Source organism: Catenulispora sp. EB89 (assembly GCF_041261445.1).
In the GTDB taxonomy this organism is placed as follows: Bacteria; Actinomycetota; Actinomycetes; order Streptomycetales; family Catenulisporaceae; genus Catenulispora.
On the sequence record NZ_JBGCCU010000009.1, the window covers coordinates 1 to 57,671 of the forward strand.

45 protein-coding genes and 1 pseudogene (1 of these 46 running past the window's edge) are annotated in these 57,671 nt (G+C 70.4%); 19 read left to right on the forward strand and 27 right to left on the reverse strand.

Annotation, left to right across the window (positions count from 1 at the left end; genetic code table 11):
- Positions 1 to 269: 269 nt before the first annotated feature.
- On the reverse strand, positions 270 to 506 hold the full coding sequence (locus ABH920_RS20480) for a hypothetical protein (protein ID WP_370350654.1): 237 nt from the start codon (positions 504 to 506) through the stop codon (positions 270 to 272).
- A 266-nt stretch (positions 507 to 772) separates the two neighbouring features.
- Between ABH920_RS20480 and ABH920_RS20485 the strand changes: the two genes are divergently transcribed.
- The 3 genes from ABH920_RS20485 (at position 773) to ABH920_RS20495 (ending at position 7,901) form a co-directional block, all read left to right on the forward strand.
- Positions 773 to 1,996, forward strand: a complete 1,224-nt coding sequence (locus ABH920_RS20485; protein WP_370350655.1) for an FAD-dependent oxidoreductase — start codon at positions 773 to 775, stop codon at positions 1,994 to 1,996.
- A 2-nt stretch (positions 1,997 to 1,998) separates the two neighbouring features.
- The gene (locus ABH920_RS20490) at positions 1,999 to 3,216 is read left to right on the forward strand and encodes an FAD-dependent oxidoreductase (RefSeq protein ID WP_370350656.1); all 1,218 of its coding nucleotides are present in this window, start codon (positions 1,999 to 2,001) and stop codon (positions 3,214 to 3,216) included.
- Between the two features lie 338 nt (positions 3,217 to 3,554).
- Positions 3,555 to 7,901 carry a discoidin domain-containing protein gene (locus ABH920_RS20495; RefSeq protein ID WP_370350657.1) on the forward strand — a complete coding sequence of 1,449 codons (4,347 nt, stop codon included), beginning with the start codon at positions 3,555 to 3,557 and terminating at the stop codon, positions 7,899 to 7,901.
- Positions 7,902 to 8,046: 145 nt separating this feature from the next.
- On the opposite strand, the gene ABH920_RS20500 is transcribed toward ABH920_RS20495, so the two are convergent.
- The 4 genes from ABH920_RS20500 to ABH920_RS20515 form a co-directional block, all read right to left on the reverse strand.
- Complete coding sequence (locus tag ABH920_RS20500) at positions 8,047 to 8,604, reverse strand: dihydrofolate reductase family protein (protein WP_370350658.1); 558 nt, start codon at positions 8,602 to 8,604, stop codon at positions 8,047 to 8,049.
- A gap of 30 nt (positions 8,605 to 8,634) precedes the next feature.
- Entirely contained in the window at positions 8,635 to 9,519 is an 885-nt protein-coding gene (locus ABH920_RS20505) for an endo alpha-1,4 polygalactosaminidase (RefSeq protein ID WP_370350659.1), read from the reverse strand.
- Positions 9,520 to 9,604: 85 nt separating this feature from the next.
- Entirely contained in the window at positions 9,605 to 10,921 is a 1,317-nt protein-coding gene (locus ABH920_RS20510; protein ID WP_370350660.1) for a sensor histidine kinase, read from the reverse strand.
- Entirely contained in the window at positions 10,918 to 11,616 is a 699-nt protein-coding gene (locus ABH920_RS20515) for a winged helix-turn-helix domain-containing protein (protein WP_370350661.1), read from the reverse strand. Before ABH920_RS20515 ends, ABH920_RS20510 begins: the two co-directional genes overlap by 4 nt.
- A 75-nt stretch (positions 11,617 to 11,691) precedes the next feature.
- Between ABH920_RS20515 and ABH920_RS20520 the strand changes: the two genes are divergently transcribed.
- Positions 11,692 to 11,859, forward strand: a complete 168-nt coding sequence (locus tag ABH920_RS20520) for a hypothetical protein (protein ID WP_370350662.1) — start codon at positions 11,692 to 11,694, stop codon at positions 11,857 to 11,859.
- A gap of 144 nt (positions 11,860 to 12,003) precedes the next feature.
- Positions 12,004 to 12,366: a hypothetical protein gene (locus tag ABH920_RS20525; RefSeq protein WP_370350663.1), complete on the forward strand. Its 363-nt coding sequence runs from the start codon at positions 12,004 to 12,006 to the stop codon at positions 12,364 to 12,366.
- Positions 12,367 to 12,480: 114 nt separating this feature from the next.
- Here the strand turns inward: ABH920_RS20525 and ABH920_RS20530 are convergent, their stop codons facing one another.
- A complete protein-coding gene (locus tag ABH920_RS20530; protein WP_370350664.1) occupies positions 12,481 to 13,218 on the reverse strand; it encodes a hypothetical protein in 738 nt (245 codons plus the stop codon).
- A complete protein-coding gene (locus ABH920_RS20535; RefSeq protein ID WP_370350665.1) occupies positions 13,212 to 13,967 on the reverse strand; it encodes a TetR/AcrR family transcriptional regulator in 756 nt (251 codons plus the stop codon). The genes ABH920_RS20530 and ABH920_RS20535 overlap by 7 nt, the downstream gene beginning before the upstream one ends.
- Positions 13,968 to 14,047: 80 nt before the next feature.
- Between ABH920_RS20535 and ABH920_RS20540 the strand changes: the two genes are divergently transcribed.
- Positions 14,048 to 14,965: an LLM class flavin-dependent oxidoreductase gene (locus ABH920_RS20540; protein ID WP_370350666.1), complete on the forward strand. Its 918-nt coding sequence runs from the start codon at positions 14,048 to 14,050 to the stop codon at positions 14,963 to 14,965.
- Here the strand turns inward: ABH920_RS20540 and efeB are convergent, their stop codons facing one another.
- From efeB to ABH920_RS20565, 5 genes are all read right to left on the reverse strand, one after another.
- Positions 14,966 to 16,201 (reverse strand): iron uptake transporter deferrochelatase/peroxidase subunit, encoded by a 1,236-nt coding sequence (efeB, locus tag ABH920_RS20545; RefSeq protein WP_370350667.1) that lies wholly within the window; start codon positions 16,199 to 16,201, stop codon positions 14,966 to 14,968.
- Positions 16,198 to 17,364, reverse strand: coding sequence for an EfeM/EfeO family lipoprotein (locus ABH920_RS20550; RefSeq protein WP_370350668.1), 1,167 nt, complete (start codon positions 17,362 to 17,364; stop codon positions 16,198 to 16,200). Before ABH920_RS20550 ends, efeB begins: the two co-directional genes overlap by 4 nt.
- Positions 17,365 to 17,488: 124 nt before the next feature.
- On the reverse strand, positions 17,489 to 18,367 hold the full coding sequence (locus ABH920_RS20555) for an alkaline phosphatase family protein (RefSeq protein ID WP_370350962.1): 879 nt from the start codon (positions 18,365 to 18,367) through the stop codon (positions 17,489 to 17,491).
- Between the two features lie 237 nt (positions 18,368 to 18,604).
- Entirely contained in the window at positions 18,605 to 20,050 is a 1,446-nt protein-coding gene (locus ABH920_RS20560; protein WP_370350669.1) for a DUF418 domain-containing protein, read from the reverse strand.
- A 76-nt stretch (positions 20,051 to 20,126) separates the two neighbouring features.
- Positions 20,127 to 20,858 (reverse strand): (2Fe-2S)-binding protein, encoded by a 732-nt coding sequence (locus tag ABH920_RS20565; RefSeq protein ID WP_370350670.1) that lies wholly within the window; start codon positions 20,856 to 20,858, stop codon positions 20,127 to 20,129.
- A gap of 157 nt (positions 20,859 to 21,015) precedes the next feature.
- Here ABH920_RS20565 and ABH920_RS20570 point away from each other — a divergent pair, with 157 nt between their 5' ends.
- The 5 genes from ABH920_RS20570 (at position 21,016) to ABH920_RS20590 (ending at position 28,484) form a co-directional block, all read left to right on the forward strand.
- The gene (locus ABH920_RS20570) at positions 21,016 to 22,230 is read left to right on the forward strand and encodes an acetyl-CoA carboxylase biotin carboxylase subunit family protein (RefSeq protein ID WP_370350963.1); all 1,215 of its coding nucleotides are present in this window, start codon (positions 21,016 to 21,018) and stop codon (positions 22,228 to 22,230) included.
- 20 nt (positions 22,231 to 22,250) lie between these two features.
- A complete protein-coding gene (locus ABH920_RS20575) occupies positions 22,251 to 24,224 on the forward strand; it encodes an IucA/IucC family protein (RefSeq protein ID WP_370350671.1) in 1,974 nt (657 codons plus the stop codon).
- 74 nt (positions 24,225 to 24,298) lie between these two features.
- On the forward strand, positions 24,299 to 25,507 hold the full coding sequence (locus ABH920_RS20580; RefSeq protein ID WP_370350964.1) for an MFS transporter: 1,209 nt from the start codon (positions 24,299 to 24,301) through the stop codon (positions 25,505 to 25,507).
- Positions 25,504 to 27,285, forward strand: coding sequence for an IucA/IucC family siderophore biosynthesis protein (locus ABH920_RS20585; RefSeq protein ID WP_370350672.1), 1,782 nt, complete (start codon positions 25,504 to 25,506; stop codon positions 27,283 to 27,285). The genes ABH920_RS20580 and ABH920_RS20585 overlap by 4 nt, the downstream gene beginning before the upstream one ends.
- Entirely contained in the window at positions 27,282 to 28,484 is a 1,203-nt protein-coding gene (locus ABH920_RS20590; protein WP_370350673.1) for a type III PLP-dependent enzyme, read from the forward strand. Before ABH920_RS20585 ends, ABH920_RS20590 begins: the two co-directional genes overlap by 4 nt.
- Before the next feature lie 57 nt (positions 28,485 to 28,541).
- On the opposite strand, the gene ABH920_RS20595 is transcribed toward ABH920_RS20590, so the two are convergent.
- The 5 genes and pseudogenes from ABH920_RS20595 to ABH920_RS20615 form a co-directional block, all read right to left on the reverse strand.
- The gene (locus ABH920_RS20595; RefSeq protein WP_370350674.1) at positions 28,542 to 29,555 is read right to left on the reverse strand and encodes an ABC transporter substrate-binding protein; all 1,014 of its coding nucleotides are present in this window, start codon (positions 29,553 to 29,555) and stop codon (positions 28,542 to 28,544) included.
- Positions 29,556 to 29,670: 115 nt separating this feature from the next.
- Positions 29,671 to 30,438 (reverse strand): annotated as a pseudogene (locus ABH920_RS20600) (ABC transporter ATP-binding protein); the annotation flags it as partial.
- The gene (locus ABH920_RS20605) at positions 30,435 to 31,511 is read right to left on the reverse strand and encodes a FecCD family ABC transporter permease (protein ID WP_370350675.1); all 1,077 of its coding nucleotides are present in this window, start codon (positions 31,509 to 31,511) and stop codon (positions 30,435 to 30,437) included. The pseudogene ABH920_RS20600 and the gene ABH920_RS20605, both read right to left, overlap by 4 nt.
- On the reverse strand, positions 31,508 to 32,557 hold the full coding sequence (locus tag ABH920_RS20610; RefSeq protein ID WP_370350676.1) for a FecCD family ABC transporter permease: 1,050 nt from the start codon (positions 32,555 to 32,557) through the stop codon (positions 31,508 to 31,510). The genes ABH920_RS20605 and ABH920_RS20610 overlap by 4 nt, the downstream gene beginning before the upstream one ends.
- A 106-nt stretch (positions 32,558 to 32,663) precedes the next feature.
- Positions 32,664 to 34,574: a hypothetical protein gene (locus tag ABH920_RS20615; RefSeq protein ID WP_370350677.1), complete on the reverse strand. Its 1,911-nt coding sequence runs from the start codon at positions 34,572 to 34,574 to the stop codon at positions 32,664 to 32,666.
- Positions 34,575 to 34,961: 387 nt separating this feature from the next.
- Here ABH920_RS20615 and ABH920_RS20620 point away from each other — a divergent pair, with 387 nt between their 5' ends.
- Entirely contained in the window at positions 34,962 to 35,843 is an 882-nt protein-coding gene (locus ABH920_RS20620) for an LLM class flavin-dependent oxidoreductase (protein ID WP_370350678.1), read from the forward strand.
- Here ABH920_RS20620 and ABH920_RS20625 read toward each other — a convergent pair.
- From ABH920_RS20625 to ABH920_RS20640, 4 genes are all read right to left on the reverse strand, one after another.
- Positions 35,833 to 36,918, reverse strand: coding sequence for a D-alanyl-D-alanine carboxypeptidase family protein (locus tag ABH920_RS20625; RefSeq protein WP_370350679.1), 1,086 nt, complete (start codon positions 36,916 to 36,918; stop codon positions 35,833 to 35,835). The two genes, ABH920_RS20620 and ABH920_RS20625, sit on opposite strands and share 11 nt — an antisense overlap.
- Before the next feature lie 162 nt (positions 36,919 to 37,080).
- Positions 37,081 to 38,292, reverse strand: a complete 1,212-nt coding sequence (locus ABH920_RS20630; protein ID WP_370350680.1) for a sensor histidine kinase — start codon at positions 38,290 to 38,292, stop codon at positions 37,081 to 37,083.
- The gene (gene cseB / locus ABH920_RS20635; RefSeq protein ID WP_370350681.1) at positions 38,289 to 38,984 is read right to left on the reverse strand and encodes a two-component system response regulator CseB; all 696 of its coding nucleotides are present in this window, start codon (positions 38,982 to 38,984) and stop codon (positions 38,289 to 38,291) included. Before cseB ends, ABH920_RS20630 begins: the two co-directional genes overlap by 4 nt.
- A 68-nt stretch (positions 38,985 to 39,052) precedes the next feature.
- The gene (locus tag ABH920_RS20640; RefSeq protein ID WP_370350682.1) at positions 39,053 to 39,997 is read right to left on the reverse strand and encodes a CHAP domain-containing protein; all 945 of its coding nucleotides are present in this window, start codon (positions 39,995 to 39,997) and stop codon (positions 39,053 to 39,055) included.
- Between the two features lie 162 nt (positions 39,998 to 40,159).
- Between ABH920_RS20640 and ABH920_RS20645 the strand changes: the two genes are divergently transcribed.
- Positions 40,160 to 43,444, forward strand: coding sequence for a tetratricopeptide repeat protein (locus ABH920_RS20645; RefSeq protein WP_370350683.1), 3,285 nt, complete (start codon positions 40,160 to 40,162; stop codon positions 43,442 to 43,444).
- Positions 43,445 to 43,521: 77 nt separating this feature from the next.
- Positions 43,522 to 44,679, forward strand: a complete 1,158-nt coding sequence (locus ABH920_RS20650; RefSeq protein ID WP_370350684.1) for a serine protease — start codon at positions 43,522 to 43,524, stop codon at positions 44,677 to 44,679.
- Between the two features lie 84 nt (positions 44,680 to 44,763).
- Here ABH920_RS20650 and ABH920_RS20655 read toward each other — a convergent pair whose 3' ends face one another.
- From ABH920_RS20655 to ABH920_RS20670, 4 genes are all read right to left on the reverse strand, one after another.
- Positions 44,764 to 45,597, reverse strand: a complete 834-nt coding sequence (locus tag ABH920_RS20655; protein ID WP_370350685.1) for a hypothetical protein — start codon at positions 45,595 to 45,597, stop codon at positions 44,764 to 44,766.
- 57 nt (positions 45,598 to 45,654) lie between these two features.
- The gene (locus ABH920_RS20660; RefSeq protein ID WP_370350686.1) at positions 45,655 to 46,866 is read right to left on the reverse strand and encodes a DUF4185 domain-containing protein; all 1,212 of its coding nucleotides are present in this window, start codon (positions 46,864 to 46,866) and stop codon (positions 45,655 to 45,657) included.
- Between the two features lie 385 nt (positions 46,867 to 47,251).
- On the reverse strand, positions 47,252 to 48,238 hold the full coding sequence (locus ABH920_RS20665; RefSeq protein ID WP_370350687.1) for a purine nucleoside permease: 987 nt from the start codon (positions 48,236 to 48,238) through the stop codon (positions 47,252 to 47,254).
- Positions 48,239 to 48,443: 205 nt separating this feature from the next.
- On the reverse strand, positions 48,444 to 50,102 hold the full coding sequence (locus ABH920_RS20670; protein WP_370350688.1) for a protease pro-enzyme activation domain-containing protein: 1,659 nt from the start codon (positions 50,100 to 50,102) through the stop codon (positions 48,444 to 48,446).
- 484 nt (positions 50,103 to 50,586) lie between these two features.
- On the opposite strand from ABH920_RS20670, the gene ABH920_RS20675 reads away from it, so the two are divergent.
- From ABH920_RS20675 to ABH920_RS20690, 4 genes are all read left to right on the forward strand, one after another.
- On the forward strand, positions 50,587 to 51,375 hold the full coding sequence (locus tag ABH920_RS20675) for a DUF2470 domain-containing protein (protein WP_370350689.1): 789 nt from the start codon (positions 50,587 to 50,589) through the stop codon (positions 51,373 to 51,375).
- A gap of 777 nt (positions 51,376 to 52,152) precedes the next feature.
- Positions 52,153 to 53,040 carry a universal stress protein gene (locus ABH920_RS20680; RefSeq protein ID WP_370350690.1) on the forward strand — a complete coding sequence of 296 codons (888 nt, stop codon included), beginning with the start codon at positions 52,153 to 52,155 and terminating at the stop codon, positions 53,038 to 53,040.
- A 119-nt stretch (positions 53,041 to 53,159) separates the two neighbouring features.
- The gene (locus ABH920_RS20685; protein ID WP_370350692.1) at positions 53,160 to 53,675 is read left to right on the forward strand and encodes a SigE family RNA polymerase sigma factor; all 516 of its coding nucleotides are present in this window, start codon (positions 53,160 to 53,162) and stop codon (positions 53,673 to 53,675) included.
- The gene (locus ABH920_RS20690) at positions 53,672 to 55,192 is read left to right on the forward strand and encodes a hypothetical protein (RefSeq protein WP_370350693.1); all 1,521 of its coding nucleotides are present in this window, start codon (positions 53,672 to 53,674) and stop codon (positions 55,190 to 55,192) included. The genes ABH920_RS20685 and ABH920_RS20690 overlap by 4 nt, the downstream gene beginning before the upstream one ends.
- A gap of 107 nt (positions 55,193 to 55,299) precedes the next feature.
- On the opposite strand, the gene ABH920_RS20695 is transcribed toward ABH920_RS20690, so the two are convergent.
- Positions 55,300 to 57,240 (reverse strand): ATP-binding protein, encoded by a 1,941-nt coding sequence (locus tag ABH920_RS20695; RefSeq protein WP_370350694.1) that lies wholly within the window; start codon positions 57,238 to 57,240, stop codon positions 55,300 to 55,302.
- On the opposite strand from ABH920_RS20695, the gene ABH920_RS20700 reads away from it, so the two are divergent.
- Positions 57,221 to 57,373: a hypothetical protein gene (locus tag ABH920_RS20700; RefSeq protein ID WP_370350695.1), complete on the forward strand. Its 153-nt coding sequence runs from the start codon at positions 57,221 to 57,223 to the stop codon at positions 57,371 to 57,373. The genes ABH920_RS20695 and ABH920_RS20700 overlap by 20 nt on opposite strands.
- A gap of 156 nt (positions 57,374 to 57,529) precedes the next feature.
- Here ABH920_RS20700 and ABH920_RS20705 read toward each other — a convergent pair whose 3' ends face one another.
- Positions 57,530 to 57,671 carry the 3' portion of a hypothetical protein gene (locus tag ABH920_RS20705; RefSeq protein WP_370350696.1) on the reverse strand. The gene runs 518 nt beyond the window's last position, so 142 of the gene's 660 nt are visible here — the last part of the coding sequence; the start codon falls outside the window, past its right edge; its stop codon occupies positions 57,530 to 57,532.

The window sequence follows — 57,671 nt, forward strand, 5'->3', positions numbered from 1 at the left end:
AGAACCGGCATATCAGAGGTCTCGTTCACTCTATAAACCCACAGCTCACAGCCCCACTTGACAACACCACCAAAACCTTAACTACGCGGCATTGGTCCGGTCCGGCGGTATCAAGCCGCACCCCTGCTGCTGTGGGTGCTGTCGCGTCCGGCTTGACACCACCGGCCCGGCCAGGTTGGCTTCGCCCGTCGACGCGGCGAGGGACCCAGAACCAACACCCCGCATGGTCCTTCGGACCCCCTCACCACACCACCAGCCGCGCTCGACCGTCACCGCCCGCAGCCCGACCGCAGATCCGCGTAGTACCGCAGCACCAGCACCTGCCGCTCGCGCCGTGTGAGCTGTGCCAAAACCGCGAGCGTCGCGTCGCGTTGCGCGACGCCGGCCGCGTGGTCGTCCTGGGAACGCACGTCCGGCACCTCGGCCGTCGGCCACTCCGGGCGATGCTGGCGACGGCGCCACCAGTCCCGCTGCTGGTTGAGCAGCGCCTTGCGGACGTACGCCATCGGATCCCCGAGCTGGACCCGTCCCCACCGCGCGTACGTCCGCTCCCACCGAACAGGGTCTGCTCACCCGCCGGCGAATCCGCGAGTTGACTTCGCGAGTTGACTTCGCGGCACCCCGAGGTGCTAGCGTCAGCGGTGGACGTACGCAAGCCACGGTCCGGTAGGTAGTCCGGATGGCGGATTCACTCCGCTCGTACAGTGCCCGCTTCCCAGGCACAACCAGTGCGTCCCTTTTCGTGATCCGTTCACTGAGAAGGGACTCCTTCGTGTCTACCCTCAAAGTCATCGTGGCCGGCGCCGGCATCGGCGGACTCGCCCTCGCGCGAGGTCTGCACGCCGCAGGCGTCGAGGTCGCCGTGTTCGAGAAGGACGCCGGCGCGGCGTTCCGCAACCAGGGCTACCGAATCCGCGTCAACGGCGATGGAATCAGAGCACTGCGGAACCTGCTCGCGCCGTCGGCCTTCGAGCTCTTCGCCGCCACCGCCGGCACGCCCGGCGGACGTATGGACACCCTCGACCAGAATCTGCGCCGCCTGCATGCCCAGACCCTGCCCGACGACCCTGAGCTGCCCGGCGGCGGTCATCTCGCGGTCAACCGCAAGACGCTCCGTGAGATCCTGTTGTCAGGGCTCGAAGACGCCGTCAGCTACAGTGCTCGACTCGTGAATTACGCCGCATCGCAGGACGGCGGCATCACCGCGTATTTCGCAGACGGCCGCACCGCCGAAGGTGACGTCCTCATCGGTGCGGACGGCGTCAACTCCGCGGTCCGCGCGCAGCTGATGCCCGAAGCCGAAGTCATGGATGCCGGACTGCGCCTCGTCTACGGCAAAGTCCCGCTGCGCGGCCCGGAAACGGAAATCGTGGTCCCGCCAGACCTCCTCGGCCTCTGGACCACCATCACCGGCCCGGACAAACGCTTCGTCGGCCTCGCCCCGGTCCAGTACCGCCAACCGATGCACGCCGCGACGGCCCGGCACGCCCCCGGTATCGCGTTGTCCGCCGACGACGACTACCTCACCTGCGTCTTCGGCGCACGCCGCGAGCTCGTGCCCGCCGACGACAAGCTGTTCGCGATGACCGGCGTCGAGCTCCGCGACCTGGAATTGGCCCACGTCGAAGGTTGGGATCCGGTGGTCGGCGCGATCGTCGCAGCCCAGGACGCCGCATCCATCTTCCCGGTCTCGGTGCGCTCCAGCGTCCCGCACGGCGGCTGGCGCCCGGGCCCGGTCGCCCTGCTCGGCGACGCCGTGCACGCCATGAGCCCGGCGATCGGTGTCGGCGCCAACACCGCGTTGCGCGACGCCCAAGTGCTGACCGCCCGGCTGGTCGAGGCGGCCACCGCCGGAAAACCGGTCGCCGAAGCGCTCGACGAGTACCGGCGCGAAATGCTGGGCTACGGCTTCGCCGCGGTGCGCGAGTCGGCCGAGCGCGGGCACCGCCTGGTCGGCCAGAACCCGCTGCCCAGCCGCGAAACGCTGGAGGCCTGAGCATGTCCGAGCTGAGAGTCGCCATCGCCGGCGCCGGCCTGGCCGGCCTCGCCCTGGCCCGCCACCTGCACCGGCACGGGATCGACGTGCTCGTCCTCGAACGCGACGCCGACCTGGCGAGCCGCAACCCCGGCTACCGCCTGCACGTCAACTCCACCGGCACATCGGTGCTGTCCACGGTGCTCGAACCCCGGCTGCGGGAGCTGTTCCTCGCCACGGCCGGTATCCCGCGCCAGGCCATCCTGCACTTCGACGAACACCTCAACCCCGGCCCGCCGCGCGACATCAGCGGCTCCGTCGGCGGCGCCGTGAGCGACCTGCCCGAACACCTCGTCGCCGACCGGTCGACGCTTCGCAGGGTCCTGATCAGCGGCCTGGAGGACCGGGTCCGCTTCGGTGCGCGCGTCACGGGCTACACCCACGACGAGGCCGGGCGCGTCACAGCACACCTGGCCGACGGCGGCAGCGCGACAGCGGACGTCCTGGTCGCCGCCGACGGCGTGAACTCGGCGATCCGAGCGCAGCTCCTGCCGCACGCCGAAGTCGTCGACCTCGGCGCTCGGCACATCGCGGCCAAGGTCCCGCTCGACGACGAGACCCGCGCGAAGATCCCGCGGGATCTGTTCTCGATGTTCACCCTGATCGCCGACCGCCGGCATGACATGGTCACCTTCGGCCCGTTGGAGCGCAGCGACCCGGCCTCGCCGCTGATCGCCGAGCGCGACCACGCCTTCCGGCAGGAAGCCGCCCGTGACTTCGCCCTGGTCGTCTTCAGCGCCGTTACCGACCGCCTGCCTCCGGACGCCGAGTTGTCCTCCGCATCGAGCCTCGACTTGCGCACGCTGGCCCTGAACCGGGTCGCCGACTGGCACCCGGCGGTCGTCGAGCTGATCCGGATGTGGGACCTGGACACCGTGCAGCCGCTGGTGTTGCGCAGCAGTGTCCCGGTCCCGGCCTGGCCGGCGCGGAACGTGACCGTCGTGGGCGACGCCGTCCACGCGATGAGCCCGGCGCTCGGCATCGGCGCCAACACCGCCTTCCGCGATGCGCTGGCCCTGGGGGAGGAACTGGTCGCCGCTGCGGAGGGTCGCAAACCTCTGACGACGGCGATCGCGGACTACGAGGCGGCGATGCGCGACTACGGCTTCGCCGCCGTGCGCGACTCCGCAGCGATGGGCCAGCGGGTCATCGGGCACCGACCGTTGCCGCTGCCGCGCTGAGCACCGGCCGTCGCCGCTGCCGCGCTGAGGACCGACCGCTACCGCCGCCGCTCCCGCGCCGAGCACCGAGGGGCCCCGGAGAAGATCAGATCTCGAACATCCGGGGCCCCGACTCACCCCAACAGGGGTGAAGCCGTCCAATCGGCGGAACTCGCCCATCGTTCCCCCCACCTCCTCCACCTCTTGACCTGTCGGTAGCGTCTCTGTAACTTCCCCATGGCACGGCGCAAAAAAGCGTCAGAGTCATGAAAAGATCGAAGACTCGATCGAGAATTGTCTCGCGGGCCTCGCAGGGCTCTGACGCGTCCCCCTTCCCGCCCCACGAACCGAGGAAGTCGATGCGTCACGGAATACTCTCGGCCGGTTCGCCGGCCCCGGCCAGACGATGGCGCCGCGGCGCGATCGGCCTGGTCCTGGCGGCCATGACGGCCGCGCTGCTCCCGATGCTGCCGGCCACGGCCGCGCACGCGGCGGGCACCAACCTCGCGCTGGGCAAGGCGGTCTCCGTCTCCAGCACCAACTCCCCGTACGTCGGCTCCAACCTCACCGACAGCGACTCGAACTCCTACTGGGAGAGCGCCAACGGCTCGTTCCCGCAGTGGGCGCAGGTCGATCTGGGGGCTGCGACGTCGGTGAACCAGGTCGTGCTCAAGCTCCCGGCCTCCTGGGGCGCGCGGACCGAAACGCTGTCGGTACAAGGCAGCACCGACAACTCGACGTTCTCCACGATCGTCGCCTCGGCCGGCTACACCTTCGACCCGAGTGCGAACAGCAACACCGTGACGATCAGCTTCGGCGCGACCAGCGCGCGGTACGTGCGGGTGAACATCACCGCCAACACCGGCTGGAGCGCCGCGCAGCTGTCCGACTTCGAAGTCTTCGGCGCCGCGGTGTCCTCCAACAACCTGGCGTCCGGCAAGACCATGTCGGCCAGCGGGTACACCCAGAACTACGTGCCGGCCAACGCCAACGACGGCGACGCGAACAGCTACTGGGAGAGCTCGGACAACGCCTTCCCGCAGTGGCTCCAGGTCGACCTCGGCGCCTCGGTGTCGGTCAACCAGGTGGTGCTGAAGCTGCCGCCGGCCACCTCGTGGGGCGCGCGGACCCAGACGCTGGCCGTGCAGGGCAGCACTGACGGCTCCTCGTTCAGCGACATCGTCGCCTCGGCCGGGTACACGTTCGACCCGAACGCCAACGGCAACACGGTGACGATCAGCTTCACCGCGACCACCACCCGGTACGTGCGGCTGAACATCACCGCGAACACCGCGTGGCCGGCCGGCCAGATCAGCGAGTTCCAGGTCTACGGCCCCTCCGGCGGCGACACCACGCCGCCCAGCGCCCCGACCAACCTCGCCTACACCCAGAACAGCTCCGGCGCGGTCGCCCTGACCTGGGGCGCGAGCACCGACAACGTGGCTGTCACCGGCTACGACGTCTACGCCAACAACGCGCTGCTGACCTCGCTTCCGGCCACCGCGCTGACCTACACCGACAACCCGCCGACCACCGAGACCGTCACCTACTTCGTGCGCGCGCACGACGCGGCGGGCAACCAGTCGGCGAACAGCAACAGCGTGACCCGCACCGGCGCCAGCGGCGGCGACACCTCCCCGCCCACCGCGCCGACCAACCTCGCCTACACCCAGCCGGCCTCCGGCCAGGTGAAGCTGACCTGGGGCGCGAGCACCGACAACGTCGGCGTGACCGGCTATGACGTCTTCCGCAACAACGCGAAGGTCGCCACGGTCTCCGGCAGCACCCTGACGTACACCGACGCGGTCGCGGACTCCCTGACCGTGTCCTACTACGTCGAGGCGCACGACGCGGCCGGCAACGAGTCCACCGCGTCCAACACCGTGACCCGCACCGGGTCCGGCGGCAGCCAGACCAACCTGGCGCTGAACAAGCCGATCGACGGTACGCCGTACACGTTCACGTACGCCCCGGCGAACGCCAACGACGGTGACGTGACCACGTACTTCGAGGGCTCGTCCTACCCGTCGAACCTGACCGTGCACCTGGGCGCCAACGCCGATCTGTCCTCGGTCGTGGTGAAGCTGAACCCGGCCACCGCCTGGGGCGCCCGCACCCAGACCATCGCGGTCCTGGGCCGGGAGCAGAGCTCGACGACGTTCACCACGATCGCCGCCGCGCAGTCCTACTCCTTCGACCCGAACAGCAACCAGAACACCGTCACCATCCCGGTCAGCGCGCGCGTCGCCGACGTCGAGCTGTCCATCACCAGCAACAGCGGCGCCCCCGGCGGGCAGGTCGCGGAGCTCCAGGTCTTCGGCACCCCGTCGCCGAACCCGGACCTGACCCCGACCAGCTCCTCCTGGAGCCCGACCGCGCCGGTGGAGACCGACAACGTCACCGCCTCCGCCGTCATCTCCAACGCCGGCACCGCGGCCTCGGTCGCCACCGACGTCAACTTCTACCTGGGCACCAACAAGGTCGGCTCGACGACCGTCGGCGCGCTGGCGCCCGGCGCCACGCAGACCGTCTCGGCGCCGATCGGCACCCTGACCGCCGGCAGCTACCAGCTCACCACCAAGGTGGACGAGTCGAAGAAGAACTTCGAGCTGCAGGCCAACCAGAGCTACACCAACCCGACGAGCCTGGTCGTCGCCCCGGTGCAGTCCGCCGACCTGGTCGGCACGCTGTCCTGGACGCCGCCGAACCCGTCGAACGGCAACACGGTGACCTTCACCGCCTCGGTGAAGAACCAGGGCACGATCGCCACCACCAGCGGCTCGCACGGCATCACCGTGACGCTGCTGGACTCCAACAACACCACGGTGGCCACCCTGACCGGTTCGATCAGCGGCGCGATCGCGTCCGGCGCCACCGCGGCCCCGGTGACCCTGGGCACGTGGAACGCCGTCAACGGCAAGTACACCGCGCACATGGTGATCGCGACCGACCCGAACGAGCTGCCGATCAAGGTCCCGCACCTGACCACCGACACCCCGCTGTTCGTGGGTCAGGGTGCGAACATGCCCTACGACAGCTACAAGAGCACCGACGGCACCCTGGGCGGTTCCGCGGCGGCCGTCGGCCCCAACCGCACCATCGGCGACATCGCCGGTGAGGCCACCCAGCGCAAGGCGGTGACGCTGGACAACATCGGCGACTCGGTCAGCTGGACCTCGCGGGAGTCGACGAACACCTTCGTCCTGCGCTACTCGATCCCGGACGCGCCCGGCGGCGGCGGCACCAACGCCACCCTCGACCTGTACGCGAACGGGAACCTGGTGCAGCCGCTGAACCTGACCTCGCACTACGCGTGGCTCTACGGCGCCGAGACCGGCCCCGGCGACTCCCCGAGCGCCGGCTCGCCGCGGCACATCTACGACGAGTCCAGCTTCCTGCTGGCCAACTCGTACCCGCAGGGCACCGTGTTCACGTTGAAGAAGGACAGCGGGAACAGCTCGCAGTACGCGATCGACTTCATGAACCTGGAGCAGACCGCCCCGACTGCGAACCCCGACCCGGCGCACCTGCTCGTCCCCGCCGGCTTCGCCCAGCAGGACGTGCAGAACGCCATCGACACGGTCCGCCAGGACACGACGGGCAAGTACACCGGCGTGTACCTGCCGGCCGGCCAGTATGCGCTGAGCGGCCGGCTGACCGTCTACGGCAAGGCGATCAAGGTCGTCGGCGCCGGCGTCTGGTACACCCAGTTCGTCGCCCCGCAGAGCCAGACGAACACCGACACCGGCTGGGACGTGCAGTCCACGGCCAGCGGCTCGTCGTTCAGCGGCTTCGCGTGGTTCGGCAACTACACCACCCGCGTGGACGGCCCCGGCCACACCTTCCAGCTCACCAGCGTGTCGAACATCTCGATCGACAACGTCTGGATCGAGCACAACGTGGTGGGTGTCTGGGGTCTGACGGCGGTGCAGAACTCCTCGTTCACCAACATGCGCATCCGTGACACCCTCGCGGACGGCATCAACCTCACCAACGGCAGCCAGAACAACCTCATCTCCAACGACGAGGCACGCAGCACCGGCGACGACAGCTTCGCGCTGTTCGCCGCGCAGGACAGCTGCAGCGGCTGCAAGGAGATCAACAACACCATCCAGAACGTCACGGCCATCGCGCCCTGGCGCGCGGCGGGTGTCGCGATCTACGGCGGCGGGGCCAACACGGTCCAGAACTTCAACGTCTCCGACACGCTGTGCTACCCGGGTCTGACGATCAGCTCGCTGAACTTCGGGTTCGCGTTCGAAGGGTTCGAACCGGCCCCGCAGACCACCACGATCCAGAACTTCTCGCTGGACCGTGACGGCGGGCACTTCTGGGGCAACCAGGCGTTCGGCGCGATCTGGGCCTTCTCGGCGACCAACCCCTTCCAGGGGATCCGGGTCAGCAGCGGGTCGATCACCGATCCGACGTACACCGGGATCATGTTCCAGACGGACTACGTGGGCAACACCGCGCAGTACCCGTTCACGGACACCACGTTCACGAACATGACGATCTCCGGGGCACACGCCAACAACGACGGGTTCGGCAACGGCAAGTCGGGCTTCGGGATCTGGGCCAACCCGCTTCCGGAGTCCGGGCAGGGGCCGGCCGTCGGGACGGTCACCTTCAACCATCTGACGGAGAGCAACAACGACGTCAACATTCAGAACACGACCAGCACGATGACCATCAATGTGAACCCGTAGCGGGTCCGGTCGACAGGACCGGATAGCTACATCAGGATCGGGCCGTCTTCCTTCGGGGAGGCGGCCCGGTTCGTGTTCTGCTGTCGCTGTCGCTGTCGCTGTCGCTGTCGCTGTCGCTGTCGCTGTTTTGCGGTTGCCGCTGCGGTTAGGCGCGCAGTCGGTAGCGGAGGTAGACGACGCCGGCCTTGAAGCGCCGCTCGTCCAGGAGTTCGAGGCCGACCCGGAAGCCGTCGGGCAGCGCGGGCTTCCCGCCGCCGACGATGATCGGGTTGAGGATCAGCTGGAGCTCGTCGACCAGGCCGGCGGCCAGTGCCACGCTCGCGATCTCCGCGCCGCCGATCGAGAGATCGCTGGACGCGGACTCCTTGAGCTGCCTGACCGCGGCGGGTTCGAAAGCTGATTCGATCCGGGTCCGTGTGGTCGACGGGGTCTGGAGCGTCCGCGAGTACACGATCTTGTCCGCGGCGCGCCAGACGTCGGTGAAGTCCTGGGATTCGGCCGACTGGGTTTCGCGGTCCACGATCTCCCAGTAGGCCATCGTCTCGTACATCCGGCGGCCGTAGAGGTAGGTGCCGATCGGGCGCTCCATGTCGTTGACGAACGCGTGCACCTCGGCGTCGGGGGCCGCCCACTGGAAGTCGCCGGTCTCGTCCTCGACGTATCCGTCGAGGGAGGCGATGGCTGAGTAGATCAGTTTGGCCATGTTTGTAGGGTACTGGGCTGGTGGCCGACGTCAGGGGCATTGCCGGTAGACGTACTTGGGGCTGCCCGCGGGGGAGACGTCACGGTCCCTCCGGACCACGGACATCCCGAACATCCCCGACTTCGAGGCCTGGCAGGCCTTGGCGAACCCGGCGTCGTCGTACTCGATGTCGAGGACCCGGCCGGCGTAGGCGGTGGCGTACTGGTCGCATTCGCCGGTGGCGCCGCATTGCTCGGCGACGGCGAAGTCGAAGCCGATCTGCCGGCGGTGGTCGAGCAGTTCGGTGGTGTTCTTCTGGCCGACGGCCAGGCCGTCGGCGTGCGCGTGCCGGGCCAGGAGGGTCGCGAAGGCGACGGCCTGGGACGCGTCGAGGCGTCCGTTCGAGCGCTGGTAGGAGTCGAGGTTGTCGCCCTCGGTCGCCTGGAAGCCTTTGGCGGCGCAGGCGTCGATCCAGGCGTATTCGACCTTTGCGAGCGCGGCGCGCTTGGCGTCGGTGGAGACGTCCAGGAGTTGTTCGTTCCAGTCCTTGTCGATGACCGGTGCGCCGTCGGTGTTGGTGAGGAGAAGGTCGGGGTGGTTGGCCTTCCACCAGCTTTCGGTGCCGGGCTGGGCTTGGAACGCGTTGATGTAGCAGATGTTGTAGACGCCGGCGGCCGGGCTGGCGGTGCTGTCGCGGGAGACGACCTGGACGCCTGGCGGGACCGGGTAGGCACCGCCGAGCTGATAGTCGAACTTCGCGCCGATCGGGGGCGGGACCACTTGCTTCGCGCCTGGTGCGGGTGCTCCAACCGCTGATTGCGAGGATGGGCTCAAGGCGTCGTCGTTTCCGGAGGCGCTGCTCGACGAGCAGCCCGCGACCAGCGCGACCACCGTCACCGCCGCGATGGCGGCACCGATCGCGGGCAATGTGCGCATCGTCTACTCCTCCGGTTCGCGGCGCCGCGGCTCACGGCACGACTCCACTGTCTCCGGCGCTGCATGAGGCGATGATGAGGCGCGCTCAGCCACTGCTCCGAGGCGGCAACAGCAACTCCGCCAGCGCCCCGCCGCCGGGAGCGTCGGTCAGCTGCGCCGTACCTCCGTGCAGCTCGGCCACCCACCGGGCGATCGCCAGCCCTGTTCCCGTGCCGCTGCTCCCGGCGCCCGTGACCTGCCGTTCGAAGATTCGCCCTCGGTCTTCGGCCGGCACGCCCGGACCGTGGTCGCGCACTGTGACACCGGCGGCTGTGACCGCGACCTCGACCGGGGTCCCGCCGCCGTGCCGCACGGCGTTCTCCACGAGGTTCCTGACCGCCTGCGAGAGCAGTTCGGGGTCGCCGTCGACGACCACGGGCTCGGTGTCGACCGTGATCCCGGTCGGATCCGGCAGCTCCGCGACGGTCTGCTCGACCAGCTGGTCCAGGCGCAGCGGCGTGTGCTCGACCTCCTGCACGCCGGCCTCGATCCGGGCCCGCGCCAGCAGCCCGGTGACCAGGCGTCCCATCCGGTCGACGCGCCGGACGGCCTCGTCCAGCGCGGCCGGTGCCCCGCCCTCGGCCGAGCCGCCGTTCTCGACGACCAGGCGCAGGGCGGTCAGCGGCGTGCGCAGTTCGTGCGCCGCCTCGGCGAGGAACTGTTCCTGCTGTTCCAGCCCGCGCAGGGCGGGACGCATCGAGCGTCCGGACAGCAGGTGCCCGACGGCCGCCGCCACCAGCACGAGCGCGGCGCAGCCCGCGGCCAGCCACTCGGTCAGCTTGCGGTGGTCGGCCTGGCTGCGCGCCGGGTCGCTGCCGACCAGGACCGCGGCGTCGATCTTGTCGCCCTGGAAGATGGGGGTCGCGGCCCAGCGGTAGCGGGTGCCGTCGCCGTCGGGGGCGGTGACCAGGACGGTTTCCTGGTCGTGCTGGAGCGTCTGCCAGATGTCGTTCAGGCCCGACTGGTCCGGCAGCGCGGCGGTGGAGGGTTTGGCGTAGCGGACTGCCGGTGCCGGAGTCCCGGTCTGGCCGGGCTGTGCTTGTGCCTGGACCACTCCGAGCGCGTCGGCGCCGTCGGCGAGGCTGTCGTCGGTCATGCCGTCGAGGCGGAGCCGGCCCTGGTCGTCGTAGTAGATGGTGCGGGCCAGGCCGTCGGCGCGGTGGGTCACGTCGTCGTCCACGCGGTGGGTCCGGGACTGCGCATCCGTGTGGACGGCGACGGCGGCCAACACGACCAGGCACGCCGCGGTCGTGGCGGCGAACAGCAGCGTCGTCAGCCACCGGGCCCGGTGCAGGCGCGCGACGGCGGGGGTCGTGGAGCTGGATCTTTTCGGCCTCTCGGACCGGGCTCGGCGCCCGATCACGTGCCCTCGACCCGGTCCTCGAGCCCGTCCTCGACCCGATCCCCGAGGCGGTATCCGGCGCCGCGCACGGTCTCGATGAGGTCGGGCGGCCCGAGCCGGCGGCGCAGCTGCCCGATGAGGACGTCGACGACGTTCGACATCGGGTCGGCCTGCTCGTCCCAGCAGCGCTCGATGAGCTCGGTCCGCGTGACCACCTCGCCGGCCCGCAGCATCAGGACCTCCAGCACCGCGAACTCCTTCGCGGTCAGCGTGAGCAGCACGCCGTCGCGCCGGACCCGGCGTCGCGGGAAGTCCAGCTCAAGATCGGCGACGCGCATTTCCGCGGGCCGCGCGGGCTGCTCGCGCCGGCACAGCGCCCGTACCCGCGCGGTGAGCTCGGCGAACGCGAACGGCTTGCCGAGGTAGTCGTCGGCGCCGTGCTCGAAGCCGGCCACCCGGTCGCTGACCGCGTCCAGCGCGGTGAGCAGCAGCACCGGAAGCGTGGAGCCGGCCTGGCGCCGGGCGGCCAGGAGCGTGAGCGCGTCGCCGTCGGGCAGCGTGCGGTCGGCGACCAGACAGTCGTAGGCGTTGACGGCGAGCTTGAGGTCGGCCTCGGCCAGATCCCCGGCGAGGTCGACGGCGAAGCCCGCCGCCCGCAGCCCCCGCACGAGCTCCGGGGCGAGCTCCGGGTCGTCCTCCACCACCAGTACGCGCATGATCGCGAGATTACCGGGCCGGGGCGCCGGAGCCGCCTCATCATGGCCTCATCTTCGATCGGGCAGCCTGCTCGCATGACAGGTATACGGCTCAGTCACATAGGCATCGCGACCGCCATCGGGCTGGTGATGCTGCTCATAGGCAGCGGCTGCCTGTCCCATTCCCGGGACGGCGGCGGCCTGCGCGACCTCGGCGGGGCGAGCGGTCAGGCGCATGCGGTGACCACTGCGTCGAAGCGGTAGGGCGGCGAATATGCGGTTCTGTCCGGCGACGGAGTACGGCATCATGGAGATCATGCGCAATCGACTTCTAGGCAGGTTCACGGGCGCCGACTCGTAGAGGTCGGGCACGCCGGGCGGTCCGGCGGCCCCACCTTGCGAGGAAGAATGTCCCGTTCCATCCGGCACGGATCGTCTTGGCCTGCCCAGGCCGACGAGGCCGGCAACTGGCGTCCCTATCGAGCGCTGTACGACCTGCGCTACTCCGCCGCTGAAACCACGCAGGCTGAAGCCGAGGGCCGCCGCGCGCAGCCACACCGGATCCGTCCCGCAACCGAGAACCCGTGCACGCACGGTCGCTGCGGCGACTTCGCGACGATCAACGGCGTGTACGCGGCGGCGCAAAGCAGCGTCCGCACTTCGCAGCGTGCGGCGCTCGGCGAGCTCCGGAAGCTGGTCAACGGCGGTGTCGGCGCGGCTGACGGTGTCGACTTCGAGGAGCGCGCCAACGGTCGGCGTGCGGCTTGGTGACGCCGGGCAACGTGGCGAAGCTCAGTGTGGCGCCTGACTTCCATCAGGGCACGTTGGCGGTTTGACGCTGGGTCCTGCGAAGCAGCGCCGCGAGCCCACAAGGTCCGGCTGATCTCAACCAGTCGCCGAGGGACACACCGTGTCCGCCTTACTGCCGCTCCGCTTCGGTACCGAGAAGTCCAGGCTCAGCCCCGACGCTCCCGCCTGCACCGTGGTCAGCGTCGCGCCGTCGGGCAGGTTCGGCAGGGCGAAGACCTTCGGGTCCAGTTGGTGTGCCAGGTCTTTGACCAGCGGGATCGACTGTAGCCCTGCGACGCTGACGTTGCGTCCCAGGACCCTGACCGTGGTCGGGGTGATGGTGAAGCTGTCGGGGCTCGTGCTGATCGTGGCGTGGACGGTGACCGGGAGGCCGGCGCGGCTGCCGGTGATGAGCAGGCCGGTGGTGCCGTCCGCGGCCATCGTCGGGTCGGTGAGTCCTGACATCTGCACCAGTTGCTGCGTTATGGCGCTGTAGGGCGTGGTCGCGATCGCCGTGCCGCCGCTGGTCGCGCCGCCGGGGGTGACGTCGTGGAGCACCGCGTCGACGTGGGCTGTGACGCCGTCGCGGGGGACGCCGTCGGCCTGAACGTGCACGTCGCCGACGCTGCCGAACACCGCGCCGAGGCCGGCGAACGTGCCGGGCAGTGCGGCGTGGACCGGCCCGGTGGCCTGCAGGCGGCACGTCGCCAGGTGCGCGATGCGGCCCTCGGCGACGTGCTTGATCACGCCGTTGGCTATCAGCACCACGACCAGCGCCAGCGCGACGACTCCGGCGGTGATGACGGTCGACCGGCGGCGCAGCCGGGTCAGCACTTCCTCGCCAGCATTCCGTCAAGCGCGATGTCGATCGCGAACCGAAACCGCTCGTCCCTGTCTCCGGCGACCATCTGGGCGGCGTGCGCGACCAGGGACGGAAACCGCTCCGGCGGCAGCCCCACGAAGGTCTCGCGAACCCGTTCGGCTCGCGCCCGAAGGCCACCAGCACCGGCACCGTCCTCGTCACCACCACCGCGATAGCGCACATCGTCCTCACGAGCAGCGCCGGTCGCCAGCAACACGAACACGTCGCAAGCCCACGCCGCGTCCTGAGCGCCGATGCCGCCGGCGAGCAGGATCCCCAGCAGGTTCTCGACCAGATCCAGCACCGCCGGAGTGGTCGGCGACTCGACCAAGGTCATCGCCGCGATCCCGGGATGCGCGGTCAAAGCGGCGCGCGTCCGAGCCAGCAGCGCATGCAGCTGCGCACGCCACCGCGCCGGGTCCGGCGGCTCCAGCTCGACGCCCGCCAGTACACGGTCCAACATCGCCAGCAGCAAGCCCTCGCGCCCCTGGACGTAGACGTAGAGCGTGGAAGGACCCGTATCCAGCGCGGTCGCGACCCGACGCATCGTCACCGCGTCCAACCCGTCGGACTGCAGGATCGCCAGCGCCGCGTCCACGACCACGTCGACGCTCAACGGCGCCTTGGCCGGACGGTCACGCGTCGAACGGCCACGGGGCCGCAAGGACGTCGACGGCGTCGGCGGCAGACCGGCGTCGGAGGAACCGGCATCGGAGGACATGAAACCGCAACCTACCAGCGACACGCCGACCTCAGAACACCGTTCGACACGAACAACGTTCGGTACGTACAGTGTTCGCCATGGCACCGCACCGCACAGTCCTCTTCGGCCTCGGCCTCGAGAGCGACAACCACCAGGTCACCGACATGCACCGGCACGCCCGCAGCGCCGACGAGGCGGGCCTGGACTTCTTCAGCATCGGCGACCACCCCTCCCTCGCCGACCGCGTCGACGCCTACGCCACGCTCGGCTACATCCTCGGCGCGACCAAGAACCTCAGCGGCGGCGTCATCTGCACGAACCTGTTCAGCCGCCCCGCCCCGATGCTGGCCCGCACCATCGCCGGCCTGTCCACGCACTCGGGCGGCCGCGCCATCCTCGTCCTCGGCGCGAACGGATCCTGGGAGGAAGTCGACGCCTTCGGCATCCCGCGCCTGTCGCCCGGAGCCCGCATCCGCGCGCTGGAAGAGGCGATCGTCCTCGTCCGCGCGCTCACCGGCGGCGGCGACCCGGTCACGGTCGACGGCGAGTTCTACCCCGTCAAGGAACTGATGCCGACGCCGACACCGACGTCGCCGATCTGGGTCGGCGTGGGCGGCCCGAAGGGCCTGGCCGTCGCCGGGCGCAACGCCGACGGCTGGATTCCGCCGTACGCCGCCGACTGGCGCAGCACGGTCGTCGCCGAGGCGCGACCGGTCATCGAGGAAGCGGCAGCCGAGGTCGGCCGCAAGCCCGACGACATCGGCACCATCTACCTCACGGCCGGGCAGATCACCCGCGACCCGGTCCCACCGGCGCAGACCCGCGACGACGAAGACCGCTGGTGCGGCGGCGACGTCCGGCAGTGGGTGGACGAGCTCACGTACGCCGTGCTGGAAGGCGGCGCCACCGGCTTCAACTACCTGGTCCGGCCCGGCGACACCCACGATGACACGACCCTGCGACGCTGGACGGACGAAGTCGTCCCCGCGGTGCGCGAAGCGGTCGCAAAAGGCTGATCAGAGCCCCAGCAACCCCGACCCGAAGAAGTCCCCGCCATCCCGAACCCCGGGCAGCGCGAAGAAGTACCCGCCGCCGGTCGGCTGGATGTAGTCGACCAGCGGCTCCCCGGCCAGCCGCGCCTGCACCGCCTGGAACTGCCGCCGCACGTCCTGCTGGTAGCAGCAGAAGATCAGGCCGACGTCCAGGTTCCCGTTCACATCCAGGCCCCGCTCGTAGTTGTAGCCCCGCCGCAGGATCTGCTGATTGTCGGTCGCGCCGGTGCGCGGGTTGGCCAGTCGGATGTGCGCGTTCGCGGGGATCACCAGGCCGCGCGGATCCGCCGGATAGTCCGGCGTGTCGTGCTCCGCCGAGCCGTCCAGCGGCGCCCCGCTGTCGCGCCGGCGGCCGATCATGTTCTCCTGCTCGTGCAGCGACACCCGGTCCCAGAACTCCACCAGCATCCTGATGATCCGCACCACCTGGTACGAGCCGCCCTCCGTCCACGCCGGCTCGGCGCCGCCACCCCGGGTCCAGATCAGGTCCTCGGTCACGGACGTCTTCGACACGTCCGGGTTCGCGATCCCGTCCTTGAACCCGAGCTGGTTGCGGGGCGTCCCGTCCGGGCGCGGCGCGGCGTGGAAGCCGTCGACCTTCCACGACGGCTGCATCCCGCCGCGCGTGTGCTTGGCGATGTCGCGCAGCGCGTGCATCACCGTGTCCCGCGAGTCCGCGCAGATCTGGAGCATCACGTCCCCGTGCAGCTCCGTGGACCCTTCGACGTGGTCGTCCGGGAACACCGGCATCGCGGTGAGCCGCGCCGGCTTGCGGCTCGCCAGGCCGAACCGGTCGTCGAACAGCGACGCCCCGACCCCGACCGTCACGGTCAGGCCGTCGGAGGGGACGCTCGCGCCGATCGTCTCGCTGTCGGTCGGCGGGGACGCCACGTCGGTCGCGTCCGGCACACCTCCGGACGTCAGGAACCTGACGCGCTCGGTGAGCGTCCGGAACAGAGTCCTGAGATCGGCCTCACTGCGTGCTGTGACGTTGAACGCCACGAACGTCGCAGCATCCTGCGGCGCGGTCAGGATCCCGGCCTGATGTGTGCCCTCGAAGGCGATCCGACGCCCTGACGGTCCCGGACCGGAGTCCGCAACGGCCGCCGCAGCGACCCCCGCGGCACCGCCGACGGCAGCCGCCGAGGCGGCTCCGACAGCCGCGCCGCGCAGGAATGAGCGTCTCGCCAGGCCGGTCATGCGTTCGTCCTCGGGGCCAGCAGATCAGGGATCGTGGACAGGTCTTCGAGCAACTGGTCCAGGTCGGCGTCGATGCGCTGACGCTGCGCGGTGGTGATGGCCGGCGCCGGAGTCCACGCACCGGAGGCGTCGCGGGTCGCCGTCAGATCGCTTTGCAGAGTGCTGATTTCGGTGTCGAGGCGGGCTCGCAGGCCCGGAGTCCGGTCGTCGATCAGCGGGGCCAGAACGCTGAGAACTTCGCGGGTGCCCTCGGTGTTCGCGTACGCCGTGGCCAGGCTCGTGCCGCTGCCCGCGTCCGCCGTGGCGGTGATCTGGAACTGCAGGGTGTTCTCCAGGATTTCGTGGGCGCGCAGCGGAAGATCGCCGGGATCGACTTCTTCGCTCGGGAAGTCGTCGATCAGTCCTTGGACCGAGGTGACGAGAGCCTGTGTCAGTGGTCTGATGGTTGTGGCGGAACTGCCGTGCCAGAGTCCGTATTCGATGGCGTGCAGACCGGCCCAGCTCTTGTCCGCCGTGCCGTCCGGCAGCCCCGCCACGGTCCCGTCGATCGCGGCGTCGAAGTCGCCGAACGAGTTGTACGCGGCGCCCAGCCGCTCGTAGTCGAGGTGGGCTGTCAGCCAGTCCGTCTTCGCGGCCCGCAGATCGCCGCGTGCGACGTCGGCGTCCAGGGTCTGCGAGGCGGCGAGCAGCTTCGGCAGCGCGGTGCCCAGCCAGGCGCGATAAGCCTTGACCGGCGCGGTCAGGTCCAGGTCGGGTAGGGGCTTGTAGCCGGCGACCGCGTCGGACGTCGTCCCCGAGACGGAGAACTGCGACGTGGTGTGGACCTTGCCGTCAGACAGGACGCAGCGGATCGCGTAGCGGCCCGCGCCGAGGGTCGTGGCCAGGGGCAGCGTGCGTCCCGGCGTCAGCCACGGGATCTCCGCGTAGACCCGGTTCGCGGTGTCCACGAGGTAGACCGTCGCGAAGACGTTCGTGTCGTCGGTGACCGCGAAGTCGACGCGCCCGGCGTCGGCGGTGGTGGGAGGCGTGCCGCAACCGGTGGCGCGGACGGCGATCGGGCCGCCGGCTGCCGCCGGGTGGGACTGCGCGACGCCCGCCGCCACGGCGACGGCCGTCGCGATCGGCAGCACCGCGAGGCGTACCTGCCAGGAGGCACGGCGCATGACGCTCGGGGTTCCTTTCCTCGTCTGAATACGAGCTCTGATCCGGAACGCAGCACGCCGCGGACGACCCGGAGGGCTCGGGTCGTCCGCCGCGCGTTGGGCCGATCAGGTCAGGCCTGCGTGCTCAGCTCCAGATGTCGGTGATGGCCGCGGCGCCCGAGCTGTTGCCGACCGGCGACAGGCCGTACATCTGCTCCAGGGTGGCCAGCAGGTTGTAGTGGTCGACCTGCTCGCTGTACTGGCCGGGGTTCACGCCGGCGCCGACGACGATCGTCGGGATCTGGTTGCTCTCGGTGTAGTCGTCCTCGTCCCAGGTGACGATCAGGAGGCTGTTGTGGGACTGGGCCCAGGTCGCGTAGGATGACAGGTTGTTCTGCAGCCAGGTGTCGCCGTCGCTGACCGTGCCGTCGTGCATGTCGTCGTCCAGGTTCGGGATGACGAAGGACAGCGTCGGCAGCGTCGAGTAGTTGCTGGGGAACTGGCTGAACGGCACCGAGTCCGAGCTCGGCACGTTGCTGAAGTTCACCCACGGCGAGTGCTTGCGCGCGTAGGCGCCGGAGGTGCAGCTCGTCGAGCCGGTCTTCGGCAGGTTCTCGGAGTAGCCCTTGAAGGTCTTGCCGGCCGCCAGCAGCTCCGAGCCGAGGTTCGCGGTGCTGCCCTCGCTGACCGGGCACTTGTCCGAGGACAGGCCGAAGGTGTCGCCGCCGAACAGCGCCATGTAGTTCGGCTCGCTCGGGTGGGTGACGGCGAACGAGTTGGTCAGCAGCGCGCCGGAGGACGCCAGGGAGTTGATGTACGGGGCGTCGGAGCTGCCGATGATGTCGTCGTAGGAGTGGTTCTCCTCCATCACGACGACGACGTGGTCGGGGGTCGGGACGACGCCGGCGGTGGCCGGGGACGCGACCCGCGTGGTGGGGTTGGACGCCGTGGCGAAGGGGACGACGGCGGCGGCCAGCGCGACGGTGCCGAGGGCCGCGGTCAGCGACAGGGCTTTGCGATTCATCCGCATGGGATCTCTCCTTGTGGGAGCGGTGGGGCGTGGGGAAGGCAGCACCGGTGATGCTAGATACGGACCGTGACAAGTGGAACACCGTCGGAGGCAAAGGATTGGTTAACATCAAGAGGCTGAGCGCTGCGGTGCGGGAAACTGCGGCGCGCGAGGACCGCGATCATGGCGGGTACTGCGTGGGCTAGTAGGCGCGGGCTAGCAGGTGCGGGCTAGCAGGTGTGGGCTCTGCTCTCAGGCTCGATTGAACTGTGCCGCGGGCTTGGTGGCCGCGTTGAGCAGATACTCCAGCGGCCCGCGCCGGAACCGTCGGGACCACAGGCTGGCGAACACGACGGCCGTCGCCATGAACCCGAGCAGCACCCACAGCGGCTCGTCCGACTGGTCGTCGATTCCCAGGACGCTGATACCGACGAGATGGCCGACGTAGACCGTCAGGGACATCGTGCCGACGGTGATCACCGGCGCCAGGAGGCGGCGCGCGCGGGGGAGCCGGTCCAGGAGCGCGAGGCTGCCGACCACGGTGAGGATCGCGAATCCGGTGTTGCCGAGCACCTCGAACGTGGTGCCGCTGTGCGGGGAGGCGACCAGGAGGTTGGCGGCGCTGTCGGTCGGGACGGTGCCGTTCTCCCCGTCGCTGCCGGACGCGAGGGTGACCAGGCCCGTCAGGTGCGGGAAGAAGCGGAACACGAGCCAGGACAGGCCGTAGCCGGCAGCGGTGAGACCGGCGCCGAGGACTGTCAGACGCCTGAGTACGGTCGCGGCGCTCAGGTCGAGGCGGGCCAGCGCCATGCCGGCGATCACGAACGGCATCCACGTCAGCGCCGGATAGCCGCCGGTGAGCAGCAGCGCGACCGGGCCCTCGAAGCGTCCGGCCGTGCCGTCGCCGAGCTCGAAGGTGGCGCGCAGCAGGTAGGAGAGCTGAGGGCCGGCCAGGGCCCAAGCCATGGCGATGGCGGCGAGCGTGCCGGTGTGCAGGCGTAGCAGCGGCAGCGCGAGCAGGAAGTAGACGCCGTAGTAGGCGAGAATGACTTCGACCGGCGGGTCCCATGCCGTCAGCGCGACCCCGAGCGCCAGCAGGAGCGACGCCCGGATGACGATCCGCGCCACGGCCTGGCGCCCGGCCGCCCCGGTTCGCGGCGCCCGACGGCCCGCGATGATCGCCAGCGAGGCTCCGGCCAGGAGCGCGAACAGCGCCGACGCGCGTCCGTGGGACAGGAGCATCAGCGCGCCCTCCGGGCCGCCGACCGACGGATCGGGGCCGACGTGTGCGGCGAACATGCCGAACACGGCTAGGGCGCGTGCCAGGTCTAGGCCGATGAGGCGGGTTGGTACCGGGGCGGTTGTCTCGATCCGGCGGGTTGTCGATGGTGCGGTGGTCACCCGTTCAGCTTGGTCGGCGCTGGCGCTGCTTTCGGGAGGCTGGAGCGTGTCGATCGGCCGGATCGCCAGCGGTGTGTTCGACCGGATGCCGTCGGCATCGAGGTGGGCGTCAGGTGCCTGCTCGGCTTGGTCGGCGGCGGTGGCGGTGCTTGCGGGAGGTTGGGGTGTGTCGATCGGCCGGATCGCCGCAGGTGCGCTCGGCAGGATGCCGTCGGCTTGGCGGCGGGCGTCCGGCGCCTGCCCGATCTGGTCGGCCCGGCCGGTGCCGGTGCCGGTGCCGGCGGTCGGCTGGATCATGCCAGCCAGCCTCGCCGCCTCGCCGCGTGATCGACATCCGGCGGGTGGATGGAAACGGCCCGCCGATTGGCTGGTCTCAAACCCCCAGCCGCCGCACCCGCTCCTCGTCACAGACCCGCGGGCACGTGAGGCAGCTCTCCGCCGGCTCGATCGCGTAGTAGAGGCAGCAGCTGACCCGCGTGCGCGTCCAGTGCTCCCGCCCCGCCGCGTCGGCCAGGAGGCGGAAGTCGGCCGCGCCCGGCAACGCGGGGTCGCTGCCCGGCAGCACCGCTGCGGCAACCTCAACGCCGCGCGCCTCCTCGCCGAGCATGCGGGCCAGGTGCCAGATTCCGGAGACCAGGTCGTCGGCGGCCATGCCCCACAGCGCGCGCTGGCCGCGTTTGGTGAAGGGTCGGAAGGCGGCGAGCGCGGGCTCGACGTGCGTGGCGACCGCCGCGCGCAGGGCGCTTGCGTCGCCGGGCGTCCATCGGCCGGGCCGGAGCGCGAGGTCGCCGGTCGGCGGGTCGATCCAGACGTCGGACGTGCGGAGTTCGGGGACCCGTCCTTCGAGGTACCACGGCCCGCTGATCAGCAGCGCGACCGACCACAGGTAGTGGTGGAGCAGCCGGGACGCGGCGACGTGCGCCGGCGGGGCGGTGCCGTGGGCGGTGGCGATGCGTGCGGCTTCGAACGCGATCAGGCTCTCGGCCGAGGCAGCGAGGTGGTCCGTGCGGATCCAGGTCGCGTCGGGCTCCGACGGCAGGTCGTGGATGCTGACGCGCAGCGCCGGGCACGTGCTGGTCAGGCGCTGGTACGCGGCGGTCAGCATGGGGACTCCAGGATCTGATTCAGTAGGGCGGGGCAGGACGCTCCCCGGCGGCTTCTCGCCGGGTTGACGTTCTTAGGTAAGGCTAACCTAAACTAACGCGGTGTCCTTCATCGGCCCGCCGGACATGGCGGCTTCCTCGGTTTCCTCTATTCCGGCAATGCGGCTCTATGTGACAGCCCTTAATCCCACCGACGCGCTCACGGACGGCTTTCTGCCGGCGGCGGCGCGGCTCGGCCTCGACGTCACGGTGCTCACCGACGATGCTGAAGCTCATCGCCGGGCGTATGGTCGGGCGGTATTTCCCGTACGTGATTTCGAGCCGGAGGTGGTTCAGTGCGATGTGCGCGACTTCCGCGAAGTCATCGGACTGATCTCCGCTCATCACGCGCCGGACGCGGTATTCAGTAACAGTGACCATCTGCAGGTCCAGACTGCTTTGGTCGCCGAATACTTCGGTCTCGCGGGTAAGGACTGGAGAGCGGCTTTACGCGCCAAGAACAAGGGTCTGCTGCGTCGTCATCTTGGTGTGACCGGGGTGGATGCGGTGTGGTCCGCCGAACTCGCTCCGGACGGGGACGCCGGCCTTCTCCAGCCGCCGTTCCCCTGTGTCCTCAAGCCGCGCGAGGGTGTAGCCAGCGAGGATGTCGTGTTGGTGACCGACGCCGCTGATCTCGCGCAGCGTGTCGAGGAGATCCGCGGTCGCAGGGCTGGCGGGGCCACGCTCGTTCTGGAGGAGTTCCTTGAAGGCGACCACCATACCCTGGAGACGCTCGGCGACGGTCGGCGTCGTCACGTTCTCGGTGGGTTCCGGACCCGGCTCTCGCCTCCGCCGGACTTCATTGAAGAAGTCCTTACGTACATTCCGGCGTACCCGGAGTCCGTTCTCGACCAGGTCTTGGCTCAACTCGACGCGATCGGTATCGGGCTCGGGGCGTGCCATACGGAGTTCGTGCTTCAGCCCGACGGTCGTGTTCGGATCATCGAGGTCAACTATCGGGCTATCGGTGATCAATGCGATCTGATGCTGGAGCAGATTCTCCAGATTCCGTTCTTCGAGCTGGTTCTGCGCGTGCACCTCGGCCAAGAGCTTCCTGCTGACCTCGGAGCTCGCACCGATCGTCGGGCCCGTAACGAACCGGTGCTCGCCTACCGTGCTGGCACGCTCGTTTCGGCGCCGGGCGCGTACGACCGGGATGAGGACGACGTCCGCCTCTCCTATCGGCCGGTGCGGCAGATCGGCGAGCGTCACGAGCTTCACCGGACCAACCGTGACTACCTCGGCGTGGTCTGGGCTGTGGGTCCGGATCAGGACACTGTTGATGCGGCTGTCGCCGATTTCCTTGCCACCAACCGGTGGGAGATCACGCCGTGAGTCCCGACGAGCTGCTGACGATGCGCGTCCTGTCGGCGCTGCTGCGCGAGGACGTGCTGGGGATGCGTCGCGATGGCGTGGTGATTCAGAGGCCTGACGGCTTGTGGTGGAGCTGGCGGACATTGGCCATGCCGGTCGCCGCCGACGGGTTTCAAGGCGACTTCGCTGCCCGATTGCCCTCCTTGCAGGCCGACGGCGTGCTCCTCACCGATTTGTCGGCGATCCTCGCGCGGCTCGCCGAGCTGGCTGATCCTGTGGACCTGCCGGGCTACCTGGCCTTCGCACAGGAGTGCCGACAAACACTTGACACGATGCGACTGCACGAGCACGTCCGGCCTACTGTCCACGCGGCGCTCGCTGGCGTTTACGGCACGGACCCCGCCGGCTGGACTGGCCTCGGCGCGTCGCTGGCCTTCGACACTCTTGCCGCGTACCTTGACCACCCGGTTTACCCGACCGCGCGCGGCCGTGCTGGGCTCGGGGAGGGGGAGCTGCGACGCTATGCGCCGGAGTTCCATCCTGAGTTCGAGCTTCGCTGGCTTGCTGTGCCTGAGCGGGCCCTCGTTGCGCACGATCTCGGTTCGCTGCCGGCGTGGTGGCCCTCCGCGGGGGAGCTGGGGATCAGCGGGTCGTTCCGCACCATCCCCGTTCATCCGCTGACCGCGGGGGAGGACTTCTCGCGGCTGGTGCCTGGCTCTCGCCTCGTGCCTGGGGCGCGTCTCAGGGTGCTGCCGACGTTGTCGATGCGTACGGTCGCGGTCGCCGACGATCCGGTCCACCACCTCAAGCTGCCGCTGGCCACCGCGACTCTGGGTCTGCGCAACCGCCGTACCATCAAGCCTGGCACGTTGGTCGACGGTGCCGCCGGCCAGCGTCTGATCGAGGCCGTGATCGCTCGCGAGCCGCGCTTCGCCGGTCGCGTGCTGCATGCTGACGAGCAGTGCTACGCGCATGCCGACCACGAGCTGGCGGCCGTCCTGCTGCGTCAGCTACCGACGGGGCTCGATGACGCGGTCATCGTCCCCTTGGCCGCGCTGCTTGCTGGCGCGCCCGACGGACGGCTGGTCATCGACTCGCTGGCCGACCGCTTCTACGCCGGCTCGGTCCTCGCGCTGTACGAGGACTTCGTGACGCTGCTGATCGACTGGCAGACCACGTTGTTCGGCTACGGCATCGCCCTGGAGTCGCACCAGCAGAACACCTCGCTGGTGTTCGACCGCCGCGCCGGCCGCACCCGGTTGCTGCTGCTCTACAAGGACAACGACGGCCTCCGGATCAACACCACCCGAGCCCGAGATATCAGGCCCCTCCTCCCCGGCCTCACCGACTTCAACGACCCAAGAACCCACACCGACCACGACCGCCCCCTGACCGACCTGTTCACCACCATCACCGTCCACCTCTGCGCCGCACCCCTGGCCTTCGCCCTCGCGAAGGAAGGCCGAGCGCCCCTGCGCCAAACCCTGGCCACGCTCCGCACCCTGCTCACCGCCGCCGCCGACCACCTCGGCCCCGCCGCCCAAGCCCTCCGCACGGACCTGCTGAACGCCCCCCGCCTCCCGATCAAGGCCATGCTGACCGCCGGCACCCTCCTGACCAAGGAGCGCACCGGCGCCGCCGACATCAACAAGCACTACACCGACGGCCCGAACTACCTGCGCGATGTTGGGTCCGGGCGCGACGACGCCGCCGACCTCGGCGAGGCCGGCGCCCAGCCGGACAGCCCGGCGCGCCTTCGCGAGGCCGGAACTCCGCCCGAAGGCCCCGCTGACCTCCGCCAGGCCGAGGCTAGACCAGGTAGCCCCGGCTACCTCGGCGCGGCAGGTACCCGGTCCGATGGCCCGAGCTACCTCGGCCAGGCCGCGCCTCGGGCCGGCAATCTCGACCACCTCCGCCAACCTGGCGCCCAGCCCACCGCGCCCGCTCGCCCTCGCCAGTCCGGCACCCATCCCGGTGCTCCCACCCAACTCCGCCAGCCCGGACTCCAGCAGTGACCCTCGAAACCGCCCCCGCCGCCACCTCGACCGCCGCCACCTCGACCGCTGCCGCGCCGACTGCCGCAGCGCCGATCTCCGCCACCCCGACCGCCGCCACCCCGCGCCCCCGCCCCGCACCCGACCCCCATCCCGCAGGACTCACCCGCCGCCAGGTGCGCGCCGTTGCCTCCTGCTACTTCGTCGCGTCGTTTGCGGCGCTCGGGTTGCCGCCGTACCTCACTCAGATCCTGCCGACGCTCGGTGACCGGGATGCGCATTGGGCCGGCCTCCTCTACGTCGTTCCGACCGTCTTCAGTGCGCTCGGGGCTCCGCTGTGGGGGTGGCTCGCCGACCGCCACGGGCGTAAGCGGCTGCTCCTGCGTGCGCAGGTCGGCCTCAGCGTGTCGTTCCTCGCCGCCGGGGCCGCGGACAGCCTCGCCGCGTTCACCGCTGCGCTGGTGCTCCAGGGGTTCCTGGGCGGCACGTTCGCCGCGACCAACGGGTACCTCGGTGCCGCGCTGGAAGGGTCGCAGCTGTCGAAGGCGCTCACGGTGATGCAGGGCAGCGCGCGTGCCTCGCTCGTCGCGGCGCCGATTGTGGTCGGGGGGCTGTCGCCGTGGCTCTCGCCGCACCGGCAGTACCTGGTGCTGGCCGTTCTGCCGCTGGCGGCGGCGGTGCTGCTCGCCTTCCTGCCGGAGCCGACGCGGCCGGATGCCGAGGACCGCGACGCCGCCGCCCCACCGGCCATGGCGCCGGGAGCGCTCAGGCTGCTCTACGTCTTCGAGTTCCTCTTCGTCTTCGCGACCGTCGTCTCCTTCCCCTACCTCATCGCCCTCGTCCAGCAGCGAATACCCGGCGTCAACGACACCGTCGCCGGAGCCGTCTTCGCGCTGCCGCACCTGTGCTACCTGCTCAGCTCCGGCCGAATACACGCCGCCGTCCTGACCCGGCCGCGCGCGGGCCTCCTCCTCGGCTTCGCGCTGGTGGCACTCGGGCTCGTCGCGCACTGGCCCGCCGACACGCTCCCCGCCTTCGTCCTCGCGCGCCTGCTCCTCGGCGCCGGCCTGACCCTGGGCCTGGTGTCCCTGTCCGTCCTGACGGCCGAAGCCGCCCGAGGACGCCAGCCGGGCCGGATGTTCGGCACGTACGAACTCGTCTCCAAACTCGGCGCGGTCGCCGCCGGCATCGCCGCAGCCCTCGCCGGCAGCGCCTACGGCCCGCTCGCCCCGCTTCTCACCGGCACCGCCGCCGCGCTGGCCGCCGCCCTTCTCATACTGCTGACCCGTAGGAGCCACCGATGACCGTCCACACCGACCGCCGCCAGCCAGCCGTACCAACCCATACGGCAGTGCTGCCGAGCGCCGATCACGTCGTGGCGCACACCCTCCTCAACTGCCTACTGCGCGAAGTCTCCGCACCGGAACACCAAACCGCAGTCGCCGATGGCCACCTCCTGCTGCGCCTGCCAAGGCGCGGTGTCCAGCTGCGAGTGGCACTACGCCGCTCGTCCCTGATCGGCGCGCACCGCTTCGTCGGACCCGTGTACGAGCAGACCGCAGCAGGTCGACGCGAGATGGACTGGCGCGAACTCGCCGACCACATCAGAACCGAGCTGACGCTCCGCAGCGGCCTGGACAACGACGAGTTCCCCGCACAAGTAGCCTCCAGCTTCGACGGCGTCCAAGCCGCGCTGTTGGCCCGCAAAACGCAATCAGCCGCAGTAGACGACCGCTACACCGAATCCGAACAAGCCCTCCTCTTCGGCCACCGATTCCACCCGGCTCCCAAAGCCCGCCACGCCGAACGCGGCTCCTGGCCCGACTACGCCCCGGAGTTCCGGGCCCGCTTCCAACTCCGCCACCTCGCCGTCCGCAGCGAGTTCATCGCCCAGGACGCCGCCGACCCGGACGCGCTCACCGTGCTGGACCGCCTCGGCACAGTCCCACCCGGCCACACCCTGCTCCCCGTCCACCCCTGGCAGTACGAGCTGCTGCGCGACGACCCGACCCTGCGCGCCGCACTCGACCGCGGCGACGTCATCGACCTGGGCCTCCGCGGCGTCCCCTTCGCCGCCACCGCTTCAGTCCGGACACTCCACGGCGCGGACGCGTTCCTGAAGTTCAGCCTCAACGTCCGCATCACCAACTGCCTGCGCAAGAACGCAGCATACGAACTCGCCGGCGCCGTCGCGCTCACCCGGCTCCTGGCCGAACCCTTCGCCGAGCTCGCTGACCGCTTCCCGAACACCGCGATGCTCCGCGAGCCCGCCTTCCGGACCCTCGCCCTGCCCGGCCCCAACGGCCCCGACGGCCCCGACGCCATCATCGACACCGGCCTGTTCGAAGGCTTCGGCCTGATCGTCCGCGAAGGCCTGTCGGCGAACGTACGCCCCGGCCTGACGCCCCTTCTGGCCGCCGCCGTAGCCGACGAATACCCGACCAGCACAGCCCACATCTCAGCCCTGCTCGATGGCGCCGGACCAGACCAAGCGCGCCAGTGGTGGGCCGCCTATCTCAGGCTCCTGCTGCCGCCAGTGCTCGCCGCCTACTTCGACCACGGCGTAGTGCTTGAGCCCCACCTGCAGAACGTACTCATCTGCGTGGACGACGCCGGACGCCCGGCACAGATCCTCCTGCGCGACCTCGAAGGCACCAAACTCGTCCCGGAAAGCAACAGCACCCTGCTCGGCCGGCTGCCCGCAGAAGTCGCCGGCCCCATGACCTACGACGCCCAGCGCGGCTGGGACCGCGTGGTCTACTGCCTGCTGGTCAACCACGTCTCCGAACTCCTCGCCGCCATCGCCGACCGCCATCCGCCGCTGGAAGTCGCGCTCTGGGCCGAGGTCCGGACGGTGCTGACCGAGTACGCTGACGAATACGGCCGCCCGCCCCGCCTGGCCGCACTGCTCGCCGGCGTCCCGCTCCCGGCCAAGGCCAACCTGCTCACCCGCTGGGCCCGCAAGGCCGACCGCGAGGCCGGGTACGTGCCGCTGCCCTCGCCGCTGGCCGAGGACGTGCTCAGCGCGGCTGCCAGAGGCGTCGCCATCGGGGGCGTCTGCGCCAGGAGCGTCGTCCGGTGAGTGAACGAGTCCTGCGATACGTCGACGAGCTGGACTCCGCCGACCTCCCCGCCTACCTCTACGACCTGTCGGCCCTGCGCGCGCACGCCGCCGAGGTCCGTGCCGCGCTTCCACAACGCGTCGAGCTCTACTACGCAGCGAAGGCGAACCCTGATTCAGCCGTCCTGACCGCACTTCGTGACACCGTAGACGGCTACGAAGTCTCCTCCGGCGGCGAACTGACCCACGTACGCACCACGGTCCCAGACGCTCCCCTCGCCTTCGGCGGCCCCGGCAAGGCCCCGGACGAAATCGCCACCGCGCTGCGTCTCGGCGTGCGCCGCTGGCACGTCGAGAGCGAGCACGAACTCCGGCAGCTCGCAGCGACAGCGACAACGACAGCCGACGATCCCGTCGACATCCTCCTGCGCGTCAATCTGCCGATGGACGGGGGAGTGCTGGACTCCGTCGCGCTGGCCATGGGCGGACGCCCGACACCGTTCGGGCTCGATCCGGCGCGCGTGCCGGAATGCCTGCGCCTGCTGGCCAGTCCCGAATTCGGCCGTCTGCGGCTGCGCGGAATCCACGCGCACTTGGCCAGCGGACTGTCCGCCGCGGAACATCTCGCGGTCGTCGAGCGCGTCGTCGCATGGACCGCGGATCTGGCCGCTCAGCACGGAATCCGGCTCGACGAGGTGAACGTCGGCGGCGGCATGGCCGTCGACTACGACGACCCGACGCAGCGCTTCGACTGGGTCGCCTACGGCGCGGGCCTGGGCCGGCTCCTCGACAGCCGCCCCGATCTGACGCTGCGGATCGAACCGGGCCGGGCGATGACCACGTACTGCGGTTGGTACGTCTCTGAAGTCCTGGACGTCAAGCACAGCCACGGCGAAGACTTCGCCGTGATCCGCGGCGGCACACACCACCTGCGGACGCCCGCCACCCGCGGCCACTCCCAGCCCTTCGTCGTCTGCCCGGTCCAGAACTGGCCCCATGCCTGGGATCGGCCGACGATCACCGCGACCCGGGTGACGATCTCAGGCCAGCTGTGCACCCCGAAGGACGTCCTGGCGTATCAGGCCCCTGTGGCAGCCCTGCGCGCCGGCGACCGGATCGCCTTCGCCATGGCAGGCGCCTACGCCTGGAACATCTCGCACCACGACTTCCTCATGCATCCGTACCCGACGTTCCATCACTTGGATGATGTAGATCTCTGATACGCGAAGGAGGGGCGAGGCCACAAGGCCTCGCCCCTCCTTCACCTCACCCCACCCCTACTGCGGCGCCGCGACACCCGCCGCCTTCGCGATGTCCCCCAACATCAGATCCGCCGCCTGCACACCGATCCCCGACATCCACGTCTCATCCGCGACGCTGTAGACCCGGTTCTGCTTCACCGCCGGCAAGTCCTTCCACACCGATGTGCCCTGGACCTCCGTCTCCTTGGTCTTCGTCGGGTCGTCGGAGGTCGTGACGAACACCATGTCGGCGTCCGCCTTCCCGACCTGCTCGGCACTCACCTCCAGCATCATCTGGTCCGCGTCCGTCGCCGCCGGCCGGGTCAGGCCGACGTCGGTCAGCACCGTGCCGCTGAACGAGGCCTTCTCGTACAGCCGCGTCGGGCCCGCGACGAAGCGCACCACCGAGACCGTCGGCATCGTGCCGTTGTTCTTCGCCCTGATCTCGCCGCCGAGCTTCGCGGCGCGCGCCTCGTATGCCGTCAGCGCGCTCTTGGCCTGGCTCTCCTTGCCGAGCGCCTGCGCGTACAGCGCCAGGTTGGCCTTCCACGGGTAGCCGGTGGTCTCGGCCATCACCGTCGGGGCGATGGCGTTGAGCTGGGGGTAGATCTTCTCGTGCCGGACCTTCGAGGTCAGGATCAGGTCCGGCTTCAGGGAGGCGATGAGCTCCAGGTTCGGCTCGGTCATCGGCCCGACGTCGACGGTGCCCTTGATCTCGTCCTTGAGGTAGGACGGGAATCCGCCCTCGCTCTTCAGGTGCGGGGAGACGGCGCCGACCGGCGTGATGCCGAGCAGCGTGACGTCGTCCAGCTCGCCGCTGTCCAGGACCACGACGCGCTTGGGCTGGGACTTGATCACGGCGGTGCCCATGGCGTGCTTGACCGAGCGCGGGAAGGTGGCGGTCGTGCCGTCGGCGGCGGGCGCAGCAGAGTTCTGCTTCGTACCGGACCCGCTGCTGCTGCCGCTGCTACTACTGCTCGCGCAGCCGGCGAGAAGTGTGGCGGCCAGCGCGGAGGCGATCAGCGATGCGACAAGGCGGTTCTTGGTCATGGGTTCCTCGATGGGTTCGATGCGTTCGATGCAGCAGATGCAGCAGATGCAGCAGAGGTGGCAGGGGTGGCAGAAGCCGTGGATACGACAGGTGTGGAGAGGTCTTGCGGGCCAGCGGCACGACCAGCGGAGTGCCGGTCTCCGGATCGGGCACCACCCGGCACGGCACCTCGAAGACCTGCTCGACGAGGTCGGCGGTCAGCACCTCCTCGGGCGGCCCGGCCGCGGCCAGTTCGCCGTCGTGCAGCACGACGAGGTGGTCGGCGTAGCGCGCGGCCTGGCCGAGGTCGTGCAGCACCATGACGATGCTGCGGCGGGCCTCGGCGTGCAGGTCGGCCACCAGGTTCAGGACGTCGAGCTGGTGGCGCAGGTCCAGGAAGGTCGTGGGCTCGTCGAGCAGCAGCACCGAGGTGTCCTGGGCCAGGGCCAGCGCGATCCAGACGCGCTGCCGCTGGCCGCCGGAGAGCTGGTCGACCGGCCGGTCGCGCAGGTCGGCGACGCCGGTGCGGGCCAGGGCGAGGTCGACCGCCGCCTGGTCCGCGCCGGACCAGGTGCTGAACACGCGCTGGTGCGGATGGCGTCCGAGTCGGACCAGCGCCTCGACGGTGATGGCCTCCGGCGTGACCGGCTGTTGCGGCAGCAGGCCCATGGTCTTGGCCAGCGTGCGCGCCGGGATGCGGTGGATGTCGGCGCCGTCGAGCAGGACGGTGCCGGCGGCCGGGGCGAGCAGACGTGCCAGGCCGCGCAGCAGGGTGGACTTGCCGCAGGCGTTGGGGCCGACGATCGCGGTCACCGCCTCGGCCGGGATCTCCAGGTCCAGGCCGCGCACCACGGTGCGGTCGCCGTAGCGCAGGTCGAGGCCGCGGGTGGCAAGGCGGGTCATGTCAGGTTCCTTCGTTGCGAGCGGGCCATCAGCCACAGCAGCCAGGGCGCGCCGAGGGTGGCGGTGACCGTGCCGGCCGGCAGGCCGCGGATCGGCAGCAGGTTCAGGGCGACGTAGTCCGCGGCGAGCAGGAGCAGCGCCCCGGTCAGGGCGGTGAGGGCGAGGGTGGCGGCGGTCGGCGGGCCGGCCAGGCGGCGCACGATGTGCGGCACGACCAGGGCCACGAAGCCGACCGGTCCGGCCAGCGCCGCCGCCAGCGAGGCCAGCACCACGGCCAGGAGCAGCAGGCCGAGGCGGGAGCGCCGGGGGTCCAGGCCGAGGCCGCCGGCCGACTCGTCGCCGAGATCGAGCACGGCGACGTGCCGCTGCATCAGGGCCGCGCCGGCGCCGACGACCACGATCGCCCCGCCGGCGATCCAGATCTCGGCCCAGGTCCGGCCGTAGAGAGAGCCTGATGTCCATTGCAGCGCCTGGCCTGCCAGCTCTTCCGGGAAGCGGACGATCATCAGGTTGACCACGGCCGCCAGGCCTTGCTGGATCGCGACTCCGACCAGGACGAGTCGCGTGACCGACACCCGCGACCGCCAGGCTGAGGCACCGAGCAGGGCCGCGACGAGCAGGCCGCCCGCGACTGCCGCGACCGGTGTGAAGGCGGCCGGGACGCTGCCGACGGCCAGCACGAGCACCGCGCCGACCGAGGCGCCGCCGGTGACGCCGATGACGTCGGGGGAGGCGAGGGGGTTGCGGAGCAGGCGCTGGGTCATCGAGCCGGCGACCGCCAGGGCCGCGCCCGCGACGAGCGCGGCGATCACGCGCGGAGCGCGGAACTGCTGGACGACCAGGACTGTCGCGGAGTCGCCGGCCCCGAACAGGGCTCGGAGCGCGTCGAAGAAGGGGATGTGGAACTGGCCGGTGCTGAGGGCTACGCCGACCAGTGCGACCAGCAGGGCCAGGCAGGCCGCGCAGAGTGCGAGGGTTCGGCGGCGGGCGATTGTCAGGGCACTGACTGAGTCGTCCCGGTCCCTGTGGTCTTCGCGGTCCGTCCGGCGGACCGGGGCGACCGGGGCGCTCATCGTGCGGTCCTTCGGGCCAGCCACGCCAGCAACGGCGCGCCGAGCAGCGCCGTGACGATCCCGGTCTCCAGCTCCGAGGGGCGCGCGACCAGCCGGCCGAGCACGTCGGCGGCGAGCAGCAGCGTCGCCCCGACGACGAAGCAGGCCGGTATCAGGCGTCGATGATCGCCGCCGACCAGCGGTCGCACCAGATGCGGCGCCGCCAACCCGACGAACGGGATCGGCCCGGCCGCCGCCACCGCCCCGGCCGCCAGCAGCACCACCGCGCCACCGCCGATCAGGCGCATGCGGGCCACCGGGACGCCGAGGGCGTGCGCCGCTTCGTCGCCGAGTGCCAGCGCGTTCAGCGACGGGGCGACCAGGCACGCCAGCAGCAGGCCGACCACGACGAACGGCAGGACTCGTACCAGCACGCCCAGGTCGCGCCCGCCGATGGAGCCGGCGAGCCAGAACCGTGCCTCGTCCAGCGTGCGCTGGCTGGCGAGCATCAGGGCCATGGTCCAGGACGCGAGCATCGCGGTGAGCACGGTCCCGGCCAGCGCCAGCCGCACCGGATCCACGTCGCCGGGGCGGATCGCCAGCACGTGGACCAGGACCGCGGCGCCGGCGGCACCGGCTATGGCGAACCACACGTACTCCAGCGGCGTGGCGAGGTGGAAGACGAAGATCGCCGCCACCACCGCGAACCCGGCCCCGGCGTTGATGCCGAGCGTCGTCGGCGACGCCAGCGGATTGCGCGTCACCCCCTGCGCCACCGCCCCGGCGACGCCCAGCGCGCCGCCGACGACGAGCCCGATGAGGGTGCGCGGGACGCGCAGGCCCGTGACGACGTCGGCGTCGGCGCCGTGGGCGGAGCCGGTGAGGGCGTCGAGGACGGTGGAGAGCGGAATCGAGCGCGGTCCGAGGACCAGGCTCAGGATGCTGCACAGGAGCAGGAGGCCCAGGCCGACGGTCGCCACGACGAAGGGCGGTAGGTGGCGGGACCGTCGAGGCGGGGTTCGGGCGGGTCCCGTGGCGGCAGCCGTCGGCCCGTCGGAGGTGAGCATGGTTGGAGAGTTTAGGTGAGGCTTACCTAAGTTCGTCAAACGGGGGCGGGAACCAGAGCGCCGGTCCCCTCACCGTGGTGAAGGAACCGGCGGCCGGCGGAGCGAATCAGGAAGCGTCGAAGATCAGCGACGTCACGTTCCCCGCGTCACCCTTGTTCCAGATCGGGTACAGCGTCGTCGCGGTGCCCCGGTGCACGTGGCCCGAGGTGTCCTCGACCGTGAACACGACGTCCTCGCCGTAGGGGCTCACCTTGCGGTCGAGGATCTTGATCGTGTCGTCGCGCACCGTGCGGTCCAGCGACAGGGCGCGGCCGAAGGCCTCCATCCCGCTCAGGTCCTGGCCGAGGGAGTTCGGGTACAGCAGGTACGTGCCGTCCTTCTTGTCGCGCTGGCTCCAGCCCAGCTGGTCCGGCGCGAGGGGACGGAAGCGGAGCTGGTGGACCCAGTCGAAGGTGCCTTCCAGTCCTGCCTTGTCCACCGCCAGCGCGGCGGCCTGGTCGAACGCGGCGCGCAGCGTCACCTCGGCGCCGGGCTTGGCCAGGGGGCGGACCGCGTAGGACTGCGTGCCCTGCGCCGCGGCGACCGAGTCGGAGGCGGGGGCGTCGATCGACGAGCTCCAGGAGCCCGGGATCGATATGCCGACCACGATCGCGAACACGACCCCGCCGGCGAGCAGCTGCGGGCGGTAGCGGTCGGCGCGCGGCAGGTTCAGGCCCAGGAAACGGCCGGGCGGGGTGGCTGCCAGGGCCGGGATCAGGCCGAACCGGGACCGTGCCGCGACCGGGGCCGGGGCCGGCGCCGTCGTCTCAGCAGCCGCCGGCTCCGTCGACGCCTTCGGCGCGCGGTCCCCGACCAGCAGCGACACCAGCTCGCCGGCGGCCACGGCGGCTGCCGGGAACATGATCATCTCGTAGCGCATGAGGGTGGAGTAGCCGACGCCCGCGGTGATGACGTAGGTCGCGCAGACCGCCCCGAAGAACACCGCCGCCGCATCGGACTTGAACCGGACCACCACCGTGATGCCGGCCGCGATCAACAGCGCGTAGAGCGTGCGGTCGCTGTGCCACATGTAGGTGCACGCTTCCTCGGTGACGATCTTCAGGAAGTGGACGAACTGCCTGATGACGCCCCACGTCGTGGTCTGCCCGCGGCTGAGCACCCCGCCGGTGTCGGTCTTGGCCAGCATCATGCTCACGACCTGCGTCGCCAGCGTCACCGACGCGGTGACCACCAGCGAACTCAGCCACCGGTTCCGCCACGTCCGCTCCCGCGCCAGCGCCCACAGCCACCCGGCGCCGGCCATCGCCGGCGCGAGCACGCCGACCTGGCGCGTCAGGGGGATGAACAGCGCCATGAGGCCGATCCACGCCAGATGGGAACGCGCCGCGCGCCGCCCGATCGGGAAGCTGGCCACCATCACGGCGACCAGCCCCATCGCCAGGGTGTCGGTGCCGGCCCAGGAGAAGCCCCAGATCGGGTTCACCAGGCTGAACGCCCCGGTCACGATCACCGCGACCGCCGGGCCGTACAGCCGCTGCAGCACCCGGGCGACCGCGAACAGGAACAGCGCGTCGCCGAGCACCGGGACCATCAGCGAGCCGCCGGAGAGCCCCCAAAGCCGGACGAAAGGCAGCGACAGCACCGGATACAGGATCCGGGTCCGGGCCAGCTGCCACGTCGGGTCGTTGTTGGCGAAGTACCAGGGCGCGATGTGGGTGTTCGGCGACACCTGCTGCTCGAGCTTGATCGAGGACGGCAGCGAATGCCCCATGTCCCGCGCCATCATCGTCAGGTAGTAGCGGCTGTCCGGCGGATGGTTCCACCCCTGGCGGCTGGTGACGCTCATCGCCATCGAGGCGATGAACAACGGGAAGATGAGCACCAGCACGCCGACCCGCACCCCGAACAGGTCGCGATACATCAGCCGCGCCACGAAATCCTGGACGGCGACCGGACGCAGCCGACGTCTCCACGACGTCGCCTCCTCGGTCTCGGCTATGAGGGTGTCTGCGCTCATCCTGTCCCGTCCTGATTTGGCCAAGCCCCATGGCGCCCGCCGGGCAGCGGACGCGATACCGAAAGAGACTCACGAGCACCTCGATGAGGTTGCCAGGTATGGACAAGGGCCAGACCAGGTGAGCGAAGAGAGTGTACGGCCTCGCAGGGCCCGGGTTCTGTCTGCCGAGACAGGGCCGGTCGCGACGCCGCTGCCGCTGCCGCCGCCGAAGCCCATGCCGCTGACACCGCCGCGCGCCGTCGCTGCTGCCGCCGCCGACACAGCTCCCACTGCCGGCGGCCGGCGCCGCAGGAGCGCAGGCCGACGCCGCCGCCGCTGGTGCCGAAGCCGCTGCCGCACGCCGCTGCCACCACCGCTGCCGCCCGCGGTCGGGTAGCGTCCTGCCGCGTGACGAATCTTCGAATCGGTGTCATGTACGACCGTGCCTGGCCCCCGGAGGGGCTTCCGGCCTTCGCCCGCGACGTCGAGGCGCTCGGCGCCGACGACCTGTGGGTCGTCGAAGACCTCGGATGGGGCGGCGGCATCTCGGCGGCGGCGCTGGCGCTGGCGGCGACCTCGCGGCTGCGGGTCGGCCTGGGTATCGCCCCGGCCCCGCTGCGGCATCCGGCGCTGCTGGCGATGGAGACGGCGTTCCTGGCGCGCGTGCACCCCGGGCGGTTCGTCGCCGGCCTCGGGCACGGCGTCACCGAGTGGATGGCGTCGGTCGGCGCCACTCCCGGGTCGGCGCTGGCCCTGCTCGGGGAGTCGGCCGAAGTGCTGCGTGCGCTGTTGCGCGGCGAGCGCGTTCAGACGCAGGGCCGGGAGGTCCGGATCGACGATCTGCGGCTGGTCCACCCGCCCGAGGTGGTGCCGCCGGTCGTGCTCGGCGTCGTGCGGCCGCGGTCGCTGGAGCTCGCCGGGCGCGTCGCCGACGGCACGGTGATCGCCGAGGGCCTCGGTCCCGCCGATCTGCGGGCGGCGCTCGCGCTGATCCGGCAGGGCGGAGCCGCGCCGGACCATGAGCTGATCGTGTTCGCGTACGCGGCCGTGGCGGACGACGCCGGGCAGGCCGCGGAGGTGCTGCGGGACAAGGTCGAGGATCAGGCCGGATGGCTGGGACGCACCCCGGAGGAGATCTTCACCGTCAGCGGCACGCCTGCCGATGCCGTCGCCCGGATCGCGGAGCTTGAGGCGGCGGGTGCGACGAGCGTCGTGCTGCGGTTCAGTGGGGACGAGCCGGTGCGACAGCTCGGCGCGACACTCGCGGCGCTCGCGGACGTCAGGGGTTGAACGAGGCAAGCGCCTGACCGACGCCCTGGATCAGGGTTCTGCTGGCGGCGAGCGCCGCGCGCAGGTCGTCGTTCGATGTGGAGCCCTGATGCTGGTCCAGCACGACGCCGAGCACCAGCCGGGTCGTGCCGGTGGCGTCGGGCTGGCGGGCGGCCCACATCAGCGCGCCGCCGGCCGGGGTGCTGGAGCCGGTCTTCATGCCGATCACGCCGTTCTCGCCGAGCAGCGCGTTGGTGTTGACGAGCCGCGCACGCAGGCCGGGCACCGTGGCGGTGGGCATGGCGACGATGCGGCCGAAGGCGGGGTCGGCGATTGCCTTCTTGGCGAGCTTGAGCTGGTCGACCGCGGTGCTCCTGGTCGTCTCCTCGTAGCCGCTGGCGCCGGTGTAGGTGGTGTCGGTCATGCCGAGGCCGCGCGCGGTGTCGTTCATCTTGGCGACGAAGGCGTGCTCGGTGCCGGCGTCCCAGCGCGCGAGCAGGCGGGCGATGTTGTTGCCGGAGGGGATCAGCAGCATTTCGAGCAGGTCGTGCTCGCTGAAGGCCTGGCCCTTGTCGACGCGCACGGTCGACTGGTCCGGGTCGGACGCCTCGTTCGCGGCGGCCGCGTCGACGGTGATCATCGGGCCCTGATCGTCGCCGTCGAGGGGGTGGTCGGTGAGGATGACGAGCGCCGTCATCACCTTGGTGACGCTGGCTATCGGGACCGGCTTCTGCTCGCCCTTGGTGCCCAGGCTGCCGAGGCCTTCGACCTCGACGGTCGCCTGGCCCTGGGCCGGCCACGGCAGGGTGACGCCGGAGCCGAGGTCGACGGAGACCGGTGCCGGGGCGAGTGCGGGACCGTGGATGGATCCTGCGGCGGACCTCGGGGCGGGTTGGGTGCTGTGGTGTGCGGCGATGGCGAAGGCGGCGCCGGAGGCGGTGAGGGCGACCGTGATCGCGACGATCGGGATGACGGCGCGGTGGCGGCGTCGGGGGCGGGGCTGGGGCTGGGATTGGGGCTGGGGTTGGGGTTGGGGGACGTGCGGGCCAGGGCGGGGGCCGGGCTCGCTCTGTGGCGGCTCGGTCGGCTCCCGCATGTCGGGGACCTGCGGATCGGCGGTGTTTCGATCGTGAGTCGGGTTCACCCTCCGACCATCGCCCGGCGTCGTATCGGACCCGCCGTGGCCGGGTATCCGCCGGGCCTGGGCTGTGTATCAGTCCGGTATCAGCCGTCGGTCGGCATCGGCCGCCATCGGCCGTCAGTCCGGTGTGCCCGGGAGCGTGAGCCGTGCGACCGCGCCGCCGTCGTACGCGTCGCCGAACTCCAGGCGCGCGCCGATCACCCGGGCCTGGCCGAGCGCGATGGTCAGGCCGAGGCCGTGGCCGCGACCACGTTCCGGCGCGCCGGTGCGGAAGCGGGACGGGCCCTGGGACAGGATGTCGGGCGGGAAGCCGGGGCCGTGGTCGCGGACGGTCAGCGTCGGGCCGTCGATGCCGAGCTCGATCGGAGCCCGGCCGTGGCGATGTGCGTTGACCAGGAGGTTGGTGAGGATCCGGTCCAGGCGGCGCGGGTCGGTGCGGACGACGAGATCACCGGTGACGGCCAGCAGCACCTCGAACCCGATGCCCGCGACCGTCTCGGCGACGAACTCGCGCAGCGGCACCGCGACGAAGTCCGCGGTCTCGACCCGCGCGTCGAGGCGGGAGACCTCCAGCAGGTTCTCGGTCAGGCTTCGCAGGGCCCGTACCCGGTCCCGGACCAGCTCGGTCGCCTCGCCGTCCGGCAGCAGCTCGGCCGCCGCGACCAGGCCCGCGAGCGGCGTGCGCAGCTCGTGGGCCACGTCGGCGGTGAAACGCTGCTCGGCGTGCAGACGCTGCTGGAGCGCGTCGGCCATGGAGTCGACAGCGGCGGAGATGTCGTGGACCTCGTCACCGGAGCCGCCGCGCGGGCCGATGCGGGCGTCGAGGTCGCCGGCGGCGATGCGGTGCGCGGTGCGGGCCGCGCGGCGCAGCCGTCGTCCGGCGAACTCGGCGCCGAAGGCCGCCAGCGGCACCAGGACGGAGACGGTGCCGACGGCGGCGTAGAAGGTGTGCCGGTCGAGCGCTTCGAGGTCGCGCTTCTCGGAACTCATGGGGTACTGCGCGGTCATGAGCCGACCGTTGAAGTACTGCGCCGCCCACATCACCGGCCACGCGCTGTCGCTGTCGTCGTAGTACGTGACGGCCAGCTGCGTGCCCTGGGCCCGTGCCGCCAGCGGCGCCGGGACCGGGGGAGCCAGGCCCGGCTGGTCCGACTGCCCCGAGGAGATCGCCCGCGCCAGATCGTCGCGCGCGCTGACGCGGCCGTAGTAGAGCTGCCGGGACTTGGTGCTCTGGTGGATGAGGAAGCCGATGGAGCCGGACGCGACCGTCACCGCCACGGCGGCCAGCACGGCCATCCGGACGCTCAGCGAACGCAGCGGGTTCCTCATCGGCGCAGCTTGTAGCCGAAGCCACGGACGGTCTCGATGCGCTCCGCGCCGATCTTCGTCCGCAGCCGCGCCACACACAGGTCGACGACGCGCGAATCCCCGCCCTGCCACTTGTAGTCCCACACGTCGCGCAGCAGGCGGTGCCGCTCCAGCACGACGCCGGGGTGCGCGGCCAGCTCCAGCAGGAGGCGCAGCTCGGTCGGCGTCAGGGCGACGGGCTCGCCGGCGCGCGACACCTCCATGCCGTGGGGGTCGATGCGTATGTCGCCGAAGACGAGCTCGGAGGGGTGATCCGCGGAGGCGCCGGGCGTACCGGGCACATCCATGTCCACAGTGCTGCGCCGCATCACAGCCCGGATCCTGGCCACGAGAACCGACGTGTCCACCGGCTTGACGACGTAGTCGTCGGCCCCGGCCTCGAGCCCGCCGACCACGTCCAGCGAATCGCCCCGCGCGGACATCATGAGGATCGGCACCTGGCTGCTCTCCCGCACCCGCCGGCACAACCCGATGCCGTCCAGCCCCGGCAGCATCACATCCAGCAGCAGCAGATCCGGCACCGCCTCCCGGAACCGCTCCAGCCCCGCCAGCCCGTCCGCCGCCGTGGTCACGGCGAAGCCGTAGCGCTCCAGCGTCCGGCCCACGGCGATGCGGATCACCTCGTCGTCCTCGACCAGCAGCAGAGACGTCACGCGGTAATCTTTACATACCGGATCTGTCGCTTACGTCACGCAGCTGGGCGAGGACGGTGCACCGCCGATCAGCAGGCCTGGACGTACCAGGCCGGGCCGAAGTCGTACGACGTGTTGACATCCCCGGGATTAGTTGCCGTCAAGACGTTGTGGTTCTGGTCCTTGATGCTCGCGACCGCGCCGCCGGTGTTCTGGTTGATATACGACCCGGGTCCGTTCCAGTTCTGCAGCGCCCAGTCGGCGCCGTTGTTCTGGCAGTTGTAGAACGAGAACACCGTCCCCGTGTAGTTCGGCCCGCTGTAGATGCAGAAGTGTCCGCTGTGGCAGTCCGAGCCGTCGCCGGCCGCGGTGTTCCAGCAGTCGGCGTTCGACGACGTGTCGCACTGCCCCATGCCGGAGACCGAGGGCCCGCCGCCGCCGCCTCCGCCGCCGTTCGGGGAGACGTAGCCGCTGATGTTCATGCCCCAGTACGAGCTGTAGCCGACGGTGCCGTCGTAGGTGTTGCTGTTGACCGAGGACGTCGAGGGGTCGTTCGTGACCTCGTTGCCGCCGATGCTCTGGATCGTCCCGTCGGAGTTCACAGCCGTGACCAGGGCGACGTGGTCGGCGTAGCCGGAGCCGTTGTAGTTGAACACCACAGCGTCGCCGACCTGCGGGGTCGAGTGCAGGCCCGAACCGTACTCGCCGAAGCTGCCGGCGGCCGGGGACAGGCCGGACACGTCGTAGCCGGCCTGGGCCCAGACCCACATCGCGAAGTCGGCGCACCAGTTCTCCGGGGAGCCGCCGGCGCCGGTGCAGCTGGTGTAGTAGCCCTGGCCGCCGGCGCTGTTGGTGTCGCAGGCGTGGTCGCCGATGTTGGCGTTCGCGATCGAGACGATGTCGCCGGTCGAGGCCGACGCCGGGCTCGTGGTCAGGGCGAACGAGGACAGCAGCAGCACCAGGGCCGCCAGGAGTTTGAGGAGTTTGCTCGATGGTGCGGCGGACGTCGTGGGGAACGCTGTGGTGAGTCTCACGGCTGTCTTCCTTTTGAGGGGGGGCTGAGGACATTGTGATCCGGCTGACACGGTGAGTAGTCTTGCGACAGCACTTCACAAAGTACGCACACTGATTGCACAGCCGGGATCGCCCCTGCTGCCGACGACGTCATGATCTTCCGATCCGCGGGGGATGGACCGATGGATCCCGATATCCGGCTGCTCGGCGGGCTGACCGTCGACCACGGCGGCGAACCGCTCCACCTGGACGGCCAACGCCGGCTGTGCCTGCTGGCGGTCCTGGTGCTCAACCACGGCCGCACGGTCTCCCGCACCGACCTGGCCGAGTGGGCCTGGCCGTCCACGCCCCCGGACACCGTCGACCGGCAGATCGCCAACTATGTCTCAGCCCTGCGAAAGGCCCTGGAGCCGGTCGAGGACCGGATCCGGCTGGTCGCCCGCCGCCCCGGCTACACCGCGCTGCTCGCCCCCGAACTGCTCGACACCGAGCGCTTCGGGACACTGCTGGGCCGGGCCCGCGAGGCCCGAGCCGGGCAGGAGCACCAGCTCGCGGCGGAGCGGCTGCGCCAGGCGCTGGGCCTGTGGCGCGGCCGTCCGCTCGACGGGCTCGACACGCCCTACCTGCGCAACCGCGCCGCCGGGCTGGAGCGTCAGCGGCGGGACGCCGCGATGCTGCTGGCCGAGATCGAGCTGGAGACCGGACGGCCTGCCGAGGCCGCCGCGGTGCTGCGGGACGTGGCGGCGGCCCGGCCCGACGACGAAGCGGTCGCCGCGACCCTCATCCGGGCCCTGACACAAGCCGGGCAGACCGACGAGGCGGCCCAGACCGCGACCCGCGCCGACCGTTCGCTGCGCTCTCAGGGCCGCACGCCGACCCCCGCGCTGCGCCAGGCGCACAGCGACGCGCTCGCCGGCCGCGTCCCGGTACGGCCCGCCGACCCGCGGCACCAGCTGCCCGCCGACACCGGTGCGTTCTCCGGCCGGGTCGAGGAACTGTTCGAGATCGCCCGCCTCGCCAAGCGCGCCGAGGCGGCCGAGACCCCGGGCGCGCCGGTGATCTGCACGATCGACGGGATGGGCGGGATCGGCAAGACCGCGCTGGCCGTGCACGCCGCGCACCTGCTGGCCGACGGCTTCCCGGACGGACAGCTGTTCCTGGAGTTCCACGCGCATTCGATCGCCGTGCCGACGCGCACCGCCTTCGACGTCCTGGGCAGCGCCCTGGCCGCGCTCGGCGCCCCGCCGCAGACGGTTCCGAACGAGCTCGACGCCCGCGCGGCCAAGTACCGGGCCGTGCTGGCCGGTACCAGGACTCTGATCGTGCTGGACAACGTCGAAGACGAGAACCAGGTCCGGCCTCTGATTCCGGCCGGTCCCGGCTGTCTGGTGCTGATCACCAGCCGTCGGCGGCTGAAGGCGCTGGACGACGCCGAACCGCTGGGCTTGGACGTGCTGCCGGTCGACGACGCCGTCGCGCTGTTCCGTGCCACGGCGGGAGCGGGACGCACGCCGGCCGACGACGGGCCGCTGACGGAGGTCGTCCAGATGTGCGGGCGGCTGCCGCTGGCGCTGCGGATCGCGGCCGCGTTGCTGCGGTATCGGCGCAGTTGGCAGATCGAGCACGTCATCAGGGAGCTGAGTGAGGGCGCCGGGGACCTGGACGTCTTCGACGACGGTCAGCGCAGCCTGGCGTCGGTTTTCGAGCTGTCGTACCGGAATCTGACGCCTGCGCAGGAGACGGTGCTGCGCCGGATAGCGCAGGTTCCGGGGCGCGATGTCGATGTTCTCGCCTGCGCGTCGTTGCTCGACGTCGATCTGCGGTCTGCGCGGCGGTTGCTGGGCGATCTGACGGATCGCAGCCTGCTGATCGAGCTCGTGCCGGGGCGGTTCCGGATGCACGATCTGATGCGCAGCTATGTGCTGTCTCGAACCGAGACGGAGGAAGAGGTCGAGGGCGAGAGCGAGGCCGCCCTGGACCGTTTGTTCGACTACTACCGGCACGCCGCCCACCGGGCCGACCGTCAGATCAGGACCCTGCCGACGCTGTACGCCGCGCCGACGGGGGCTCATGTGCCTCGCCACCAACCCCTGATCGAGGATCGCGAAGCCGCGCAGGCCTGGATGGCCGGTGAGATCGAGAATCTGATCGCCGCGGCCCGTCACGGTGGCCACACGATCGCCCTGTCGGCCGCCCTGGCCACCCACTTGTACTCGCACGGCCCATGGACCGTGGCCCTCGAACTGCACACCGCCGCCGTCGACCTCGCGCGCCGTGGCACCGACGCCCCGGCCCTGGCCTGCGCCCTCACCGACCTCGGCAGGGCGCGGCGGCTGTGCGGCGACTATCCGGGTGCCGTCGAGGCGCACCGGGAGGCGCTGCACCTGTATCAGGGTTCGGACAACACCATCGCCGAAGCCTTGGTCCTGACCGAACTGAGCCGGGCCTGGCAACTCGTCGGCGACCACCTCGCCGCCGGGGACGCCGGGGCCCAGGCGCTGGAGCTCTCCCGACGGCTGGACGATCTCCCGGGTCAGGCCAGGGCGCTCAACGAGATCGGGCGGGTCCGCCGGCTCGCGGGGGATTACGTCGCGGCAGCCGATGCCTGCACCCAGGCCTACCGGCTCTACAAGCGCCTGAACGACACGCCAGGCCAGGCCGAGGTCCTGACCCAGCTCGGCGCGATCCGGCACCTGACCTGCGACTACCACGGCGCGACCGCCGCGTTCACCGAGGCCCTGGAACTGTGGCGGCGGCTGGACGGCGTGCTCGGGCAAGCCAATGCCCTGACATCGCTGGGCATCGTGCGGCGCCGGACCGGGGACCTGCGCGGCGCGCGCGACAGCATCACGCGCGCACTGCGCATCTACCGCCGCTTGGACAGCCCGCTCGGGCAAGCGGGCGCCCTGACCGAGCTGGGCCGCCTGTGCTGCCTGGCCGACGACCACCTCGGCGCCGACGACGTCCTGACCCAGGCGCTGGACCTGTACCGACTCCTCGGCCACGCGACCGCCCAGGCCACGGTCACGGCCGAACTGGGCACTGTGCGCCGCCTGGTCGGCGACCACGCGGGCGCCGTGGCCGCGACCGCCGAGGCGCTGCGGATCCTGCGGGACTCCGGCGGCCGGGGGGAGGAGGCGTGGGCGCTTAATCAGTATGCTGCCGCACTGAACGCCGCGGGCCGTGTCGAGGAGGCGCTGGCGGTCTACGGCCGGGCGCTGGTCATGACACGGGAAGTCGGGCAGACCGACGATCAGGCGACGGCCTTCGAGGGCGTCGGCGACATCCTGCTGCGGCACGGCCGGACGGACGAGGGCGGCGCGAACCTTCGTCGAGCGCTGAGTATCTATCTGCGGCTGGGGCTCCCGGCGGACGCCCGGCGCGTCCGGAACCGCTATGGCGCGGCCGTCGTCCCGGACGAAGAGCCGGTCGAGGTCTTCCTGGAGTACGAGATCGTCGTGCGTTGATCACTCGGTGCGGCTGGTTACTCGGTGTGCGATCGGTGTGCTCGGATTGTGAACATCAGGACCCAGACTCCCGGTTCATGAGACATCTTCCGCACACCGCCTCCGCACGCCTGGCGGTCGTCGCGATCGCCGCCGCGACGGTCGGCGTCGTCGCTCCGGCCGCGCATGCCGACACCACCGCCGTGGAGCTGCCGCCGGTGGTCGCCGCCGGCCCGAACTTCACCCAGGATCTGCGCGCCGAGGTGAACTACTGGACATTGGCCAAGATGGCCTCGGTCGGATTGAACGACGACGGCCAGGACGCCACCGAGCCGCAAGGCGGCTGGGACGACCTCAGCACGCCGTGGTCGGTCGACGGCCAGGGCCTGATCACCCGGACCGCCGGGAAGCTGTTCTTCGTGCAGAAGGACGTGGACAGCGGGGCGCTCATCCCCGACGCGTGTTCGGCGGACGTCGTGACCAGCGCGAATCAGAGTGTTGTGGTGACCGCTGCGCACTGCGTGGCCGTCCACACGCCGTTCGACCTCGGCGCGCCCTACGGCATGGGCAACACCCTGGTCACCAACATGGTCTTCATCCCCGGCTACAACGGCGCGGCCCTGCCGCGCGGCACCACCAGCACGGCGTTGCCCGGCACGGACATCGCGCCCTACGGCGTGTGGGGCGCCACCCGGGAGTGGATCACCAACACCTGGAGCGGGAGCGCTGACTTCGCCTTGGGCCACGACATGGCCGCGGTGCTGGTCGCCAACCCGGATGACCCCCGGCCGATCGCGCAGGTCACCGGGGCCCAGCAGATCGGGTTCAACCAGCCGCAGAACCAGTACGAGTACATGTTCGGCTACCCGCAGACCAACGAGCGCAACTGGTATTGGTCGGACAACAACGATGGCACCCGGGCCAGCAACGGCGAGCCGCAGAACCTGTGGCGTGCGTTCGACGGCCGCACGCTGACCGTCACCCGCGGCCAGTCCCAGCCCGACGCCGTCTACGCCAACGACGTCCTGAACACCGCGCAGGCGCCGGGGTGCAGCGGCGGGCCGTGGATGCAGAACTTCGATCCCTCGACCGGGAGCGGGGTGCAGACCGGCGTCAACTCACGGTATCAGAACCCGAATCAGGGTCCGAGTCCGCTGGGTTGGCTGAACTGGCTGCAGGGTCCGCAGATGGAGGGCACGCACTTCGGCGACGAGGAGCAGGCGGTCTGGCAGGCGGCGCAGAGCGCTTCGTTGTGACGCCTGTGGTGAGTCGTGGGTGAGCCGCGTCGCGATCCCCGGAGCGGGGATCGCGACGCGGTGTCCAGCGGTGTCCAGCGCTGTTCAGCTGGTCCGGGCGCGGGCGAAGTCCTTGCGCTTGATCTTCGCGCGGCGGCCGTCGGGGTGGTGGAAGACGACGCCTTCGGCGAGGTGCCCGGGGGCGTAGCGGGACTCCAGGGACGCCAGCCAGTCGTGCAGTTCGGCGTAGGTGCGCGGGGCGTTCTCGTAGTCCGGGACGGTCAGGTTGAACGGGACGCAGATGTGCTCTTCCAGCCCCAGCGGGTTGCCCTGGATGCGGGGGCCGAGGGCTTCGACGCTGTGCTCGCCGTCCGGCCAGGCCGTGACGAGGGTGTTGGCGGCGGCCTCGCGCAGCCACTTGTCCTCGGCGCCGTGCTCGTCGGTGTCGACGTACCAGCCGTCGACGATGCCGGCGGCCTTCTGCGCCTTCGACGGGTTGCGGCGCTTCTCCACCCGCACGATCGTGCCGGAGCGGACTGTCAGCCGGGCGTTGGTGCCGTCCAGCTTCTCCGTCGCCCGGCCGGCGCCGGCGAACACCCACTCGCAGTCCGCGCGCGGCTTGTCGACCACGTGGAATCGGTCGTCGCGCTCGAAAATCGTCGGGATCTTCTCCATGACTGTGGCCCCCTTGCGGACGTGCGTCAGCAACTCCTCGGCGTCCACGACTCCGTGGACGAGTCCGGCCGCCAGCGCGCGCACCAGGTCGGCGACCGGGACGCCGGCGTCGGCCGCGACCGCCTTGAGCGCGTCCTTCTCCTCCGGCGCGACCCAGGCGACCAGCCGCGACCACCCCGGCGGCGGGCTCCACACGGCCAGCCGGCCGGGGTCCTTGCGCGGGCGGCCGCGGCGCGGCGCGGGTTCGGGTGACGGTTCGGACATGGGGCGATCATGGCTCTGATTTTCTGTTGTGTCAACAGAAAATCGAGAAGCCCCGGCTCACGGGTTGATGCCGTCGAACTGCAACACCCGGTACGGCTGTGGCGTGTTGCCAGGCCACTGCGACACGATGAGCGTCAGCGAGTTCGCACTCGCGCTCCCGGGGTGGATGTAGCCGCCGTACAGGTTCGCGACCTGCGGCTTGCCCCAGTAGCTGGGGTAGCGGTAGTCGCCGACGATCTGCGGCTGCGGGTCCGACCAGGGACCCTCGGGGCGCGGTGAGGTGCGGGTGTAGATCGCGTAGTTGCCGACGTCGAAGTAGCTCATGCAGTAGGTGCCGTTGATGTTCTTCACCGAGAACTCGCCGAGGTTGCTGCCCGCCGGGAACAACGGGGTCGGGTAGGCGTCGGAGGTCCACGTCCAGTTCCCGTTGACGTTGGCCCAGTTCTGCTGGTTCTGCCAGGCACCGTTGCGGAAGTCGTCCTGGGTGAACCGGAACAGCTGGATCAGGCCCTGGTCCGCGCTGTTGTTGTGGCTGCCGTTCCAGCGCTTGGAGTAGACGTAGAGGTAGCCGTCGGCGTCGATGCCGGCGAAGGACCACATCCCGTAGAGCGATTCGTTGCCGCCGGTGCGGTCGCCGGGCCAGTGGTAGCTGTAGTCGCTCCAAGTGACGCCGTAGTCGTCGGAGTAGGCGACGCCGGAGCACACCGAGCCGTCGTATCCCGCTGGCGGGCCCCAGGTGAAGACCGACGTGTACTGGATGTAGGTACGGCCGCCGAACTCGATGCAGTCATTCGGGATGCGGCTCTGCTCGACGTCGCCGAGGCCGTTGTTCGCACCGTGCGTGTAGTCGAACGTCTGGCGGGCCTGCCCGGCGGTCGGCATCGCCCACGTGAAGGAGATCGGGTTCGCCCCGGTGTTGTCGAACGTCGCCTGGTTCAGCATCACCGGCGAGCCGATGTACGTGTTGGGGTCGCCCTGGCTGGGCCCGCTGTAGGAGTCGCCGAAGACGTACCCCCAGGTGCCGTCGTGCTGCCGGAGGTAGGGGATGCCCAGGTCCCCGCAGCCGAGCCCCTGCTGGCTGGCCGAGTCGCCCCCGGCGTTCTGGCACAGCGGCGCCCCGGTCTGGCCGACGCCGTTGGTGGCGTACGCCGGTGCGGCGGCGCCCACACCGGCGCCGAGGCCGATCCCCGCGCCCAGCGTCAGCCCGGTCCCGGCCTTGAGGAGTGTGCGCCGACTGAAGTCGCGGCCGCTCAGTGATGGTTCAGACATTCTCAACCCTCTTGTTCATCGGGGTAAGGATGCGACGACTGTCACAGGCGGGATTCTTGGGTCGGCGCTTCACAATCCGCGCACAGTGATCGCACAATCCGGGGCGCCGGCGGGCGACAGAAGGCGGCGGGAGCCCGCCGTACCGGGGCTCCCGCCGCCATGGATCAGTTTGTGAGTTGTCAGTAGCCGGGTGGTCGAATGTACTGATCAGACGGGGTTGCAGTCGATCCTCGTGCAACCCACGCCGCCGCCACCGTCCGGGATCGTTCGGTGTGGCGCGGGACTGTGCCTGGCTGGCGTCGCAGGTGGCCTGGTCGGCGAACGTGGCGGCCACGCCGGCTAGTGGTTCACCCGAATCACTTCGACCACTAGATACGGCGGCGGGCTACATCGGCACGCCGGCCCAGCGCGCCGGCACGCCGTGCTGCCAGGCGTCCCAGTTCGTGACGATCTCGTCGGCGAGCCGCGATCCGACGCGCCAGACGTTCTCCGCGGCCAGCGTCCAGCCCACGTCCTGGGTGAACGCCGACTCCGCGGCTTTGCCGGGGGCGGCGCGGTCGAAGTTCGCGCCGGCGCGCAGCACCGCCACGCGCGAGAGGTCCGCGAGCCCGGCCTGTGCCGCGCGATCGAGGGCCACCAGGGTCGCGTTGTCCTCCATCTGCGTCACGGCGTAGCGGCCGCGGCGGTCGGTGTAGTCCGTCACCCAGCTGGTGGCTCGCGCGCCGAGCTGGTGCCCGGACCAGAACACGCTCGTGGTCAGCGACGATCCGGACAGCAATGCAGGGCCCTGACTGCCGGGGCCCGGATAGTCGGCGCGCAGGGCGGCGACCGCCGGATCGTCGGCCAGCTCCACGCCGGCGCCGATCGAGGCCGCCGCCTGCCGCAGGGACTCGTCCAGCCGGTAGACCTCGCCGGGCACGCGCAGCTCCGGCGGCTTGCCCGGCGCGCTCGCGCCGAGCGGCACGAATCCGTGCGGCCAGGTGGCCGGGATCTCGCGGGCGTCCAGCTCGTGCGCGTAGCCGCCGTGGACCGCGAAGTCCGCGCACACCACGGATCCGATGGTGCCGACGGCCGGGTCGATCCCGGCGATGCCCGCTATCAGCACATAGGCCTGCGACAGGTCGAAGAGCCCTGACAGCGCCAGCGCCGCCACCGAGGCCGCCGCGTTCGACTCGCCCATCCCGGTGGTCAGCAGCCACAGGCCGTCCTCGCGTCCGTGCACCAGCGGGAAATCGGCGCACAGCCCCGGAACGGCCACCGAGGTGTCGAGCCCCTCACGCATCCGCCACCGGAAGCCCTCCCCGAGACCGTCCTCCGGCTCGGTGTCGAACATCGTGATCACCAGCACCCGCACCTGCCGGACCATCGTCATCCCGCCTTCGCCTCGCATGACACGTCAGGGCGACGATTATCGAGGTGGCCGACCGAGACTCGCATCAGACCGTTGAGGTGGCAGGAAACGGCGCCGGTCCCGGTCGGCGAGCTCTGCCGACCGGAACCGACGCACGTCAGTGAAGGGATCCAGCGCTGGTTCCTAGTGCTTTACAGCATTTACAGGCTTACAGCCTTGACAAGCCCTACAGCTTCGTGGCGATGAACTGCGCCGCGTTGTACGACCCCCAGCCGGTCACCTCGTCGTAGCCGACGCCGGCGCTGTAGCCGCCGTTGTTGCCGCTCTTGATGTCGTGGAAATCGGTGTTGTACAGCGAGCTGCGCGCGACGGTGTAGATGAAGCTGTTCGCGAACCCGAACTTCGCCTTGCCCGCCTTACCGGCCGCGGTGTTGTAGTCGGCGACGAACGCGGCCCAGTTCGGCGCGGCCGCGCTGGTGCCCCACACGTCAGTCCAGCTGCCGTCGGCGTCGATGTACCACGGGCTGGCGTCCCCGCCGGCGGCGGAGACGTCCGGCACCTCGCGGTGGCCGCTGCTGTTCACCGGCGCCTGGAACGAGGGCGTGGACCACTTGTCGGACTGGCCGCCGCCGCTGCCGGACCAGCCGGTCTCGCTGCTCCAGGCGTTGGACGAGGAGACGGTCAGGTCGGTGCCGCCGACGCCGGACACGTACTGGTCCGAGGCCGGGTAGTCGACGGACAGCGACGAGCCGTCGTCCGTGGCGCCGCTGTCGCCGGAGGCGGCGAAGACGGACTGGCCCTGCGCTGCGGCCTCCTTGAAGTCCGCGTCGTCGGAGGTGAGGTTGTTCTCCTGGTTCTCCGGCTCGCCCCAGCTGGTGGAGATGACCGGGACGTCGGCGCTGACCAGGGCCGCGTACAGCGCGACCTCGCCGGCGTCGCTGTTCGGCGCCTCGTAGACCTTCACGTTCGCCTTGGGGGCCAAGGCGTTGGCGACCTCGATGTCGAGCTCGTCCTCCACCGAGCCCGAGGTGTCGGTGGTGCCGCCGGCCACGTTCACCACGGTCGCCGCCGGCGCGCCGAGGCTGTACTTGGAGTTGTACGCCGCCACGGCCGAGGACGAGTACGCCGAGAACTCCACCAGGCCGATGGTCTGGCCCGAGCCGTTGTCGCCGGAGGCGAGCGGCCCGGTGAGGTTGTAGCCGCCGCGCGCCTTGGTCGGAGTGAGGACGGTGCCGGCGTGCGGCGCCGCCTGGGTTCCGGCGGCGTGGTTGTCGATGTGGTAGCTCGGAGTCAGCTTCGCGGCGTTGGACAGGCCGGCCACGCTGGAGACGACCGAGGCGATGTCCGCCGGCAGCGTGGGCGCCGCGGTGTTGGCGTAGACGTCGTGGCCGGCGGTGCGCCAGGTGCCGAGCTCCACGCCGAACGCCTTCTCCGCCTGCGCGGCGGTGCCGCTGACGGCGAGCGTCTGGTGGTTGGCGGTCACCGCGCCGACCGACAGGCCCTGGCCGCGCAGGTACTTGGTGACCTGCGAGATCTGGGCGTCGCTGGCACCGTAGGCCGCCGCGTACTGCGCGACGGTCAGGTAGTGCTTGTACTGCGGCGACGCGGGGTCGGAGACCTGACGCAGGAACGCGTCCAGGCCGGCCTGGTTGCGGGGCGTGAGGCTGACTTCGAGCGTGATCGGCGTGTTCGCCGCGACCGATCCGGTGCGCACGGCGTCCGACGCCAGGTGCGGCGCGGCGGCGGTGCCGGCCAGCGCGGCCCGGGCCGCGGCCGGGGTCGCCGCGTGCGCGACCGGGAGGGCGAGCACGAAGACCGGCAGCGGTGCGGCGAGCACGCCGAGGGTCCGCCGTATTCGCCGGTTGACAGTGGTGGAGACAGGCATGGGCCATTCCTTGGGGTTGGTGGGGAGACGCGGGGTGGCACGCGTCGCAGCGGACACCGATGTTCGTGTCCTGCGATGCGTTGAATGAGACGGTAATGCCGTGTTCGTGTCTTGAAAAGCCCCGAAATCAGGGTTTTACAATCAACGGGCGGTTGGTCCGGAGCGCGCGGATCGGCACCCTCTACTCGCGCCGTGGGAGGAGGGTGTGCTGAAGGGGAGCGCCTAGCGCGCGGCGGGGATCAACGGCAACACGAACAGGACCACACGCGACCGAGGTCGATGTGGGATCGGGATACGAGCCGGATCCGCTTCACGTACTCATGAGTATCAGAGCACGATGAAAGGGTCAACTACGCCTTTGTCGTCGAATTGTGCGGCAACCGAAGCATCGGTGACATTTCGGGGTCCCAGTGGGGATGGCTGGTCCGGGTTCGCCTCGGACTGTATGTTAGGTAAGCCTTACCTAAACTACCGAGGAGTCCGCATGCCCCTGCAGCGTCGTTCGCGCAGCTCGTGTCCCCACGACGGCGAGGCGCTGCCGGCGAAGCCGACCGCCGCCGAGCGTGCCCGGACGCTCGCGGCGGGGAGTTCGTCGGCGACGCTGGTCATCCCGGGACTGTCGGTGCCCGACCCGCTCGGCATGCTGCCCGCGCAGCGCGTCGTGACCGGGGACGCCGACATCCTCCTGCGGCTTCCGGCCGGCTCCCCGGCACTGCGCGCCGTCCGGTGCGCCGGCGGCGACGAGGTCACCGCGGTACTGGAGATCACGGACGTCGCACCGGTCGCCGTCCCCGATCGCATCCGCAGCCGCGCCCACATCGCGGGCTGGCTCACGCCGGTACGGGACGGACTGGAGCGCGGCTGGCTGAAGCTGGAGGTCGGCGAGGTCACACTCGAGGACGTGTGGGGCACCGAGCTGGTCGAACCGGACGACTTCGCGACGGCCGAGCCCGACCCGCTGGCCGAGCACGAGGCCGACCTGCTCCAACACCTGGCGGCCGCGCACGGCGGCGAACTCGGCTGGCTGCGCGCGCTGGTCGAGGGCCAGGACGCGCCGCTTCGGACGCCGCCGGAGGTGGTGCCGTTGGCGCTGGACCGCTTCGGGCTGCGGGTGCGCTTCAGCGACGGCGGCGGGACTTTCGACGCGCGGTTCCAGTTCCCGGCCGCCGTGACGGATGTGGCCGAGCTGCGGCGGACCGTGCGCGCGCTGTTTGAGGAGGCTTGGCGCGCTGTGGACGAAAAGAACCAAGATCAGAACCAGAACCAGAGCTAAGACCGGAGCCAGAGCCGGAGCTAAGACCGGAGCTAAGACCGGAGCTAAGACCGGAGCCAGAGCCGGAGCCAGAGCCAGAGCTAAGACCCGAGCTAAGACCCGAGCTAAGACCCGAGCTAAAGCCGGAGCCAGAGCCAGAGCCAGAGCTAAGACCGGAGCTAAGACCCGAGCTAAGACCGGAGCTAAAGCCGGAGCCGGAAGCAGAGCCGGAACCGGAACCGGAACCGGAGCCCGGGCCGGGGCCAGAGTCGGAACCAGGATTCCGATCGCGTTCAGCGCAGAGCGTGGCGCGGGCCGTCACACCGCACCAGGCGACCGCACCTCAGTTCGATCCGGCTCCTCGGCGTACACCCACCGTCCGCAGCGACCGGCGCGGATCGCCAGGACGGCGCGCCCGGTTTCCGTCACCGCCGTCCGGCCGACCTCGCTCGCGCGGCAGAACGTGCCCGCGCGCACCACGTCCCGTTCCGGCGCTTCCTGCGCTTCCGGTGTGCGGGGGAGCGGCACGTGTGCCGATGCGGTCGTCGGCGCCGTGGTTCGGTCGGGCCGAGGGTCCTGCGCCTGCTGCCGTCCGATGCGGAGCCTCAACTTCATCGCGTTCCCCTGATCTCCTGTCGTCCCGCGACGATGCGCGGGGTGAGTACGCCATTTGATCAACAGCCGTATTTGTTAGGACGAAGCATCATGGCCAATCGGGGTGTGTTCACCCTTTTGGCGCTACGGAGAGCCGGACGGCCAGCCCTTGCCGGTCGCGCGGGCTGAGGGGAAGATCGAGTCATGAGATCCGGTGTCGTCGTCGGGTACGACCAGACGCCGCCCGGCGAGCGGGCGCTCGCCGAGGCGGCCGGGGAGGCAGATCGGCGCGGGGTCGTGCTCACGGTCGTCCACGCGCTCCATCGCGAGCCGTCCGAGCAGCCCGAGCAGCCCGAGCCCTTTGACTCAGGCTCAGATTCAGCCGAGACCTCCGCGCACGACCTCGCCGAGCAGGCCGCTGACCGCGTCCGCGCCGGCCATCCAGGCCTGACCGTCGAAGCCCGCACCGTCGCCGGTCCGGTCCCCGCCGTCCTGGCCGAACAGTCGGCCGAGGCGGAGCTGCTGGTCGTCGGGCAGCACGGCCACGGCGGGCGCAACGGCCTCCACCTCGGCTCGGTCGCCCTGCGCGCGGTGGCACGGGCGGTGTGTCCGTCGCTGGTCGTGCGGGGCTCGGAGCATCGGACGCGGGGGACCGTGCTGGCCGCTGTGGACGTCGGGCACGCCGCGGAGGAGATCCTTGCGGTCGCCTTCGAAGAGGCGGCGCTGCGTGGGGCGCGGCTGAAAGTCGTCACCGCGCTTGAGGCGTTCTGGGCTCGCGTGTCCGTCGGCGAGGAGGGACCGCTCGGCCGCGCGCCGAGCCCGGCCGCGGAGCGTGCGGAGGACGCGCTGCAACAGTTCCTGAAGCCCTGGCCGGCCCGGTATCCCCACGTCGAGACGGATCACGAACTCATCGAAGGTTCGCCCACGGTGTTCCTCACCGGCGCGACGACCTACGCCGACCTCATCGTCGTCGGCATTCATCGCGGCACCGACGAGGGCGACGACACCCCGCACAGCGCTCGCGTCGGCCCGGTTGCCGAGACCCTGCTGCTGCACTCCGACTGCCCGGTCGCCGTCGTCCCGCACGACTGAACCGCGGAGTCGGATCGCGGAGTCGGATCGCAGAGCCTGCCGGCGCCCCGGGCAACCCGATCGCGCCCCACCCACGTCGATACGACGGCAGTCGGGTTTTCCAGGAAGGGCAGGGGCGGATGCGGGGTCCGGACGAGGCGGAGTTCGACGAACTCGTCGCCGGGCGTGCGCACGCGTTGCGGCGTACGGCCTATTTGATGTGCGGTGACTGGCACCAGGCCGAGGATCTGGTGCAGGTCACCTTTATGAAGCTGCACGCCTCCTGGCAGCGGGTCCGGCGGCAGGAGGCCTTCGACGCGTATCTACGCAAGACGCTCCTGCGGAGCTTCATCGACGAGAAGCGGCGCGCGCGGTGGCGGCGTGAGGCGCCGACCGCCGTGCTGCCCGAGGTCGTGGCGCCGGGGCCGGAGCCGGACGGGGTGCGGGACATGCTGGTCGGCGGGCTGCGGCAGCTGCCGCCCCGGCAGCGCGCGACGCTCGTCCTGCGCTACTTCGAGGACCAGAGCGTGGAGGAGACGGCGCGCCTGCTGGGCTGCTCACCCGGAACGGTGAAGAGCCAGACGTCGAAGGGCTTGGCGGCCCTGCGCGCCATCGTCGACCCGGCCCTGCTCGCCCGGACGGAGGAACTGGCATGAACGACGGAGCTCGGATGGACGACCAGGACTGGCTGCACGACGTGCTCGCCCGCTCCAGCCGCGAGCCGGAGCCGGCGTGGACCCCGGACAAGGCGACGATCGCGGCCGGCGGCCGGCGCCGGCGGCGGCTGCGGGCCGTCTCGGTCGGCGGCGGCGCGCTCGGGGTGCTGGCGGTGACGGCGGCGGTGGTGATCGGGCTCGGCGGGATCGTCGGCGGGGTGTCGGCCGCGCCGGGGCCGGCGACGCCCAAGTCGACGAGCGTGTTCGACTACGCGGCGATCTCCGCGAACGGACCTGACGGGCAGCCTTCGCACATCCTTCCGGTCTCGGCCGTGGACAAGATGTCAGGGCTGATCGACGTCCTGGACCCCGCGCATTCGCACCTGCGGAATATGGCCGCCGGCCCCGAATTCTCCCCGCCGCGCTACCAGACGGCCGCCGATGGGAGCTCGTCGGTCAAGGACATCGGGACGATCATCGCCACGTCGGTCTACACGACCGACGGCAAGGTGCCGGCCGTCGGTTCGAAGGTGCCGAACGGCAGCCTCTCGATCATGGTCGCCACGACTTCGGACCAGCTGGGCCGGAGCGCGCACAACACGCCGGACGTCACCGCGGACAACATCCCGTGCGGCTACGTGGTGCCGAGCGCCTTCCAGTTCACGCCGCCCGCGCACCTGCCGCACTGGTCGAAGTGCACGTCGACGCCGCTTCCCGACGGCTCGAAGGTGGACAGCTCCGCCATGCCGGACGGCGAAGGCACGGTGACGGTGGCGATCCGGGAGTATCCGAACAACGGCGGCGGGATCGCGGTCGCCTGGACCGACTACGTGAACTCGAAGACGACGCTCGGGGTCGCGGACGCGGCGCGGTTCGACCAGGCCCCGGATCCGTCGATGGTGCTGAAGCCGAACCCGTTCAGCGAGCAGGAGTTGGGAGTGGTGCTGTCGGATCCGTCGCTCGGACCGACGACCAAGCCGAAGGCGGTCGGCAGCGGTCCGAAGCAGCTTCTGAAGACCAGCGACCTGGGGGCCGACGCGACGTACGACCCGGCGTCGTCGAGCGGCAGCACTGGCGACCTGCCGATGGACAACGGCTGCGACTACAAGGACGTCAACCCGCTGGCGAAGCAGGGGCGGATGGCCGGGTACACGGTCACCGCGCCCGGAGCGAAGAAGGTCGCGGTCACGGAGTTGGAGTATCCGCTGGTGGCGGGGACCGGCCCGGCCACCATGGCCACGGCGCGCAGCCAGGCCAAGGCCGGCTGCGACCAGCACGGCGCCCTGTACTCGAAGGACACGACCCAGGACCTGCCGAAGGGCATCGGCGACGAGGCCTTCGTCGAGAACGGCGTCGGAACCGGCGCGGTCACGGTGTGGATGCGGTTCGGCGACACGATCCTGCGCGTCGACATCACGCAGGGCCAGGCGATGCCGGACCTGTCGGCGCCGGCGGATCAGGCTTGGTTGCTGGACGTGGCCAGAGCGGCTGCCGCGCACTGGGTTGCCAAGGACTGAGGACGGCTTGGAGGCCCGGGCACGCTTCGTGGCGTGTCCGGGCTTCTGCGCGCCTAGTGTTCCGGCTGACCAAACTGCCGGTCGCGGTCCATCAACCGATGAGCAAGTCAGACCACGGCGGATGTGCCAGTCCTGTCTGGCCGTTCGTCCTTCTTCTTCGAGATCGTGAGGAACCCGTTCCTCATGTTCTCCTTGACCACGCGGTCCTCCGGTAGTCCGGTCGGTTCCGCTCGGGAGATCGCTCGGACGTTCGCGAAGAAGTAGACAGTCTGGGGCGGGCCGCCGCGCAAGACCACCGTGGTGCGATGCAAGTAGTACGGGACGCCTAGTGAATTGACGTGAACGTAGGTGTCCACCCCGGCCTGGAGCTCATCGAGCAGCTCGTTGACGACAGGGTGCCGAACTGCGGCTGCGGCAAGGATGACGAGGGCGCGTTCGTGGAGATTCCCGGGACCATTCGACCTGACCTCCCGAACAAGGTCGAGGACGAATGCATAGTCCTCGGGGCGGCGTGCACACGCTGCCACGAAGTCCTCGGCGAATCGGTCGGGGTGCAACGGCCGCAGGTGCGACTTGGCCGTCCGACCGCTGCTCGTACCTGTGGGCCCGGCCGGGTAGAGCTGGGCATGCTTGTCAATCAGGGTCTGGGCGTTCGAGTCGCTGTCGGCGAGATGCGCGGCGCGTAGCAGCCGCCGCGCGTCCGCCGGGTTGGCAAGGGAGCCGAACAGCGTCGCGACCAATACGGCCCGCGAGATTTGACCGACCTGTGTTGCCGCCGCCACCGCGGGCAGATCGGCGGCCACATTTGCTGACCAGTACTTCCGCTCATGCGTCAGCAGAAACTCCGACAGGTCGGCGTCCGACGGAGTCGTCTGCCCATTCTCGTGTGCCCACACCGCGGCGAGTGCGGCCATGTGCAAGCCGAGTGGCGAACTGTTCACGTCCTTCCGCATGCGGGGCGCGGGTAACTGCACCGACTCGAGTTGCATCGCGGACTGATACGCGCTGACTGCCGCACTGAACGCGGTGGCCAGCTCTGGTGCGCCGGTCGTGAACCGGCCCAGATTGACGGGAACGGCCAAGTGGTCGACCTGCCGGTCCAACGTCGACGTGACCAGATCCCACAGCCCGTAGTCCAGCCTGGCCAGCAGCAGCACCCGCAAGTACTGCACGTCGGCGTCGCCCGCCAGGTCCAACACCATTCGCTCCAGGACGTCCACCGCCCACCGCTCGGCGTAGTCGACGACGATCAGGAGCTTCTCAGAGCCCGTGCGCTCCCCGCGCCGCACAGCCGGTCCCGGTCGCTCGAAGGCTTGGGCGACATGCCAGCCGCGCTCGGCGGCGCGCCGGGCGACCTGCATCGCCAGCCGGGTCTTGCCCTGGCCGCCTTCGCCGTGCACCAGCAATACGGACTCGCGCGGTGCGGTGTCGTCGAGCCAGTTCTCCAGTACCTGCCGCTCACTGCGGTCTCGGAAGGGAACCACCTCTGACCTGGAGTCGAGCAGGTAGCTGGGAGCACGCTGGTATGACGCGGAGCGCGGTGCGGAGAAGCCGAACGGCTCGAACCGGTAGCCCGCATCTCGCGGTGGGATCGGCCAGCTCCCGGATGTCTTGCGAGTGACGGCGCGGGATGCCTGGTAGCGCTGTATCCAATAGCCGGGCTGCTCGCAGCCGGAAGGTAGCTGCTTCCGCCGAGTACGTGCGTAGCGCAGACAGGCGTTGACGAATGCCTCGACCGAGGCCTCGCGCGGGTTCGTCGTCCCGTCGAGCAACGTCCCCACCGTCGATTTCGACAGCGCGAACGCGGGCTCGTTCGCCGCGGCGTGGTGCTGGACGGTACGCAACCCCGGACTCCCGACCAACCGGTGCAGTTCGTGCAGCACCTCGCACCAGGCAGGCCTGACAGAATCCACGCTGCTCCCCTCGTCCGTCGGCTGCTGTCCTGTCCAGTTTCCAGCATGGACCAGGCTGGACAGCCCTCGCGAGACGGTCGCCTTGATTATCCAGACGACACCGGGAGCACTCACGATGATCGGATCGGTACTCACCTTGCTGTCCGCTCCGGACGTGCAGCCTTGGCTGCACGAGGCCGTGACGGCGCTTCGGCTGGCCACTGCGACCATCAACTTCGCGGTCGCCGTTCACCGGGGAGTCCACCACCTCCGCAAGAAGGCGAAGTAGCCCAGGAGCTAATCCAACGATCGTTGCCAACGATAATTGAAGAGTCCTGATGGGCCTCTCTCTTGAGCCCGGCTCCCTGGCAACTGGGAGCCGGGCTCAAGAGCTCCTGAAATCGATGTTCCAGCGCGGACCAGTAATCAACAAACCTCGGCTGGACTACCGGCTGCCATTCGCCGGAACGATCCACCCCGTCGCCGACCACACAGTCGTGTACGTGGACTTGTTCACCGAATCCAGCTTCAGATATGTCAGCTGTGTCTTGTCCGAACCGCCGGACTGGCAGAAGCCGTCGCCCACG

Bases quoted from the DNA above. Each gene is read 5' to 3' on its own strand.
- ABH920_RS20540 (WP_370350666.1), top strand. From the start codon at position 14,048: ATGGCACCGCACCGCACAGTCCTCTTCGGCCTCGGCCTCGAGAGCGAC.
- ABH920_RS20595 (WP_370350674.1), bottom strand. From the start codon at position 29,555: ATGACCAAGAACCGCCTTGTCGCATCGCTGATCGCCTCCGCGCTGGCC.
- ABH920_RS20675 (WP_370350689.1), top strand. From the start codon at position 50,587: ATGCCCCTGCAGCGTCGTTCGCGCAGCTCGTGTCCCCACGACGGCGAG.
- ABH920_RS20495 (WP_370350657.1), top strand. From the start codon at position 3,555: ATGCGTCACGGAATACTCTCGGCCGGTTCGCCGGCCCCGGCCAGACGA.
- ABH920_RS20625 (WP_370350679.1), bottom strand. From the start codon at position 36,918: ATGCGGGAGCCGACCGAGCCGCCACAGAGCGAGCCCGGCCCCCGCCCT.
- ABH920_RS20660 (WP_370350686.1), bottom strand. From the start codon at position 46,866: ATGTCTGAACCATCACTGAGCGGCCGCGACTTCAGTCGGCGCACACTC.
- ABH920_RS20480 (WP_370350654.1), bottom strand. From the start codon at position 506: ATGGCGTACGTCCGCAAGGCGCTGCTCAACCAGCAGCGGGACTGGTGG.
- ABH920_RS20645 (WP_370350683.1), top strand. From the start codon at position 40,160: ATGGATCCCGATATCCGGCTGCTCGGCGGGCTGACCGTCGACCACGGC.
- ABH920_RS20500 (WP_370350658.1), bottom strand. From the start codon at position 8,604: ATGGCCAAACTGATCTACTCAGCCATCGCCTCCCTCGACGGATACGTC.
- efeB (WP_370350667.1), bottom strand. From the start codon at position 16,201: ATGACCGGCCTGGCGAGACGCTCATTCCTGCGCGGCGCGGCTGTCGGA.
- ABH920_RS20520 (WP_370350662.1), top strand. From the start codon at position 11,692: ATGACAGGTATACGGCTCAGTCACATAGGCATCGCGACCGCCATCGGG.
- ABH920_RS20650 (WP_370350684.1), top strand. From the start codon at position 43,522: ATGAGACATCTTCCGCACACCGCCTCCGCACGCCTGGCGGTCGTCGCG.
- ABH920_RS20575 (WP_370350671.1), top strand. From the start codon at position 22,251: ATGCGCGTCCTGTCGGCGCTGCTGCGCGAGGACGTGCTGGGGATGCGT.
- ABH920_RS20535 (WP_370350665.1), bottom strand. From the start codon at position 13,967: ATGTCCTCCGATGCCGGTTCCTCCGACGCCGGTCTGCCGCCGACGCCG.
- ABH920_RS20690 (WP_370350693.1), top strand. From the start codon at position 53,672: ATGAACGACGGAGCTCGGATGGACGACCAGGACTGGCTGCACGACGTG.
- ABH920_RS20685 (WP_370350692.1), top strand. From the start codon at position 53,160: ATGCGGGGTCCGGACGAGGCGGAGTTCGACGAACTCGTCGCCGGGCGT.
- ABH920_RS20680 (WP_370350690.1), top strand. From the start codon at position 52,153: ATGAGATCCGGTGTCGTCGTCGGGTACGACCAGACGCCGCCCGGCGAG.
- ABH920_RS20565 (WP_370350670.1), bottom strand. From the start codon at position 20,858: ATGCTGACCGCCGCGTACCAGCGCCTGACCAGCACGTGCCCGGCGCTG.
- ABH920_RS20665 (WP_370350687.1), bottom strand. From the start codon at position 48,238: ATGACGATGGTCCGGCAGGTGCGGGTGCTGGTGATCACGATGTTCGAC.
- ABH920_RS20550 (WP_370350668.1), bottom strand. From the start codon at position 17,364: ATGCGCCGTGCCTCCTGGCAGGTACGCCTCGCGGTGCTGCCGATCGCG.
- ABH920_RS20560 (WP_370350669.1), bottom strand. From the start codon at position 20,050: ATGATCCAGCCGACCGCCGGCACCGGCACCGGCACCGGCCGGGCCGAC.
- ABH920_RS20490 (WP_370350656.1), top strand. From the start codon at position 1,999: ATGTCCGAGCTGAGAGTCGCCATCGCCGGCGCCGGCCTGGCCGGCCTC.
- ABH920_RS20605 (WP_370350675.1), bottom strand. From the start codon at position 31,511: ATGAGCGCCCCGGTCGCCCCGGTCCGCCGGACGGACCGCGAAGACCAC.
- ABH920_RS20515 (WP_370350661.1), bottom strand. From the start codon at position 11,616: ATGCGCGTACTGGTGGTGGAGGACGACCCGGAGCTCGCCCCGGAGCTC.
- ABH920_RS20700 (WP_370350695.1), top strand. From the start codon at position 57,221: ATGATCGGATCGGTACTCACCTTGCTGTCCGCTCCGGACGTGCAGCCT.
- ABH920_RS20655 (WP_370350685.1), bottom strand. From the start codon at position 45,597: ATGTCCGAACCGTCACCCGAACCCGCGCCGCGCCGCGGCCGCCCGCGC.
- ABH920_RS20585 (WP_370350672.1), top strand. From the start codon at position 25,504: ATGACCGTCCACACCGACCGCCGCCAGCCAGCCGTACCAACCCATACG.
- ABH920_RS20570 (WP_370350963.1), top strand. From the start codon at position 21,016: ATGCGGCTCTATGTGACAGCCCTTAATCCCACCGACGCGCTCACGGAC.
- ABH920_RS20505 (WP_370350659.1), bottom strand. From the start codon at position 9,519: ATGCGCACATTGCCCGCGATCGGTGCCGCCATCGCGGCGGTGACGGTG.
- ABH920_RS20615 (WP_370350677.1), bottom strand. From the start codon at position 34,574: ATGAGCGCAGACACCCTCATAGCCGAGACCGAGGAGGCGACGTCGTGG.
- ABH920_RS20630 (WP_370350680.1), bottom strand. From the start codon at position 38,292: ATGAGGAACCCGCTGCGTTCGCTGAGCGTCCGGATGGCCGTGCTGGCC.
- ABH920_RS20610 (WP_370350676.1), bottom strand. From the start codon at position 32,557: ATGCTCACCTCCGACGGGCCGACGGCTGCCGCCACGGGACCCGCCCGA.
- ABH920_RS20670 (WP_370350688.1), bottom strand. From the start codon at position 50,102: ATGCCTGTCTCCACCACTGTCAACCGGCGAATACGGCGGACCCTCGGC.
- ABH920_RS20525 (WP_370350663.1), top strand. From the start codon at position 12,004: ATGTCCCGTTCCATCCGGCACGGATCGTCTTGGCCTGCCCAGGCCGAC.
- ABH920_RS20555 (WP_370350962.1), bottom strand. From the start codon at position 18,367: ATGAATCGCAAAGCCCTGTCGCTGACCGCGGCCCTCGGCACCGTCGCG.